This is a genomic window from Streptomyces sp. NPDC090108 (genome assembly GCF_044747185.1).
Taxonomy (GTDB): Bacteria; Actinomycetota; Actinomycetes; order Streptomycetales; family Streptomycetaceae; genus Streptomyces.
The window spans coordinates 644,107-694,779 of sequence record NZ_JBIVDQ010000001.1 but is presented as its reverse complement, the minus strand read 5'-3'; the positions used below and the strand labels follow the sequence as shown (position 1 = coordinate 694,779).

The 50,673-nt window shown below is 71.4% G+C and carries 43 protein-coding genes and 1 pseudogene (1 of these 44 only partly in view); 27 read left to right on the top strand and 17 right to left on the bottom strand.

Annotated features, from left to right (window positions below):
- Positions 1–75: 75 nt before the first annotated feature.
- Positions 76–648, bottom strand: a complete 573-nt coding sequence (locus ACIPRD_RS03000; RefSeq protein WP_401559381.1) for a DUF6542 domain-containing protein — start codon at positions 646–648, stop codon at positions 76–78.
- 197 nt (positions 649–845) lie between these two features.
- On the opposite strand from ACIPRD_RS03000, the gene ychF reads away from it, so the two are divergent.
- Positions 846–1,934 (top strand): redox-regulated ATPase YchF, encoded by a 1,089-nt coding sequence (ychF, locus tag ACIPRD_RS02995; RefSeq protein ID WP_356409359.1) that lies wholly within the window; start codon positions 846–848, stop codon positions 1,932–1,934.
- Between the two features lie 253 nt (positions 1,935–2,187).
- Here ychF and ACIPRD_RS02990 read toward each other — a convergent pair whose 3' ends face one another.
- The 3 genes from ACIPRD_RS02990 to ACIPRD_RS02980 all read right to left on the bottom strand — a co-directional run bounded on the left by ACIPRD_RS02990 (position 2,188) and on the right by ACIPRD_RS02980 (position 4,793).
- Positions 2,188–2,628: a pyridoxamine 5'-phosphate oxidase family protein gene (locus tag ACIPRD_RS02990; protein ID WP_401559378.1), complete on the bottom strand. Its 441-nt coding sequence runs from the start codon at positions 2,626–2,628 to the stop codon at positions 2,188–2,190.
- Between the two features lie 52 nt (positions 2,629–2,680).
- On the bottom strand, positions 2,681–4,210 hold the full coding sequence (locus tag ACIPRD_RS02985; protein WP_356409366.1) for an MFS transporter: 1,530 nt from the start codon (positions 4,208–4,210) through the stop codon (positions 2,681–2,683).
- 97 nt (positions 4,211–4,307) lie between these two features.
- Positions 4,308–4,793, bottom strand: a complete 486-nt coding sequence (locus ACIPRD_RS02980; RefSeq protein ID WP_356409369.1) for a MarR family winged helix-turn-helix transcriptional regulator — start codon at positions 4,791–4,793, stop codon at positions 4,308–4,310.
- A gap of 576 nt (positions 4,794–5,369) precedes the next feature.
- Between ACIPRD_RS02980 and ACIPRD_RS02975 the strand changes: the two are divergent.
- Positions 5,370–5,564: pseudogene (locus ACIPRD_RS02975) on the top strand (ATP-binding protein); the annotation flags it as partial.
- Between the two features lie 146 nt (positions 5,565–5,710).
- Here the strand turns inward: ACIPRD_RS02975 and ACIPRD_RS02970 are convergent.
- The 6 genes from ACIPRD_RS02970 to ACIPRD_RS02945 all read right to left on the bottom strand — a co-directional run bounded on the left by ACIPRD_RS02970 (position 5,711) and on the right by ACIPRD_RS02945 (position 9,906).
- Entirely contained in the window at positions 5,711–6,118 is a 408-nt protein-coding gene (locus ACIPRD_RS02970) for a type II toxin-antitoxin system VapC family toxin (RefSeq protein WP_401559374.1), read from the bottom strand.
- The gene (locus tag ACIPRD_RS02965) at positions 6,115–6,390 is read right to left on the bottom strand and encodes a hypothetical protein (protein ID WP_356409374.1); all 276 of its coding nucleotides are present in this window, start codon (positions 6,388–6,390) and stop codon (positions 6,115–6,117) included. Before ACIPRD_RS02965 ends, ACIPRD_RS02970 begins: the two co-directional genes overlap by 4 nt.
- Positions 6,391–6,710: 320 nt before the next feature.
- A complete protein-coding gene (locus ACIPRD_RS02960; protein WP_401559372.1) occupies positions 6,711–6,992 on the bottom strand; it encodes a hypothetical protein in 282 nt (93 codons plus the stop codon).
- A 56-nt stretch (positions 6,993–7,048) separates the two neighbouring features.
- Positions 7,049–8,206, bottom strand: coding sequence for a hypothetical protein (locus ACIPRD_RS02955; protein WP_401559369.1), 1,158 nt, complete (start codon positions 8,204–8,206; stop codon positions 7,049–7,051).
- Positions 8,207–8,255: 49 nt separating this feature from the next.
- Positions 8,256–9,731, bottom strand: coding sequence for a M14 family zinc carboxypeptidase (locus tag ACIPRD_RS02950; RefSeq protein WP_401559366.1), 1,476 nt, complete (start codon positions 9,729–9,731; stop codon positions 8,256–8,258).
- A 13-nt stretch (positions 9,732–9,744) separates the two neighbouring features.
- Positions 9,745–9,906 (bottom strand): hypothetical protein, encoded by a 162-nt coding sequence (locus tag ACIPRD_RS02945; protein WP_356409387.1) that lies wholly within the window; start codon positions 9,904–9,906, stop codon positions 9,745–9,747.
- Between the two features lie 47 nt (positions 9,907–9,953).
- Here ACIPRD_RS02945 and ACIPRD_RS02940 point away from each other — a divergent pair, with 47 nt between their 5' ends.
- The 10 genes from ACIPRD_RS02940 (at position 9,954) to ACIPRD_RS02895 (ending at position 22,062) form a co-directional block, all read left to right on the top strand.
- The gene (locus ACIPRD_RS02940) at positions 9,954–11,333 is read left to right on the top strand and encodes a HesA/MoeB/ThiF family protein (protein ID WP_401560029.1); all 1,380 of its coding nucleotides are present in this window, start codon (positions 9,954–9,956) and stop codon (positions 11,331–11,333) included.
- A 230-nt stretch (positions 11,334–11,563) separates the two neighbouring features.
- Positions 11,564–12,826 (top strand): hypothetical protein, encoded by a 1,263-nt coding sequence (locus ACIPRD_RS02935; protein WP_401559363.1) that lies wholly within the window; start codon positions 11,564–11,566, stop codon positions 12,824–12,826.
- Positions 12,827–13,158: 332 nt separating this feature from the next.
- Entirely contained in the window at positions 13,159–13,410 is a 252-nt protein-coding gene (locus tag ACIPRD_RS02930; RefSeq protein WP_356409393.1) for a hypothetical protein, read from the top strand.
- Between the two features lie 14 nt (positions 13,411–13,424).
- Positions 13,425–14,612, top strand: a complete 1,188-nt coding sequence (locus tag ACIPRD_RS02925; protein WP_356409396.1) for an SPFH domain-containing protein — start codon at positions 13,425–13,427, stop codon at positions 14,610–14,612.
- Between the two features lie 281 nt (positions 14,613–14,893).
- Positions 14,894–16,201 carry a DUF4190 domain-containing protein gene (locus tag ACIPRD_RS02920; protein ID WP_401559359.1) on the top strand — a complete coding sequence of 436 codons (1,308 nt, stop codon included), beginning with the start codon at positions 14,894–14,896 and terminating at the stop codon, positions 16,199–16,201.
- Between the two features lie 181 nt (positions 16,202–16,382).
- On the top strand, positions 16,383–17,135 hold the full coding sequence (locus ACIPRD_RS02915; RefSeq protein ID WP_356409402.1) for a GntR family transcriptional regulator: 753 nt from the start codon (positions 16,383–16,385) through the stop codon (positions 17,133–17,135).
- 726 nt (positions 17,136–17,861) lie between these two features.
- Positions 17,862–18,053 carry an SPOR domain-containing protein gene (locus ACIPRD_RS02910; protein ID WP_356409405.1) on the top strand — a complete coding sequence of 64 codons (192 nt, stop codon included), beginning with the start codon at positions 17,862–17,864 and terminating at the stop codon, positions 18,051–18,053.
- A 30-nt stretch (positions 18,054–18,083) separates the two neighbouring features.
- A complete protein-coding gene (locus ACIPRD_RS02905) occupies positions 18,084–18,494 on the top strand; it encodes a (deoxy)nucleoside triphosphate pyrophosphohydrolase (RefSeq protein ID WP_356409408.1) in 411 nt (136 codons plus the stop codon).
- Between the two features lie 232 nt (positions 18,495–18,726).
- Entirely contained in the window at positions 18,727–19,125 is a 399-nt protein-coding gene (locus ACIPRD_RS02900) for an ATP-binding protein (protein ID WP_356409412.1), read from the top strand.
- 348 nt (positions 19,126–19,473) lie between these two features.
- Positions 19,474–22,062: a SpoIIE family protein phosphatase gene (locus ACIPRD_RS02895; RefSeq protein WP_356409415.1), complete on the top strand. Its 2,589-nt coding sequence runs from the start codon at positions 19,474–19,476 to the stop codon at positions 22,060–22,062.
- Between the two features lie 116 nt (positions 22,063–22,178).
- Here the strand turns inward: ACIPRD_RS02895 and ACIPRD_RS02890 are convergent, their stop codons facing one another.
- Positions 22,179–23,840 carry a hypothetical protein gene (locus ACIPRD_RS02890; RefSeq protein WP_401559354.1) on the bottom strand — a complete coding sequence of 554 codons (1,662 nt, stop codon included), beginning with the start codon at positions 23,838–23,840 and terminating at the stop codon, positions 22,179–22,181.
- 80 nt (positions 23,841–23,920) lie between these two features.
- Between ACIPRD_RS02890 and ACIPRD_RS02885 the strand changes: the two genes are divergently transcribed.
- Complete coding sequence (locus tag ACIPRD_RS02885) at positions 23,921–25,456, top strand: hypothetical protein (protein WP_401559351.1); 1,536 nt, start codon at positions 23,921–23,923, stop codon at positions 25,454–25,456.
- On the top strand, positions 25,453–26,427 hold the full coding sequence (locus ACIPRD_RS02880; protein WP_401559348.1) for a phosphotransferase: 975 nt from the start codon (positions 25,453–25,455) through the stop codon (positions 26,425–26,427). The genes ACIPRD_RS02885 and ACIPRD_RS02880 overlap by 4 nt, the downstream gene beginning before the upstream one ends.
- Before the next feature lie 28 nt (positions 26,428–26,455).
- Here ACIPRD_RS02880 and ACIPRD_RS02875 read toward each other — a convergent pair whose 3' ends face one another.
- The 4 genes from ACIPRD_RS02875 to ACIPRD_RS02860 all read right to left on the bottom strand — a co-directional run bounded on the left by ACIPRD_RS02875 (position 26,456) and on the right by ACIPRD_RS02860 (position 30,593).
- Positions 26,456–27,226 (bottom strand): succinate dehydrogenase/fumarate reductase iron-sulfur subunit, encoded by a 771-nt coding sequence (locus tag ACIPRD_RS02875; protein WP_401559346.1) that lies wholly within the window; start codon positions 27,224–27,226, stop codon positions 26,456–26,458.
- Entirely contained in the window at positions 27,223–29,310 is a 2,088-nt protein-coding gene (locus ACIPRD_RS02870; RefSeq protein ID WP_401559343.1) for a fumarate reductase/succinate dehydrogenase flavoprotein subunit, read from the bottom strand. Before ACIPRD_RS02870 ends, ACIPRD_RS02875 begins: the two co-directional genes overlap by 4 nt.
- A gap of 22 nt (positions 29,311–29,332) precedes the next feature.
- The gene (locus tag ACIPRD_RS02865; protein ID WP_356409432.1) at positions 29,333–30,154 is read right to left on the bottom strand and encodes a hypothetical protein; all 822 of its coding nucleotides are present in this window, start codon (positions 30,152–30,154) and stop codon (positions 29,333–29,335) included.
- 148 nt (positions 30,155–30,302) lie between these two features.
- Positions 30,303–30,593 carry a hypothetical protein gene (locus tag ACIPRD_RS02860; RefSeq protein ID WP_356409435.1) on the bottom strand — a complete coding sequence of 97 codons (291 nt, stop codon included), beginning with the start codon at positions 30,591–30,593 and terminating at the stop codon, positions 30,303–30,305.
- A gap of 325 nt (positions 30,594–30,918) precedes the next feature.
- Here ACIPRD_RS02860 and ACIPRD_RS02855 point away from each other — a divergent pair, with 325 nt between their 5' ends.
- The 12 genes from ACIPRD_RS02855 to ACIPRD_RS02800 all read left to right on the top strand — a co-directional run bounded on the left by ACIPRD_RS02855 (position 30,919) and on the right by ACIPRD_RS02800 (position 48,030).
- Complete coding sequence (locus ACIPRD_RS02855) at positions 30,919–33,105, top strand: ABC transporter family substrate-binding protein (protein ID WP_401559339.1); 2,187 nt, start codon at positions 30,919–30,921, stop codon at positions 33,103–33,105.
- 127 nt (positions 33,106–33,232) lie between these two features.
- Complete coding sequence (typA, locus tag ACIPRD_RS02850; RefSeq protein ID WP_356409440.1) at positions 33,233–35,140, top strand: translational GTPase TypA; 1,908 nt, start codon at positions 33,233–33,235, stop codon at positions 35,138–35,140.
- 566 nt (positions 35,141–35,706) lie between these two features.
- A complete protein-coding gene (locus ACIPRD_RS02845; RefSeq protein ID WP_356409444.1) occupies positions 35,707–36,741 on the top strand; it encodes an ABC transporter permease in 1,035 nt (344 codons plus the stop codon).
- A gap of 112 nt (positions 36,742–36,853) precedes the next feature.
- Positions 36,854–38,665 carry an ABC transporter substrate-binding protein gene (locus ACIPRD_RS02840; RefSeq protein ID WP_356409447.1) on the top strand — a complete coding sequence of 604 codons (1,812 nt, stop codon included), beginning with the start codon at positions 36,854–36,856 and terminating at the stop codon, positions 38,663–38,665.
- Positions 38,666–38,755: 90 nt separating this feature from the next.
- Positions 38,756–39,736 carry an ABC transporter permease gene (locus ACIPRD_RS02835; RefSeq protein ID WP_356409450.1) on the top strand — a complete coding sequence of 327 codons (981 nt, stop codon included), beginning with the start codon at positions 38,756–38,758 and terminating at the stop codon, positions 39,734–39,736.
- Positions 39,737–39,746: 10 nt separating this feature from the next.
- Positions 39,747–40,811 carry an ABC transporter ATP-binding protein gene (locus ACIPRD_RS02830; protein ID WP_356409453.1) on the top strand — a complete coding sequence of 355 codons (1,065 nt, stop codon included), beginning with the start codon at positions 39,747–39,749 and terminating at the stop codon, positions 40,809–40,811.
- A 19-nt stretch (positions 40,812–40,830) separates the two neighbouring features.
- Entirely contained in the window at positions 40,831–41,952 is a 1,122-nt protein-coding gene (locus ACIPRD_RS02825; protein WP_401559332.1) for an ABC transporter ATP-binding protein, read from the top strand.
- Between the two features lie 408 nt (positions 41,953–42,360).
- A complete protein-coding gene (locus ACIPRD_RS02820) occupies positions 42,361–43,989 on the top strand; it encodes an ABC transporter substrate-binding protein (protein ID WP_356409459.1) in 1,629 nt (542 codons plus the stop codon).
- A 6-nt stretch (positions 43,990–43,995) separates the two neighbouring features.
- Positions 43,996–44,919 carry an ABC transporter permease gene (locus ACIPRD_RS02815; RefSeq protein WP_356409463.1) on the top strand — a complete coding sequence of 308 codons (924 nt, stop codon included), beginning with the start codon at positions 43,996–43,998 and terminating at the stop codon, positions 44,917–44,919.
- A complete protein-coding gene (locus ACIPRD_RS02810) occupies positions 44,912–45,895 on the top strand; it encodes an ABC transporter permease (RefSeq protein WP_356409466.1) in 984 nt (327 codons plus the stop codon). Before ACIPRD_RS02815 ends, ACIPRD_RS02810 begins: the two co-directional genes overlap by 8 nt.
- 7 nt (positions 45,896–45,902) lie before the next feature.
- Positions 45,903–46,877, top strand: a complete 975-nt coding sequence (locus ACIPRD_RS02805) for an ABC transporter ATP-binding protein (RefSeq protein ID WP_356409469.1) — start codon at positions 45,903–45,905, stop codon at positions 46,875–46,877.
- Positions 46,870–48,030, top strand: coding sequence for an ABC transporter ATP-binding protein (locus tag ACIPRD_RS02800; RefSeq protein ID WP_401559327.1), 1,161 nt, complete (start codon positions 46,870–46,872; stop codon positions 48,028–48,030). Before ACIPRD_RS02805 ends, ACIPRD_RS02800 begins: the two co-directional genes overlap by 8 nt.
- A 146-nt stretch (positions 48,031–48,176) precedes the next feature.
- On the opposite strand, the gene ACIPRD_RS02795 is transcribed toward ACIPRD_RS02800, so the two are convergent.
- Positions 48,177–50,288 carry an alpha/beta fold hydrolase gene (locus tag ACIPRD_RS02795; protein ID WP_401559324.1) on the bottom strand — a complete coding sequence of 704 codons (2,112 nt, stop codon included), beginning with the start codon at positions 50,286–50,288 and terminating at the stop codon, positions 48,177–48,179.
- 178 nt (positions 50,289–50,466) lie between these two features.
- Between ACIPRD_RS02795 and ACIPRD_RS02790 the strand changes: the two genes are divergently transcribed.
- On the top strand, positions 50,467–50,661 hold the full coding sequence (locus tag ACIPRD_RS02790) for a hypothetical protein (protein WP_330459637.1): 195 nt from the start codon (positions 50,467–50,469) through the stop codon (positions 50,659–50,661).
- Here ACIPRD_RS02790 and ACIPRD_RS02785 read toward each other — a convergent pair.
- Positions 50,651–50,673 carry the 3' portion of a DUF397 domain-containing protein gene (locus ACIPRD_RS02785; protein ID WP_401559321.1) on the bottom strand. Its footprint extends 187 nt past the window's final position, so the window shows 23 of its 210 coding nt (coding positions 188–210); the start codon falls outside the window, past its right edge; it ends in the stop codon at positions 50,651–50,653. The two genes, ACIPRD_RS02790 and ACIPRD_RS02785, sit on opposite strands and share 11 nt — an antisense overlap.

Here is a 50,673-nt window from a genome sequence, read left to right as displayed (position 1 = left end):
GGGTCGGTCCTCTCGCGGGCCGGGAGCCGGGTCCTGCCGCGGGCCGGATCGTCGGTCCTGCGGCGGCCCGGGTCGTCAGGCCTGCTGCCGCCGGCCCCGTACCCACCGCACCCGGCGGACCAGCACGATCACCGTGGCGATCAGCGTGCCCCCGTACAGCCAGCCCGCCTGGGTGGCGAGCCCGGTGAACAGCCCCATCAGCCGGCCGAGCAGCCCGGCGCCGTCGTCGGCGACCGGGAAGAGGCCGGCGGTGAAGGCGATGGGCAGGCACACGGGGGCGGTCAGCAGGTCGTTGCCGCGCACCCACAGGGCCGTCAGCACGCACACCGGCAGGAACAGCACCCCGTACACGGGCAGGGACCCGCCGAAGAGGAGCTGGTCCAGGAAACCGAGCAGCAGCATGGCCACCGCGCAGAACAGGCCGCCGCCGAGCCCGGTGAGCCGCGGGTTCGGCAGCCGCGGCGCCGGCTGGGCGGGCGGCGCCTGCGGCCGTCCGTCCCGTACCCGGCGGACGGCGGGCCGCCGCGGCTCCGGTGCGGGCCCGCGCGCGCCGGAGGGGCCACGCCGCGCCTGGGGCGGCAGGGGCGCGGGCCGCGGGTCGCCGCGCCGCTGCCCGTCGTTCGGGGGTCGCGTCCTGTGTTGCTCCACTGGACCAACTTAGGTCGGTTTATGTGCCGAATCACCGACCAGACACGCCGGTGGGCGGAGCACGGCCGGGCGCGCCGGGGCGCGCGACGGTCCCGCGAGCCCGTCGCGGCGGAAGCCGTAGACTGGTGGATCGGCCAGTGTCTGCAGTGTCTCCTGGCCCTGAGCCCCTGGCCCTCTCATCTACGGGAAGTCGCAACGTGTCGCTCACGATCGGAATCGTCGGCCTGCCCAATGTCGGCAAGTCGACCCTGTTCAACGCCCTGACCAAGAACGACGTGCTGGCGGCCAACTACCCGTTCGCCACGATCGAGCCGAACGTCGGCGTGGTCGGCGTCCCCGACGGCCGCCTGGCCAAGCTGGCCTCGATCTTCAGCTCCGAGCGCGTCCTGCCGGCCACCGTCGACTTCGTCGACATCGCCGGCATCGTGCGCGGCGCCTCGGAGGGCGAGGGCCTGGGCAACAAGTTCCTGGCGAACATCCGTGAGTCCGACGCGATCTGCCAGGTCATCCGCGCCTTCAAGGACGAGAACGTCGTCCACGTCGACGGCAAGGTCTCGCCGAAGGACGACATCGAGACGATCAACACCGAGCTGATCCTCGCCGACCTCCAGACCATCGAGAAGGTCCTGCCCCGCCTCCAGAAGGAGTCGCGGATCAAGAAGGACGTCGCGCCGAAGGTGAAGGCCGTCGAGGAGGCCAAGGAGATCCTGGAGAAGGGCGACACCCTCTTCTCCCAGGGCATCCTGCAGGGCACCGAGCGCGCGGAGCTGCTGCACGACCTGCACCTGCTCACCACCAAGCCGTTCCTCTACGTCTTCAACGTCGACGAGGACGAGCTGACGGACGAGGACTTCAAGAACGAGCAGCGCGCCCTCGTCGCCCCGGCCGAGGCGATCTTCCTGAACGCCAAGCTGGAGCAGGACCTCGCCGAGCTGGACGAGGAGGACGCGATGGAGCTGCTGGAGTCCGTCGGCGCCACCGAGCCCGGCCTCGCCACGCTCGCCCGCGTCGGCTTCGACACCCTCGGCCTGCAGACCTACCTCACGGCCGGCCCCAAGGAATCCCGCGCCTGGACCATCAAGAAGGGCGCCACCGCCCCCGAGGCCGCCGGTGTCATCCACACCGACTTCCAGAAGGGCTTCATCAAGGCCGAGGTCATCTCCTTCGACGACCTGGTCGAGACGGGCTCCGTCGCCGACGCCCGCGCCAAGGGCAAGGCCCGCATGGAGGGCAAGGAATACGTCATGCAGGACGGCGACGTGGTGGAGTTCCGCTTCAACGTGTAGCAGGTGATATAACACCACGTCACTGATCTGGCAAACATGCAGGTCAGATGGGGTCCGATCTTTCGAGGTCGGGCCCCTGACTTTTTCCCGTGCTGGGATGGTGCTGGGAAACCTGACCTCTCGTCACCCGTCATCCCCCCTGCTCATTCGTACCGTGCTGGGATCACGCTGGGATGACATGAAGCGCCCGTGCTGGGTCGTGGACCGTGAGGTGCGGTCGGGTCATTCGCGATCCGGCGTGCGCACTGATCTCTCAGCTCTGGGAGGGGATGTCCAGGGCGGTCCCGTACAGGCGGGATACCCGGATCTGGATCACCACGCGCCGGTCGGGCAGCGGCTGCTCGCCGGGGGCCGCCCTGTCGGCCGGGTCCACTATCTCCGCCTCGCCCTCCGCTACGGCGAACGACCAGACGTCCGGGCCGCTGACGTGCAGCGAGGTGTGCGGGTCGTGGCGTAGCTCGCGGACCTTGAGGCGGTCGGCGGTGGAGGAGACACGCAGTACGCGCTCCTCGGCGTTCCAGTCGTAGAGGACGGTCGACAGGTGCGGGTGGCCGGTGCTCCTGACGCTCGCGAGTACGCCGAACTGCTGCTGCCGTAGCAACTGGGAGAGCTGCTGATCGGTGAGTACGCGGGGGGCCGGACCGTCGTTCTGGGTGGTGCCGGTGGTGACCTCGGTTGTGGCGTTCTCGCTCATGGGATCAGACTTTCGGTGGTCGAAGTGAGGTGGGGTGAGGCGAGCGGGCGGGTCAGACGGCTGGGGGGTGGGCAGCGGGAGCCGACGTGTCGACGGCCGGCTCCTGGACAGCCCGGTGCTCGGGCTCCTCGGCGGCCTGACGACCGGGCCGGTGCAGCATCGTGAAGGCGACGGCGAAGGCGGTGACCAGGAGGCCCGCGCCCACCGCGAAGGCCAGGTGGTATCCGCCGGTCAGGGCCTCGGCCGCGGTCCGGCCGTCCGCCGCGAGGCTCTCCGTGCGGGAGGCTGCCAGGGTGGAGAGGACGGCGACACCCAGGGCCATGCCGATCTGCTGGGTGGTGTTGAACAGGCCGGACGCGAGACCGGCGTCCGCCTCGTTCGCGCCGGACATTCCGAGTGTGGTCAGCGCCGGCAGTGCGAGGCCGAAGCCCGCGGCGAGCAGCATGACCGGGAGGAGGTCGACGGCGTAACTGGCCTGTACGGGGACGCGGGCGAGGAGGGCGAGGACGCCGATGAGGAGCGTGATGCCCGCCAGCAGGACCTTGCGCTCGCCGAAGCGTGCGTTGAGGCGGGCGGAGACTCCCAGGGAGACGGCGCCGATGACGGCGGCTGCCGGGAGCATCGCGAGGCCGGTCTCGGCGGCGCTGTATCCGAGCACCTTCTGGAGGTACAGGGCGACGAGGATCTGGAAGGAGAAGAGCGCGGCGACCATCAGGATCTGGACCAGGTTGGCGGCGGAGACGCTGCGCGAGCGGAAGATCCGCAGCGGCATCAGGGGGTCCTTCGCGGTGGCCTGACGGACGAGGAACGCGGCGAGCAGTACGGCGGCGAGGGCGCCGAAGCCAAGGGTGCGGCCCGAGGCCCAGCCGTACTCCTCGACCTTGACGACGGTGTAGATGCCGAGCATCAGACCGGCGGTGACCAGAACCGCGCCGAATACGTCCGCGCCCGCTTCAAGGCCCGAACCGACGTCACCGGGAAGGACCTGTACGGCGATCGCCAGGACCGCGATGCCGATCGGCAGGTTGATGAAGAAGATCCAGTGCCAGTTGAGCACGTCGGTGAGTACGCCGCCGAGCACCTGACCGATGGACGCGCCCGCCGCGCCGGTGAAGCTGAAGACGGCGATGGCTCTGGCACGCTCCCTGTGCTCGGTGAACAGGGTCACGAGGATGCCCAGGCCGACGGCGGAGGCCATCGCGCTGCCGATGCCCTGGAGGAAGCGGGCGGCGATCAGTACGGCGGGAGAGGCCGCGACACCGGCCAGCGTCGAGGCAACGGTGAAGACAGCGGTGCCGGTCAGGAACATGCGCCTGCGGCCGATCAGGTCGCCGAGCCGGCCTGCCAGCAGGAGCAGGCTGCCGAACGCGATGAGGTAGGCGTTGACCACCCAGCTGAGGCCGGCGGGCGTGAACCCCAGGTCGTTCTGGATGGCCGGCATCGCCACGGTGACGATGGAGCCGTCGAGGGTGATCATCAGCATTCCGGTGGCGATGACCCCGAGGGCGAGTCGGTGTGCGTGCGGGGCGGCGGGAGTGGCGGCAGTGGCGGGCGGCGACGTGGTGTCGGATGCGGCAACCATGCGGTCTCTCCTGTCAGTTGAGTCGACGAAGAGACCGTAGCAGATGGTTTTGTTGCGGACTACTTTTTGGGCCTTGCTCTGACCTTCGCCTCTCCGGTCACCTGGGCTGGCGTGCCCGGCGGGCGGCGCGCGGCGCCTCGACGGGGACCGCCAGGTCGTCGTCGACCAGGCACTTCAAGGCCCGCAGGAGGGACTTCCTGTCCCCCTCGGGGAGCGTGGCGAGGGCGTCGCGGTGCACGCGGTCGACGATCTTCTGACTCCGCCCGGCGACGCGGGCGCCCTCGTCGGTGACGGCGATGATCCGGGCCCGCCGGTCCGTACTGGAAGGGCGGCGCTCGGCCAGCCCCGCCTTCTCCAGGGCGTCCACCGTCACCACCATCGTGGTCTTGTCCATGTCGCCGATCTCGGCGAGCTGGATCTGGGTGCGTTCCTCCTCCAGGGCGTGGACGAGCACGCAGTGCATCCGGGCGGTCAGGCCGATCTCGGCGAGAGCGGCGGACATCTTGCTCCGCAGGACGTGACTGGTGTGGTCGAGGAGGAACGACAGGTCCGGTTCGGTGCGCGCGGGCGTCATGGCGGTCATGCCTGCCAGAGTAGAGCGATTCGATCCGAGGCGGATTATCCAGAAGAGATCTTAATGGGGCAGGGTAGGCCACATCGCCCAGGCCGGCGCTACCGATGTCGAGGGCGCCCATACCGTGCGCGACGTACGGCCGGTCCGCATTGACGACCGGACGGCCTTCATGCCCCACCAGGTCTGCCCCCCCGCCTGACGCGGGCAGTCGAGTACGCATCCAACAGCGGTGATTCCGGCATCGCAGCCCCTGTCGACCTGATCGTCGATATCAGCCTCGCGATCGGAACCGACTGCGAGTGTGATGCCGCGGGTCTCCCGACTCGGGCTGCTCGACGAAGCCGCCGAGAACATGGAGAGGGCGTCAAGACCAGCGAGTGCAGCATCTGCCCGTGCGGATGAGCGCCACATCCAGGACGCAGAGGGCGCGAGGATCTCAGGCGTTCTGTGGCGATGCCTGATTCTGTGACCGCATAGATCGCCGGGTCGTTCAGGCAGCGGCGGCGATGGGGCGTCCGCCCCGGCAGATGTGTTGCTCGCTGCGGACGCGCGCCCGTTCCTTGCGTTCGACGGCCAGGGCGTCGCAGTGGCGAGCGGACCTTCACCAACATCGCCCGTGCATCCGGCGGGATCGGGGCCACGCCGCTGCAGCGGCTCACGGACAAGCGGATCGTCGCCGCGGAGCCGCCCGTATCGCTGCGTCCGTCGAAGGATCGCCGCTACCGGGTGACAGATCCCTGCCTACGGTTTTGGCTGCACCTGCTCGGCCCCTCCATGGAGGGCCAACCGGGGCGCCCGCAACACGATGGCCGACCACTTCTTCACCGATGGGCCGGCCATCAACTCGATCATCCTCGCTCTCGCGGACGCCTTCTACGAAGCAGCGGTCGATCAGCAGGTGAATTCAAACTGAGTAGACGCCGAGGTCAGACGTCCTTGATCTGTACTTGGTCGCCGCACAGCTTCGACCAGTCGTCGCGGTCCGAGGTCAGTACGAGGACGGGTGCCGGGGAGCGGAGCGCCATCGCGGCGACGAGGGCGTCGATGGCGTACTTGTGGCCGTGTAGGCCGCCGGCATCGCTCAGCAGCTGCACCGCGGTGAGACTGTCCGCCTGAGTGACGTCTTGGACCTGAAGGCGAGAGAGAAGCCAGTTCAGCCGGGCGGTATCCGTCTTCCCATAGACGGCCTCCACCACCGTCAGGGCCGACACGAGGACGGGTACGCCTACGCGTCGAGCGGCCTCGGTCCGGGTGATCGTCCGGCGATCGTTGCGCAGCAGCAGCGACAGCGCCTGGGAGTCGAGCACGAGAGACCTGGCCGTGGGCTCTTTCATGCGGCGCTGTCGTTCGACGCGTAGGGCGCCGGTGCGTCACCAAACAGTTCGCTCTGCGCGGCCTGGATTTCGGCCTCGCTCAGCGGCTCGTGCTCGGCTTCGTAGGCGGCCACGATCTCGGCGAGGCCGTCCATGGCGAGCTGATGCCGGACGGCCGCCGTCACGTACGCGGACACGCCGCGCTTGCCGGTACGGGTGCGCAGAGCACCGAGGAGTTCGGAGGGCATCGACACCGAGATGTTCTCCGTGCCGCCGGGGCGGGGTGACTTCATGGCCGCAAGTCTAATACAGAGAGTATTACAGCGTCTGAAGTATCGCGCGGTCTGCATCTGGGGCGGGCGCTGACGCGTAGTCTTGGCGCTCCTGGATCTTGTTGTATTTTGCAGTGAATCCCGTGCTGGGACGGTGCTGGGATGTGCCCGCATAACCGCAGGTCAGGCCGGTTGTGGTGGAGTTCCGCTTCAACGTCTGACGTCTGGTCGTACGCACCGTACGCACCGCACCAGGGACCGGCTCGTCGGGGGCCGGTCCTTTGTTGTTTTCCGGGAGGGGGCCGGGGGCGGGGCCGTGTTCTTCGGGGCGGCTTTGGTGGTCAGTCGGTGGTGCCGATGTGGGAGGCGCTGGCGAGGAAGGGGCCGGCGGCCTTGGTCCAGGATTCGCCGCGGGCCAGGGCCGCCGCGCCGTCGGTGCGCAGGGAGTCGACCACGGGGGTGAGGAAGTCCGTGTGCCAGTGTTCGACGGCTTCCGGTTTCAGGCCGATGGTGTCGACCGCCTCGCGCACCCGGCTCTCCAGGACCGCGACGCCCTGGTCCAGATCGGTTCCCGTCCATTCGTCCACGTGCTGGGCTATCAGGGCCCAGGAGATCCTGATCATGCGCCGGATCATAGGGCCCTGGGCCGGCGGCCGGGGTGGAGTATCCGTACGCCGGGCTACCTGAGCAGCGGGTCGAAGGAGGCGTCCTCCTCTTCGGCGGTGTACGGGAGGAAGCCGTCGGCGGTGGTGCGGGCGGCCGTGGTGAGGAGGCGGTCCAGGACGTCCTGGACCGTGGCCGGGGGCAGCCGCAGCGCGGCGAGGACACGGTCGCGGACGGCGGGGTGGTCCGGGTGGTCCGCCAGGTGGTCGGCGCCGAGAGCCGGGGGCCGGAAACCGGCCAGGGCGTCGTGCCAGGACGGGAGGACGACGGCGAGCGTCAGCGCCTCGGCGAGGGACTCGGCGAGCAGGGAGGCCCTGCCCTCGGAATCGGTGTAGAGGACGGGGCGTGAGGCGCCGGGAGCGGCCGGTCCGCAGAGGTAGTGGGTGCCGCCCGCGTTGCAGCCGGCGACCGGTTCCACCGGGAGGCCGTTGGGCAGGGCGACCGTTTCGATCGGGTCGGTGCGGGCCACGTCGAACTCGCCGGCGCCGGCCAGGAGGGCGCGGGCCTCGGGGTGCGCGGCGATCCGGTGGAGCAGGGCGCTCTCCCCGTACGCGTCCGGGTTGAGGGCCACCGCGATCGCGGGGGTGAGCGGGTGTCCGGCCAGGACGTGGCGGACGGCGTCCAGGGGGACCGGGCGGTCGTAGTCGAAGGCGAAGTGCTCCTGGACCGCCTCGGGGGAGCGGTCGGTGAGGAGGGTGAAGAGGAAGCCGGAGCCGTCCGGGTCCTCGCTGCCGGGCGGGAACACGATGGACGAGCCGGTGCGCCAGGCGGTGTCACCGGTCTCCCGCCAGACGCAGGCGGTGACGCGTGTGATGCCGAGCTCCTCGTCGCGGAAGGCCGGGTGGTCCAGCAGCGGACGCAGCGGGGCGGGCACCTCGTCGACGACGCCCGGCCAGACCTCCGCCTCGTCCGTGCCGTACGGGCTCATCCGCGACTCGTGGTCGAAGCCCCGTATGAGCACACCGGCCGGGGAGAAGACGACGGAGAAGTCGTCGCCCGAGGCGTTCGTCATGAGGGCCGCCTCCTCACCGGGGCCCCAGTCGGGGGCGAAGGTGTAGGTGGAGAAGCGCGGATCGTTGCTGATCGTCGCCTCCAGGGTGGCCAGCGCGCGCAGACGGGCGCGGAGTTCGGCGGGGCCGGGGAGGAGGGCGGCGGTCTCGTGCACGGTGCTCATGGCCGTATGGAAGCAGCCGGCACTGACACTCCGGACGCGTGGAGCAGCCTCAGCGTGAGGACTTGAGCGCTGCCTCCGCCGCCGCCGTGACCGTGCGCGTCTGGTGTTCCACCTGATCGCGTACGGGGATCCAGCGCACGCCCAGCGCCTGCTCGAAGTCCGCGCACCACGCGGTGAACAGGCCGTCCAGCTCTTGGCGCAGGCCCGGGGCCGCGGGGTCGTCCGCCGATGCCAGCAGGCGCAGCAGCAGGCCCGCGGCCCGCAGCGGCTGCCGGCGGGCCACGATCTCCAGGGCGGAGACCTGGGCGGTCGTCGGCCGGCGCGGATCGTTTTCGTGCGAGGCCGCGGCCGCCTGCCGCGCGAGGGGTTCCCAGGACTCGGCGACCAGGTCGTAGAGGCCGTCGGCCATCCACTCCAGCACGCGCCGCGACGGATCGTCCCCGGCCGGGGGCAGGAATCCGCGGGCCTTGTCGAGGACGGCCGTCACCTGGCGGCCGCCGTCCCGCACCAGTGCGGAGAGTCCTCGCAACGCGCGTACGGGCTCCGGGTGCGGGGAGACGTCTTCCGCCGAGTCGGCGGCCCACATGGGGACTTCGACGATCGCCGTGACGCCGCCGTACCGCATGGGGGCGCACCAGGTGGACCGTCCGATGTCCGCCGACCCGGCCGCCAGGCGGTCCGTGCCGTCCGGCGGGGGCAGGACGTAGACGCCGGGGCCGGGGTTGTCCCAGTACAGGGCGTCGTACGTGCCGTGCTGGAGCGGTACGCCCAATTCCTTGGCGGACGCGGCGAAGGGCAGGGCGAGTTCGGGCAGGTCACCGGTCAACTGGACCCAGCTGCCGCCGACATCGGTGCTGTGCAGGGAGCACTGGATGAACGGCCGCCGTTCGTCGATCACTTGGAACAGCGCCTGGCTCTCCGGGATCGGTCCGGCGGCGATCGGGGCCCACTCCGGCTGTTCCGCCGCGACCGGGCGGTAGGCGGCGCCGTAGTAGCTCTTCAGGGTGGGGGCCGGGGCCGCCGCCGTCCCGGGCGCCGCGTCCGCAACGGCGGGCACACCCGCGCCCGAGCCCGTGGTCACACTCGCGCCCGCGTTCACATCTGCGCCCGCGATCCCACCCGTGGTCATACTCGCGCCCGCGATCCCACCCGCGCCCGCGATCCCACCCGCGATCGCGCCCGCATCCCCGGTCACACCCGCCGCCTCGCTCAGCGCGGCGCCGTCGGGGTCGAGGCACAGGACGATGTCCCAGGTGACGACGGAGGGGTCGGTCGCGGGGGACCGCCGGTCGCCGCGGGCCACCCGTTCCGCCAGGGCGAGCGCGCTCGCGCCGCCGACCGGCTCGTCGGGGTGCGGTCCCGCGACCGCCAGGGCGTGACGCGGCCCGTGTCCCACCGACAGCATGAGGATCGGACGGCCCGCGCGCGAGGTCCCGATCCGGCGCAGCCGGCCGGTGCCGGGGAACCGGGAGACCAGCCGCCGCGCCGACTCGGTGACCTCCGCGACCGTGAGGTAGCGGTCCATCTGCCTGGTCAGGTCAGGCGCCGCCGTTGCCGCCGCTCTCGCCGGTGGTCTCCTTCTTGTCCAGCGGACGGATCTCGATCTTGTTCGGCATCCCGTGTCCTTCCGGTGGTGGCCGTGCGGTGGAGTAGATCGATGTGCTCTTGTCAGGCTTCGCGCCTGGGGTGACTGTTGTCAACGACCGGTGCCGCCGGAGAAGCCGGTGCTGAGGAGATTGGCGTGAAGATGACGCTGCGAGCGATGCGACGGCCCCGGATCAAGCCCGAACACCGGGCCTACCGCACGGTCGACGGCCATGTGCGGATCGGCAGCGTCGTCCACGGCATCGGCTGCGAGGTCAAGGACCCCGACGGCTGGGTGTGGACGCTGGTCGAGGCCATGGACGGTACGAGGGGTGTCACGGAGGTCGCCGCCGAGGTGTCCCGCCGTCACCCCGGCCTGGGGCTGCCCGCCTCGGACGTCGTCGAGGCCATGGCGGACCTGACCGAGGCCGGGTTCGTGGAGGACGCCGGTGCCGAGCCGCCGGCGGAGTTCTCGGCGCGGCAACGGGAGCGGTACGGCAGGGGGATGACGCTGCTGCGCTGGATGGACCAGCGGCCCAGGGAGAGTTGCTGGGAGCCGCAGGTGCTGCTGAGCCGGGCCCGGGTCCTGTTGGTCGGCGTCGGCGGTACCGGCGGAGCCGCCGCACGGGACCTGGTGGCCTCCGGGGTGGGGCTGCTGCACTGCGTGGACCCTGACGTGGTCGAGCTGTCCAACCTCAACCGGCAGACCCTCTTCCGCGAGGACGACCTCGGTACGCCCAAGGTCGACGCGGCGCTGGCGGCGCTGCGCGCGCTGAACTCGGACACGGTCGTCACCGGCGAACGCCGGGAGGTGCGCGGCCCCGAGGACCTCGCGGCACTCCTGACGGGCGACGCGGACGGGTCCGGCGGTTCCGGGGTTTCGGGGGTTTCCGGGGGTCTCGGGGGACGTGGTTCCGCCGAGGTTCCCGCGCGTTCCGGGGGACGCGGTTCCATCGAGGCTCCCGCCCGTGCCGGGGGACGCGGTTCCGCCGGGGCTCCCGCCCGTGCCGGAGGACGTGGTTCCGCCGGGGCTCCCGCCCGTGCCGGTGACGGACCCGCGTACGACGTCCTGCTGCTCGCCGCCGACCGGCCGGCCGTCATCCGCAGGTGGGCCAACCAGGTCTGCCTGGCGACCGGCACGCCGTGGGCCGAGGCCGGTTACCGCGGCCCCCTCGTGAGTGTCGGGGTCTTCGTGCCGGGCCGGGGCGCCTGCTGGGAATGTCTGCGCATCGCCGAGGCCGAGCGGCGCGAGCTGCGGCTCGGACCCGGTCAGGACGAGGACGCCGCCTCGCCCCGGATGCCGTGGAACCCGGTCAACGCCGTGACCGCGAGCCTGTCCGGCGGACTGCTGGCGCACGCCGCGCTCACGCTGCTGTGCGGCGTCCCGAAGGCCGATCCCGGGCGCCGGTTCGGCCTCAACCTCATGATGCCCGGCGACCCGGTCGACCAGCGCTCGGAGCGGCGCCCCGACTGCCCCGCCTGCGCGGGAACGGAGCCGGCCCGGGCCGCGGCTCCGGCCGGAGGACCGGGAGACCTCACGTGACGGACACGACCGCGCGGGGCGGCCCCCGTAGCGAACCGTCGCCTGACGCCGAGCCGCCGCCCAGCGTTGGACCGTCACCCCGTTCCGAGCTGCCGCCCGGTGCCGAGCCGTCGCCCAGTGCTGGGCCGTCACCCGGTATCGAACCCGCACCCGCTGCCGAGCCGTCACCCGGCGCCGAGCCCTCACCCGGCGCCGAACCGTCCCCCCGCATCGAGCCCTCGACCCGCGTCGTGCTGCACGACCTGGCGGTGCGGCGCGACCGGGACGAGTGGATCGTGGGCCGCATGGCCACCCGCACGTTCGTCGCGCTGCCGGAAGCCGGCGCCCGGGCGGTCGAACTCCTGGGCGGCGGACTGAGCGTGGCCCGTACGGCGCGGACGCTGCGGGACGAGACCGGTGAGGAGTTCGAGATCACGGACTTCGTCAGGGATCTGGCCGCGCTGGGGTTCGTGGCGCGGATCGGCGACCGCGCCGTCCCGGACGGCGAACCGCCGCGCGCGTCGTGGCCGTGGCTGCGCCCCCGTCACGTCCGGTTCGCCCTGCACCCGGCGCTCGCAGCCGTCGTCGCGGTGCTGCTGGTGTCCGCCGTCGTCGCGCTGGTCCGCCGCCCGGCGCTGCTGCCGGGCTACCGCGACCTGCTGTGGAGCCCGCACGGCAGCCTGGTCCTGCTCAGCGGGGCGGCGGCCGGGTGGGCGCTGCTGTTCGCCCACGAGCTGGCGCACCTGGTCACCGCCCGCGCCGCGGGGGTGCCGGGGAAGATGCGGCTGGGCACCCGGCTCCAGTTCCTGGTGATGCAGACCGACATCAGCGGCATCGAGCTGGCGCCCCGCCGCCACCGTCTGACGGCCTACCTGGCCGGCATCGCCCTCAACCTGTCCGTCGCGTCGTCCCTGGTCCTCGTCCTCACCGTGACGGACAGCGGTACGACGGCCCACCGGCTGCTGTCCGCGGGCCTGCTGCTGGCTCTGATGCCGCTGCCCTTCCAGCTGATGGTGTTCACCCGTACGGACCTGTACTTCGTCCTCCAGGACCTCACCGGCTGCCGGAACCTGTACGGCGACGGCCGCGCCTACGCCCGGTACGCGCGACGCCGGGCGGTCCGGGCGGTCCGGGCGGTCCGGGCGCTTCGGCCGGTGAGGGAGGAGAGGGGGATGAGGGAGGTGAGGGAGGTGAGCCCCGAGCGGACGACGCCCGCTCCCGGCATGACCGACCCGAGCACCCTCCTGCCCCCGCACGAGCGCCGGGCCGTCCGGCTCTACAGCGTGGTCCTCGTGGCCGGCACGGTGCTCTGCCTGGCCTTCATGGCCCTCGTCACCCTGCCCGCCGACATCACCCTGCTGGTCCGCGCCGTGCGGGGACTCGGCCCGGGGCACGGCCTCGCGCGGAGCGCCGACTCGGCGGCCGTCCTGATCACGCTGGGCGGAGTCAATGTCCTCTGGGGCGTCACCCGGTGGCGCGACCGCCGGTCGCGCGGGCCTGCGGCAACACCCTGATCACGGCAGGCCGCGACCTCCGGGCCGCGCCGCCGCCGGTTGTGCGCGAACCCTGTCGGGCCAGGGGGTGTGACAGCGCCGGTCGATCATGTAAAAAGGTGCTCCGACCTGCGAAGAACGTCTCAAGAAGGGCTCAAGAGGAGCTCAAGGACGGCCCATGCGGCCGTTCGCGCGCCGCCGCTCGCGCGGCTTGCGCGCATGCGGGGACGGCCCGCCGGAGCGACATGCGTCCACGGGGTGTGCCAGGGGGGACCACCGCGGTGTACGCACCTGTCATGGGCGGGTCTAAGGTCGGAATGACAGGGCCTGAGCGAGATGGGAGGCAGTCGACGATGGCACAGGACGAGGCCGTGATCGGCTGTACGGGGGAGCTGCTCATCGGCACACGAGGATCCGCCGGTCCCGGCGAGATCCTGGTGCGGGTCAGAGGCGGCTCCGAGACCTTCCTCGCCTGGTCGCAGGAGCCCCTGCCACTCGGAGCGACCGTGCTCGTGGTCGAGTCCCGAGGGTGCCGTGAGGTCGATGTCATCGCATGGGGCGATCCGTTGGACACGTTGGGCGGCGCCGCCGCCGACGTCGACTGAGGAGACGAAGCAGTATGTTCGGTTATCGCGTTCCCGCTCCCGACGAGGCGATGCTGATCTCGGGAGGCAGGCGGGGACTGGGGGGCGCACCGTTCAGGGTGGTGACGGGGCACGGCAAGTTCGTGCTTCCGGTCTTCCGCAAGGTCCGCTTCCTCACGCTGTCGATGTGCGAGGCCGAGGTCACCGAGACCTGTGTGACCAAGCAGGGCATCGCGCTGCACGTCCGCGCCGTCATCGCCTTCAAGGTGGGCAACGACAGCGAGAGCATCATCAACGCCGGTCAGCGGTTCCTCTCCGACCAGGAGCAGATGTCCGTCCTGACCGGCCGGATCTTCGCCGGTCACCTGCGCGCCATCATCGGCTCCATGACGGTCGAGGAGATCGTCACGGAGCGGCAGAAGCTCGCGGCCGAGGTGCTGGACACCTCCAAGATGGAGATGGCGAAGATCGGCCTGATCGTGGACTCGCTCCAGATCCAGTCGATCGACGACGGCGACACCGGCTACATCGACGCGATGTCCGCGCCGCACAAGGCCGCCATCCAGCGGCAGGCCCAGATCGCCCAGGCCCAGGCCAACCAGGCCGCCGCCGAGGCGGAGCAGGACGCGGCCCGCAAGCAGGCCGAGTACGCCCGGCAGACCGCGGTCGTGCAGGCGGAGTACTCGGCCCAGGTGGACCGCGCCCAGGCGCAGGCCTCCCAGGCCGGACCGCTGGCGCAGGCGCACGCGCAGCAGGAGGTGCTGGCCGCGCAGACCGAACTGGCCCAGCGTCAGGCCAAGTTGCGTCAGCAGCAGCTGGTCGCGGAGATCGTGAAGCCGGCGGAGGCCGAGGCGGAGCGGGTCAGGATCCTCGCCGCGGCCGAGGCGCAGCGGATGAAGATCCAGGCGGAGGCCGCCGCCTCGTACGACCGTGTCGCCCTGGACCGCATGCTGATCGACCAGCTCCCGCTGATCGTGAAGGAGGCCGCGGGCGGCCTGGCCGGCGCCAACGTCAACGTCCTCAACGGCGCCGACGGTCTCGGTGAGATCGCGGCCGGTCTGGTCGCCCAGGGTCTGACGATCCTGGACTCGGTCCGCAACAACCTCAACGGCCAGAACGGCCAGAACGCGCAGAAGGCTGCCGACCGCACCGAACAGGGCGGCGGACGGCTTGAGTTGCAGGGCCCGAGCGCGCAGGAGCGGGAGCCCGGCGACCAGAACTGACGCTTGCCCGCCCGGACTCCGGCGGCAGCCCCGCCCGGGCTCCGGCCATCATCACCGCCTCCGGCACCGCCCTTCGGGGTCGGTGCCGGTCGCGGTTCCGGCCGGCGTCACCTCGCCCTCACCCCCCCCGCCCGGTGCCCCCGGCCCCCCGCCCGGCGCGCCTCACCCTCCCCCCTCGCGTCCCCCGCTCAGCATCCGCGCAGGCCTGCGTCGACGTGCCGCCGCCGGTTCCCGGCGCGTTCGTGCTGCCGCCGCCCGCCCCGACCAGGAGCACGCACCCGGTGTCCATACCTCCCGCCTTCGGCCCCCAGCCACCGCAAGGGCCGTACCCGCCGTCCCCGCCGCCGCAGCAGCCGCATCAGCAGGGGGCGTTCGGGCCGCCGTCGCACCCGCAGGCCCCGCAGAACCCCTTCGGGGTGCCGGGCGTGCCCGGGTACCGGCCGTGGGCGCAGGAGTACAGCCCCTACAGCACGTCGGCCCCCTTCAACGACCTCGCCATCGCCTCGTTCGTGATGGGCGTGCTGTGCTGTCTGCCCGGTGTCGGCCTGGTGCTCGGGCTGATCTCGCTGCGGCGGATGCGCGAGCGGGGCGAGCGCGGCAGGGGGCTGGCGATCAGCGGCGCGCTGCTGTCCGGCGCGGGCCTGCTGCTCGGCATGCTGATGCTGGTGACGGGCAGCGAGAGCTACGTCTGGAAGGGCCTCGACGGGAGCCACGGCGGCCCGCCGGCCGTGCCGGTCAAGGGCGAATGCTTCGACCAGCCGGGCGGCAGGCTCAGCGGCGGCACGGAGGGCGTCGACCGGGTGCCCTGCTCCGGCGCGCACGACGGCGAGGTGTTCGGCGACTTCGACCTGAAGGGCGGCGCCTCCTACCCCGGCGACCGTGCGGTGGCCGCCGCCGCGGACAAGCACTGCTACGGCCTCCAGGACGCCTACGCGATGGACCGCTGGGCCGTCCCTGACGGCGTCGGCATCTACTACCTCACCCCCGACGAGGACAGCTGGCTGGACGGTGAACGCACGGTCACCTGCGTGTTCGGCCGCGCCAAGGAGGGCGCGGACCTCACCGGCTCGCTGCGCGAGGACGCGACGGTCCTCGATCACGACCAGATCGCCTATCTGAAGGCCGCTCATGTCTTCAACGCGGCCATGGACGCCGCGCCGGACACCGAGTACGTCGACGACGACCTGCCGGGGCACAAGGCCTGGGCCGGACGGATGTCGGCGGCCATCGGCGAGCAGGCCCGGATGCTGCGGGGCCGCACCTGGCCCGCCGGGGCCCGCGCGCCGGTCGCGTCGCTGGCCGGGGCGCTCGACGGGGCGCGGGTGGAGTGGGCGAAGGCCGCGAAGGCGGACGGTGCCGAGGCGTTCTACCGGCACTACGAGGCCGGGATGCGGCTGCTCGACGTGCGGCGGTCGGTGCCCGTGCGCAAGGCGCTGTCCCTGAGGACGACCCCGCCCCTGGTGGTCAAGGGAGGCGGCAGCGGTGGCTCCGGTGACGGCGGAGGCGACGGGGGACCAGGCGGTCACGGCGACGGCGGCGACGGCCGGGGTGGCGGCGACGGTTCGGACGGCGCCGGCATGCAGGTGTGATCGTCGCCGGAGCGGGGAGCTTTACGGGGGCTCGTGGGCTCTATAGCGGGCGGAAAGTGCCTGCGTAAAGCCCTCCCCGGGCACAAGTCATCACATCGAGTGATTCCCTGGCCTTTGCTTGCACGGCACAACCCAGGGTTGCCAGGCTGTTGCTGTCTGTACAACCTGATGGGAGCGGCCCGTGACATTCGGTGAGCAGCCGGCCTACCTGCGCGTCGCGGGTGATCTCCGCAAGAAGATCGTCGACGGTTCACTGCCGCCCCATACCCGCCTCCCCTCGCAGGCCCGCATCCGCGAGGAGTACGGCGTCTCGGACACCGTCGCCCTGGAGGCCCGCAAGGTGCTGATGGCCGAGGGTCTGGTCGAGGGCCGCTCCGGTTCGGGCACGTACGTGCGCGAGCGGCCGGTGCCCCGGCGGGTCGCCCGCTCCGGGTACCGGCCCACCGGCGGTGCCACCCCGTTCCGGCAGGAGCAGGCCGACGGCGCCACGCGCGGCACCTGGGAGTCCCGCAGCGAGCAGAGCGAGGCGGGGTCCGCGATCGCCGAGCGGCTCGCCCTCCAGGCCGGTGACCGGGTCATGCGCACCACCTATCTGTTCCGTGAGGCGGGGGAGCCGATGATGCTCTCCACCTCCTGGGAGCCCCTCGCCGTCACCGGCCGCACCCCGGTGATGCTCCCCGAGGAGGGTCCCCTCGGCGGCATGGGTGTCGTGGAGCGCATGAGAGCCATCGACGTGATCGTCGACAACGTCACCGAGGAGGTCGGCGCCCGCCCCGGCCTGGCCGAGGAGCTCCACGTCCTCGGCGGGGTCCCCGGCCATGTGGTCCTCGTCATCCAGCGCACCTACTACGCCTCCGGGCGCCCGGTGGAGACCGCCGACGTCGTCATCCCGGCCGACCGCTACCGGGTCGCCTATCACCTGCCCGTCAGATGACCCCCGGGCGCGCGGAGCCGTACCGCCGTCGCGCGCCCCAGCCTCCGCCCCCCCCGGGCCGAAGGGACCGCCCGCGCACCTCCGCCCTCCCCCCTCCGCGGCACACGCCCTGCCCCCGGGCCGAACGGACCGCCCGCGCACCGCCGCACCACCGCCCCGCCCCACCTCGCGGCACACCCCGCCCGCCGCGGAGGCCTCCCGCCCACGGCGACGGCAGCCGCGGCCGTGACCCGCTCGGCGCCCTCCGCTCGGACCCGTCGGGCGGCCGGCGCAGGTGTGGACGGTCCCGGTATTCACTCCCGCCGCCAGTGAAGTACCCCACACCGCGCGCCCGGTAGTGCGCGCCACGGCACGCCCCCCGGTTCCGCGCCCGTGCCGTGCGGACATCGCCCGCGCCTCTCGCGGCCCTTACGATCCGGTCGTTTTCCCAGGTGGTCCCGGCCGGTCGCCGACGCGCCCGAAATGCCCCCCGGCTCCACGACGTCGGCGTCCGGGGCGGCGCACTCGATTTCGCGCGCCCCCTGTGTTCTGGCTGGTTGCGTACCTCTTTGTGAAAAGCCGTATTCGGTGCGTGAAGGTTGGGCGTACGCTCGGGCATATGCGGATTGCGGTTTCCTTAGGCGGGGCGCGGCGGAAGCCCGGGACGGGGGCGGGGGCCCTCCGCGCGAAGGCTGTCGGTCGGGCATCGGGGAGGGCGGGGCGGTGCGAGGAAGAGCGGTGGGGGCGATGAGTGAGGGTGCGGTCTCACTGCCCTGGATCGTGATACGGCAGGACGACAACGGCAATCGCTACCGGGTGGGCCGGTACGCGACCCGGGCGGAGGCCCAGAAGATCGCGGACAGCCTCGACGACCGCGGTCACCAGCAGCTCTACTGGGTCGAGCGCATCGGTCCGGGCGGAGACGGCACACGCAACTGAGCCCGGCCGTGCTGCCGTAGGCTCCGGTCCATGACCGAACGGATCGTGGTGGTGGGCGCCGCCGTGCTCGACGCGGGCCGGCTGCTCGCCGCGCGCCGCAGCGCGCCCGTGGAGCTGGCCGGGCGCTGGGAGCTGCCCGGAGGCAAGGTCGAGCCCGGTGAGCGGCCCGAGGACGCCCTGGTGCGCGAACTGCGCGAGGAACTCGGCGTCGACGCCGAGGCCGTCGACCCGGTGCCGGGCGAGTGGCCGCTGAAGCCGCCGTACGTCCTGCGGGTGTGGACCGCCCGTCTGCGTCCGGGGTCGGCAGAGCCCGAGCCCCTCCAGGACCACGACGAACTGCGCTGGCTGACCCCCGACCGGCTCTGGGAAGTGCCCTGGCTCGACCAGGACGTGCCCGCGGTCCGCGAGATCGCCGCCCGCCTCGGCGCCGGAACGCGCTGACCTGCCCCTGAAGCGCGCGGAACGTCGCCCGCGGCCGCGCCGGCCTGCCCGGGGACGCCCGCCGGGCGGAGTGGCACGGGCTCCGGAACACCCCGTGCGCCACGCGCCGCGTACGCCGTTCGTGCCACTGTGCACCCGTCCGCACGGTACTGCCCAGCGGAACCGGGTATGTCCCTATTAACCCCATGAAACCGGACATGGGTGCGCTCCCTGGCCTGGGAAGTGATCGGGCGTGATCGACACCGAAGGCGACTGCGCCGAGTGGACCTTTCCCGCGGAACCGGGCGCCGTGCGCACCGCCCGCGCCGCGGTCCGCGGCCAGTTGCAGGGCTGGCAACTCGACAGCCTCGCCGACCTCACCGCACTGCTGGTCAGTGAGCTGGTGACCAACTCGCTGCGGCACGCCACCGGCCCCATCGGCGTCAGGCTGGTGCGGCCCGCCGATGTCGACGGGGCGTTGCTGGTCGAGGTCTCCGACCCGCTGCCCGACCCGCCGCGCGAACGCGTCGCCCGCCCCGAGGACGAGGGCGGCCGCGGACTGCAGTTGGTCGCCGGCTCCTCGCGCCGCTGGGGCACCCGCCCCGGCGACGTCGGTAAGACCGTGTGGTTCGAACTGGCGGTGCCGGGGTGAACCCGGGGCGCGGCGGGGGCGGTCCGGCGCACGGCGGGTGTGACACGAGGCACAGCGCGCGCTGATCCGGGGCGCGGGAGTGGCCTGTTCCGGCCCTGTCGCGGTGTACACGCGCCCGTGCGCCGTCCAGTGCCGGCGTTCGGCCGAAGGACGGTTGCCGCGAGCGGGATTCGAGGACGTGTTCCCTGGTTAGAAGACTGGGAGTGTTGTCGCGGCCCGGTCCGGAAAACGCCTGGACCGAGCTGTGATCGTGAACACCGTGCCGTGCGGCGCCGTAGTGCTGGATACTGCGGGCAGCCGCACCCGGTGACCGGTGCCGGACGCGGTGAGCTGGAGGGGACGGTTCGCGTGAGCGAGATACCAGCGAAGGCCACGGAGTCCGAGGACCCGTCGGACGGCGCGAGGGGCCAGAGGGCGGAAGCCGCCGCGGCGTTCCCGGACGCCATGTGGCAGAGCAGCCCGCCCGGCTCCATGTACGACTACATCAAGGTCGCCTCCTTCGCCATCGGCCCCGGTGGACTGGTCGACCAGTGGAGCCTGCGCGCCGAGCAGCTCTTCGGCATCCCCGCCGAACGCGTCGTCGGCCTGGACCCCATCGAGGCCTTCGTCGACCCCGATCTGCGGGCCCGGGGCCAGCGCAAGATGGCCGAGATCCTCGACGGGCGCGAGTGGACCGGTGTGGTGCCCTTCCGGCTCCCCGGCACCGAGGAGGGCGAGCGCGGCGGACGGGGGCTGGCCGAGGTCTATGTGATGCCCACCCGGACCGCCGAGGGCGACAAGGCCGCCGTCTGCATCGTCGTGGACGTCCGCACCCTGCGCAGCATCGAGACCGACCTCGCCGCCTCGCAGGCGATTTTCGGGCAGTCTCCCTTCGGGTTCCTGTTCATCGACCCCGATCTGCGGGTGCGCCGCGCCAACACGCGCTTCGCCTCCATCTTCGGCGGCACCCCGGACGACCACTGCGGCAAGGGAGTTCACGACTATCTGCCGCGCGCCGAGGCCGAGCGGGTCGCGGCCACCCTGCGCCGGGTGCTGGAGACCGGCGAGTCGATCACCGACATGCATGTGACGGGCTTCGTCCCCGGCTCCGAGGAACGCCGGCACTGGTCCGTCAACCTCTACCGGGTGCACAGCGGAAGCGGCACGAGCATCGGCATCGCCTGGCTCGGCACCGACATCACCGCCCGGCGCGAGGCCGCCCGCGAGGCCGCGGCCGCCCGCCGCAACCTCGCCCTGCTCAACGAGGCGGGCGCCCGCATCGGCAACTCCCTCGACCTGGAGACCACCGCACGCGAACTCCTCGACGTCGTCGTCCCCGGCTTCTGCGACGTCGCGACCGTCGACCTCTACCAGGCACTGCTCGCCGGCGACGACTCCCCGCCGGGCCTCGCCGACGGCAGCGCGGAACTGCGCCGGGTCGCCTTCGCCAGCGCCGTCTCCGAGGAGCCCTTCGACGGCACGGGCGAGTCCGTCGCGGTCGGCGCGGTCCACCGGTTCCCCTTCAACTCGGCTTGTGCCGACGCCCTGCGCACCGCACGCCCGCAGCGCGTCCCGGCCGAGGAGGGCAGCCTCGTGCAGTCCACGCTGGCCGTCCCGATGGTCGCCCACGACACCGTCGTCGGCCTCGCGCAGTTCGCCCGCACGAAGGGCAGCGAGCCCTTCGGCGAACGCGACCGGGACCTCGCCGTCGAACTGGCCGCGCGCGCCGCCGTCTGCATCGACAACGCCCGCCTGTACCGCCGCGAGCACGAACGGGCCCTGATACTGCAGCGGTCCCTGCTCCCGCCCGGTGACCCCGAGGCCTCCGGCCTGGACATCGCCTGCCGCTACCTGCCCGGCAACGCGGCCACCGAGGTCGGCGGCGACTGGTTCGACGTCATCGAACTGCCCGGGCACCGCACGGCGCTGGTGGTCGGCGACGTGATGGGCCGCGGGCTGCGCGCGGCGGTCGCCATGGGCGAACTCCGCACGGCCGTACGGACGCTGGCGCTGCTGGACCTCGAACCCGCCGAAGTGCTCTCCGCGCTGGACGAGATCGCCCGCGGCCTCGGCACGCCGGGAGGCGTCCAGCAGGCCACCCGCACCGCCCGGCAGCCCCGCGACGCCGACCTCTCCGAGGTGTACCTCGCCACCTGCGTGTACGCCGTCTACGACTCCGTCACCCGGCGGTGCACGTTCGCCAACGCCGGCCATCTGCCGCCGGTGCTGGTCGAACCCGGCGAGGCGGCGCTGATGCTCGACGTGCCGCCGGGGATGCCGCTCGGCGTGGGCGGCGAGCCCTTCGAGGAGGTGGAGGTCGAACTGCCCGAGGGCGCGCTGCTCGCCCTCTACACGGACGGCCTGGTCGAGTCCCGCGACCACCCGCTGGACGAGGGGCTGCGCGCCTTCGTCGGGGCGCTGACCGACCCCTCGCGCCCGCTGGAGGACGTGTGCGACCACGTCCTCAGCACCCTCGACACCCACCACGGCGAGGACGACATCGCGCTGCTGATGGCCCGGGTGCAGGGGCTGCCCGCGGAGTCCGTCGGCGACTGGACGCTGCCGCGCGAGCCGCGCAGCGTGGGACGGGCCCGGGAGTACGCGCGCGGGCAGCTCGTCGAGTGGGGTCTGGAGCCGCTCGTCGACACCACGGAACTGCTGGTGAGCGAGCTGGTCACCAACGCGCTGCGGTACGGCGAGGGGGAGATCAGGCTCCGGCTGCTGCTGGACCGCACCCTGGTCTGCGAGGTGTGGGACTCCGGGCTGGTCCAGCCGCGCCGGCGCCGGGCCCGGGACACGGACGAGGGCGGACGCGGACTGCAACTGGTCGGGCTGCTCAGCGCGGCCTGGGGCTCCCGCCGCACCCCGCACGGCAAGACCGTCTGGTTCGAACTCCCGCTCCCCGGCGGCGACAACGTCCTGACCGACCCGGCGGAGGCCCTGCTCAGCCTCTTCTAGGGGGACACCCCCTGAGGGGAGAAACCCTTGAAGGGAGAAACCCCCTGGGGCGTGTCCCCGGCACGGCGTCCACGGGGTGCCGGCCGCGGGGCGGGACAGCGGCGGGGCGGGCAGGGTCAGGGCAGGTGGCGGCGTTCCCGGGTCAGGGGGCCGCCGAAGCTCACCGGAGGGCCGCCGTCGGGCTCCCCGGCCAGCAGGATGCCGCCCGTGACGGCCCCGGAGAGACCGGCGAGGCCCGCCGCGGCCTCCGGCCAGGGCGTGCCGTGGGCGCGTACGTCCCGCCCGGCCAGGTCGAGAGCCTGCCGCGCCAGACCGTCCGCCTCGATGCCGTGGTCCACCGGAGCGCGCAGCGACATCGCGGGCCCGGTCCCGGAGGCGGCCGCAGGGACGTTTCCGCCCAGGGTGCGCACCGCCTGTGCCAGCCTCGTCCGCGCCTCGGCGCCCACCGCGCCCCGGTGCACCGAGACGAAGTCCTCCGCCTCGCCGACCGCGCCGCGCGCCACCAGCAGCGCGGCGGCCTCCAGCACCCCCGGGGGATCCGCCTCCAGCCGCTCCACCGCCCGCACGATCCGCCGCAGGGCGTCCAGCGGGTCGTACGGCCCCGAGGTCAGCTCCTCCCGTACGGCGGCCAGGACGCCGTCGGCGTGGGCGAGCCGGGCGTGCAGGTCGCCCGCGGTCAGCGAGGTCGGCACACCCCCCTTGCGGGCCGCCGCGATCTCCGCCTCGGCGCCGGTCAGCGCGGCGGGGACCAGCGCGGCCGCCTCCCGCAGCTGTGCCGCGAGCCGTTCCACTCCTCCGACCAGCACCCCGGCCTGGGCTATCGCGCCCTCGGCGGCGCGCAGTTGGCGGGCGGCCCGCAGAGAATCGTCCGTATCGGCCGCGCGGCGGGCCGCGTTGAGCTGGGAGGTGGCGAACACCAGCCGGTCCTTGGCCTGTTCCACGCTTCCGGTCACATGCGCCGCCGCGGAGACGCCGTACCGTCCGTGGAGTGCCGCCGCGGTCCGCTGTGCCGCCGCCGTCCGCCCCGTCAGGTCCCGGAACCGGCGCTCCGCGACCGCCAGCGCCGCGTCCGTCCCCTCCTCCAGCCCCCGCAGCCGGTCGAGCCGCTCGGCCTCGGCGTCCAGCCTGCGTCCGGCCTCCGCACACCGTCCCACCACCCCGGCGGGCGTCCTCCGCCGGGCGTCCGCGCTCTGCGGACCGCCCTCCTCGTAACGGCGCCACAGCGCGAAAGCGGCCGACAGCTCGGTCCTCGCGGCCCGCACGGCATGCCGGAACGGCTCGATCTCCGTCTCCCCGAACAGCGCGGCGGCGAAGCCCAGTTCCTCCTCGCTGCCCCGCACGCAGTCGTCGGCCAGCACCAGGGCGGCGCGCGCCTGCCGCTCGGACTCGGCCTCCGTCGGCGCGGGCGCCGCCGCCGTCACCGGTCCCGGAGTCGTCCGGGTCCGGGCCCGCCGGGTCCGGCGCACATAGCCGTAGCCCGCCAGCGCGCCGGCCGCGCCGACCACGGCCAGCGGCAGTACGAGGTCGGTGGCGGACGTGCCGTCCCGCTGCGCGGTCCCCGCGTGGGCGACGGGTGTGCCGACGGCCGCCCCGTCCTCGACGACGGCCGCGCCGGTGACGGCCGGGGCGGCGGGAACCGCGTCGCCCGTGCCCGCCGTCATCATCGGCAGGATCAGCCATCCCGCCCCGACCGTCACTCCTATGGCGGCATGGATCACCCGCACCCGTATGCGCGCCTTGGAGTGCCGGGGCCGGCCCCGGATCAGGGAGGACGTCACATTTCGGAGCGTATGGGCAGGTAGGCGCCTCCGCGAGTGGGGCGGCGACGGGTGGGGGAAGAGTGCGACAGAGGGACGAGATGGACACGCCACGAGACCGGCACGACCAGCACCGCGCACCGTCCGCACAGCCGCCCTCCGATCCGGCGCCCCCCGGCTCGCCGGCCGGCCCGCCCCTCACGGGAAAGCCTGCCCCCGATACGGGCCCCGACCCCGACTCCGCACTCCGTCCCGACCCCGCGCCCAAGCCGGACCCCGACTCCGCGCCTCAACCGGATCCCGGCCCCGGTCCCGCGCCCAAGCCGGACCCCGACTCCGCGCCTCAACCGGATCCCGGCCCCGGTCCCGCGCCCAAGCCGGACCCCGACTCCGCGCCTCAGCCGGATCCCGGCCCCGGTCCCGCACCCCAGTCGGATCCCGGCCTCGCTCCCGCACCCCAGCCCGACCCTGACCCCACACCCCAGCCGGACCCCGCCCCCGCGCCCACACCCCAGCCCGAGCCCGCCCCCGAGGTCGACCTCGCCCCCGCGCCCACACCCCAGCCCGAGCCCGCCCCCGACCCCGATCCGGACCCCACCCCCACCCCCCGCACAAGCGCGCGCCCCCGCCCCCGCGCCCGCCGCATCCTCCGCCGTACCCTCGTCGCGTTTCTCCTCGCCGTCCTCGTCCCCCTCCTCACCGCCGAGAGCGCGCTCCGCCTGAACTACACCGGCGACCCCGCCCCCGGCGCCCGGACCCGGGGCCGGGACGCCCTGTGGCTGGGGCACGGGTGGGTGGACGGCCGGAAGACGGACAAGGACGTCGACGCCCTCGCCCGCCGGCTGAAAGGCACCGGCATCCGCGATCTGTACGTGCACGCCGGCCCCCTGGAACACGACGGGACCCTGCCGAAGTCGGACTACCCGAAGGCGCGTTGGCTGGTCGCGGCGATCCACCGGGAGCTGCCCGGCGTCCGTGTCCAGGCATGGCTGGGCGATGTCCTCGCGACCGAGGGCCCCACGGGCCTGCGCCTGGAGCGGGCCGCCACCCGGGACGCGGTCGTCGCCTCGGCGGGCGAGATCCTGGCCGCGGGATTCGAGGGCACCCACTTCGACCTGGAGCCGCTGCACTCGGGCGACCGCGACTACCTCACCCTCCTCGACCGCCTGCGCGCCCTCACCCGCGCCCGGCACGCGCTGCTCTCGGTCGCCGCCCACCAGATCGACCCGCTGCCGGCCTTCCACTCCTTCTGGGGCACGACCACCGGCCACCCCAAGTGGTGGTCGCAGGCCTACTTCGGGCAGGTCGCACGCCGTGTGGACCAGATCGCGGTGATGTCGTACGACACCATGCAGCCGCTGGACACCCTGTACGGCGGGTACGTCGCGCAGCAGACCAGCCTCGCGCTGGAGGTCACCCCGAGCTCCACCGACCTCCTCATGGGCCTGCCCTTCTACCACGAGAACCGGTTCGGCCACTGGGCGCACGCCGAGACCGTCCCGGCCGCCGTGCGCGGCGTCCGCCTGGGGCTGTCCCGCACCGACGCCCGCCGGGACCGCTTCGGCGTCGCCCTGTACGTCGACTTCGCCGCGACCGGGGACGACTGGGCGGCGTACCGGGCAGGATGGGCCGGGTGACCCCGACGCGACCCCGGCGCACCGTCGCCGACCTGGCCCCGCTCGCCCGCGCCGCCCTGGGGGCGCGCAGCCCCCTGACCGCCGTCAGCCGGCTGCGCGGCGGCTCGAAGAAAGGCGTGTACCGCCTCACCCTGGAGGACTCCACCACGGCGATCGCCTACGTCTGGGCCCCCGAGGAGGACTACTGGGACGCGCCGGACGCCGACCCCCGCGACCCGTTCTCGCACGCCTCCGGACTCGGCCTGTTCACGGCGGCGCACGACCGGCTCGTGGCGGCCGGGGTGCGCACGCCCCGGCTGCTGCACGTGGAGGAGGCCGCCGGGGCCGCCGTCGTCGAGGACCTGCGCGGCGGGAGCCTGGAGGAGGCCCTGCGCCGCGACCCGGCCACGGCCCGCACGGCCCTGGAGCGGCTCGGCGAGGACCTGCGCGCGCTGCGCGAGTGCCGGGCGGACGGCCACGGCAAGGTGGCCGTGGCCGACGCCGGCGGCTCCTCGTACGGCACTTCGTGCGCCGGGCTGGTCGCCGGCCGGGCCCTCGCGGACATCGCCGCCACCACCGGGCGCGACCCGCGCGTCGCCGCGGCCCGCGACCGGCTGGAGACGGCGGTGCGGTCCCTGGCCGACGGCGTCGGGCCGCGCGCCTCGCACTCCCTCGTCCACGGTGAACTGGGCCCGGACCACGTCCTGCTGGACGACGAGGGCCGGCCGGCCCTCATCGACATCGAGGGGCTGATGTACTTCGACGCCGAGTGGGAGCACGTCTTCCTGCGGCTGCGCTTCGGTTCTTACTACGACGCCCTGCGCGCCCCCGGACTCGACGAGGACCGCCTGCGCCTGTACCGCCTGGCCATGCACCTCGGCCTCGTCGCCGGTCCGCTCCGGCTGCTCGACGGGGACTTCCCGGAAGCCGCGGCCATGCGCGGCATCGCCGAGCACAACCTGGCCGAGGCGCTGACCCTGGTCGGAGCCTGAGGCCGGACGCGCCGGACGCGCCGGACCGCTACGACGAGCGCCTCCTGATCTTCGAGCCCAGCCACACCAGCGGGTCGTACTTGCGGTCGGCCACCCGTTCCTTCAGGGGGATCAGCGCGTTGTCCGTGATCTTGATCCCCTCGGGGCAGACCTCCGTGCAGCACTTGGTGATGTTGCAGTAGCCGAGGCCGTGCTCGTCCTGGGCCGTGGCCCTGCGGTCCAGGCCGGCCTCGGCCGCCGCGTCCAGCGGGTGCATGTCCAGCTCCGCCACCCGCATCAGGAAACGCGGACCGGCGAACGCCGTCTTGTTCTCCTCGTGGTCGCGCACGACATGGCAGGTGTCCTGGCACAGGAAGCACTCGATGCACTTGCGGAACTCCTGCGAGCGGTCCACGTCCTCCTGCCGCATCCGGTACTCGCCGGGGCCGAGGCCGGCCGGCGGGACGAACGCCGGGATCTCCCTGGCCTTCTCGTAGTTGAAGCCGACGTCCGTCACCAGGTCCCGGATCACCGGGAAGGCGCGCAGCGGTGTGACCGTGATCGTCTCGTCCCGGCCGAACACCGACATGCGGGTCATGCACATCAGCCGGGGGCGCCCGTTGATCTCCGCCGAGCACGAACCGCACTTGCCCGCCTTGCAGTTCCAGCGGACCGCGAGATCGGGAGCCTGGGTGGCCTGGATCCGGTGGATGATGTCGAGCACCACCTCGCCGTCGTTGACCTCGACCGCGAAGTCCGCGAGGCCCCCGCCCTCGTCGTCGCCCCGCCACACCTGGAAGCGGGCCTCGTAGCTGCTCATTCGTACAGCTCCTCTTCGGCGAGGTACTTGACCAGCTCCTCCTTCTCGAAGAGGGCGAGCAGGTCGGGGCGGATGGGGGAGGTGGTCTCGCGGGTGAGCCGGATCTGGCCCCGGGCCGGGTCGGCGGCCGCCAGGCTCCCGGTGGGGTCGGCGAGCGCGCACAGCAGGTTCACGTTGCGCCAGGCGCGGTCCATCACCGGGTGGTCCTCGCGGGTGTGGCCGCCCCGGGACTCGGTGCGCTCCAGCGCCGCCCGGGCCACGCACTCGCTGACCAGCAGCATGTTGCGCAGGTCGAGGGCGAGATGCCAGCCGGGGTTGAACTGCCGGTGCCCCTCGACCCCGGCCCGCCGCGCCCGCACCCGCAGCTCGGCGAGCTTCTGCAGCGCCTGCTCCATCTCGCCCTCGCGGCGGATGATGCCGACCAGGTCGTTCATGGTCTGCTGGAGCTCCTGGTGCAGGGTGTACGGGTTCTCGGGCGCGGCCCCCGCCCCGGCACCGGCAGAGCCCACCGGCGCGGTACCGGCAGAGCCCGCAGCCCCGGCACCGGCAGAGCCCGCCGCGCCGGCGCCACCCGCAGACCCCGGCACCTCCGACGACCCCGGCACCCCCGCCGCTCCCGCCGTCTCCGCCGGTTCCGCGGAGAAGGGACGCAGCGCCTCGGCCGCCGCCGCGTCGACCTGGGCGTCGGCCGACCCGGTCCGTTCCGTCACGCCCGCCGCGTACTCCGCCGCGTGCCGGCCCGCCCGGCGCCCGAACACCAGCAGATCGGAGAGCGAGTTGCCGCCGAGCCGGTTGGAGCCGTGCATGCCGCCCGCGACCTCACCGGCCGCGAACAGGCCGGGCACACCACGGGCCGCCGCCGTGTCCGAGTCGACCGCGACACCGCCCATCACGTAGTGGCAGGTCGGACCGACCTCCATGGCCTCCGCCGTGATGTCGACGTCCGCCAGCTCCTTGAACTGGTGGTACATGGACGGCAGCCGGCGCCGGATCACCTCGGCGGGCATCCGGGTGGAGACGTCGAGGAAGACACCGCCGTGCGGGGAGCCGCGGCCCGCCTTCACCTCGGCGTTGATGGCGCGGGCCACCTCGTCGCGGGGGAGCAGCTCCGGCGGGCGCCGGTTGTGGTCCGGGTCCTCGTACCAGCGGTCGCCCTCGGCCTCGGACTCGGCGTACTTCTCCTTGAAGACGTCCGGGACGTAGTCGAACATGAACCGCTTGCCCTCGGAGTTCCTGAGCACCCCGCCGTCACCGCGCACCGACTCCGTGACCAGGATGCCCTTGACCGACGGGGGCCAGACCATGCCCGTCGGGTGGAACTGCACGAACTCCATGTTCAGCAGCGGCGCCCCGGCCAGCAGCGCGAGGGCGTGGCCGTCGCCGGTGTACTCCCACGAGTTCGACGTGACCTTGAAGGACTTGCCGATCCCGCCGGTGGCGAGGACCACCGAGGGGGCCTCCAGGACGAAGAAGCGGCCGGTCTCGCGGTCGTAGGCGAAGACCCCGGAGACCCGGTCCGCGCCGGAGCCGCCCCCGGGCGCCGTGTCCTTCAGGATCCGTGTGACCGTGCACTCCTGGAAGACCTTCAGCCGGGACTCGTGGTCCCCGGTCTCCCGGAAGTCCTCCTGCTGCAGCGCGACGATCTTCTGCTGGAGGGTGCGGATCAGCTCCAGGCCCGTACGGTCGCCGACGTGGGCGAGGCGCGGGTACTCGTGGCCGCCGAAGTTGCGCTGCGAGATCCGCCCGTCCTCGGTGCGGTCGAACAGCGCGCCCCAGGTCTCCAGCTCCCACACCCGGTCGGGGGCCTCCTGGGCGTGCAGCTCGGCCATCCGCCACTGGTTGAGGAACTTGCCCCCGCGCAGGGTGTCGCGGAAGTGGACCTGCCAGCTGTCGTGCTCGTTGGCGTTGGCCATGGCCGCGGCGATGCCGCCCTCGGCCATCACGGTGTGCGCCTTGCCGAACAGGGACTTGCAGATCACCGCCGTCCGGGCGCCCCGCTCGCGCGCCTCGACGGCCGCGCGCAGCCCGGCGCCACCGGCACCGACCACGACGACGTCCCACTCCTGCCGGTCGACCACGGACATGCGTCAGTTCCTCACTGGAGCCCTAGAAGAAACGCGGATCGGCGAACACGCCGGACGCGACGAGATAGACGTAGAAGTCGGCGAGCGCCACGCTCAGCAGCGACGCCCACGCCAGTTGCATGTGGCGGGCGTTGAGCCTGCCGACGAACCGCCAGGCCCGGTAGCGCACCGGATGTTTCGAGAAGTGCCGGAGCTTGCCGCCGACGATGTGCCGGCAGGAGTGGCAGGACAGCGTGTACGCCCAGATCAGCACGATGTTGGCCAGGAACACCAGGGTGCCCAGGCCCATGTGGCCCCACCGGTAGTGGGTGTCCCGGAAGGACAGCACGGTGTCGTAGGTCAGCACGCCCGCGACCAGGAGCGCGGCGTAGAAGAAGTACCGGTGGACGTTCTGCAGGATCAGCGGGAAGCGGCTCTCGCCGGTGTACGTCCGGTGCGGCTCGGCGACCGCGCACGCGGGCGGGGACAGCCAGAAGCTGCGGTAGTACGCCTTGCGGTAGTAGTAGCAGGTCAGCCGGAAACCGAGCGGGAAGATCAGGATGATGATCGCCGGGGAGACCGCCCACCAGGCGCCGAACAGGTCCGCGTTCGGGCCGCCGCGCATGGTCCGGCAGTCGTCCGCCAGACACGGCGAGTAGAACGGCGAGACGTACGGCGCGGCGTAGTAGTGCGCGTTCGAGAAGGCCCGCCAGGTCGAGTACACGACGAAGGCGAACAGGCCGGCCGCGGTGGCGGCGGGCGCCAGCCACCAGCGGTCGGTCCGCAGATGCGGCGCGCCGATCGCGGCACGCGTACCGGTGCGTACGCCGCCGCCTCCGGGCTTGGGTTCCGTACCAGTGGCCAAGACGGGACTCCGCTCTCGTGGCTCGGTTCGCCTCCGGGGCGCCCGCGCCGGTGTCGGTGACCGGCCGCGAGCGGTCCGCCGGGCCTGCGCGCGTCCGGCCGGCCGGCACCGGTGCGCCCCCCGCGTCCGCTCGCGGTCGGTCCGGGATTCAGGGAGCGTGCCGGTCGCGGGCGCCCAGTCCCTCGTCGTCCGCGTCCGTCCACAGGGTGATGTCGTACGGAGTGTCGGAGATGGTGACGAGGTCGGGCACGCCGACGGTGTCCGGACGGGTGACCGCCTGCCGCAGCAGGGTCACGCTCTCGCGCAGGTGGTCGGCGTCCGTCCGGACGCGGCGCATCTCCAGGCCGCCGCTGCCGAGCTGCCTCTCCAGCTGCCCCAGCGACCGCTGGAGGCCGTCGAGGCAGCGCTGGACCGATGTCAGGTCGTCGTGCACGGACATGGCTTGCCCTCACTTCCGCGGGCCCCGCGCATGCGCAGGACCCTGGGCGGCAACGTTCATGCGCCTTGGAGTGTCGCGCGTCACACACGCCGCTGTGAAGAGACGTGCATCGATTGGCGGAGGCGCGTCGGTGCGTCCGCGCGGGCGTGCGTGCGGGCGGGCGTCGGCCGGTGTGTTGCGCCGCACGGGTGGGCTTGCCGGGCGTCGCCGCCGTGTCGCCCGCGGTCGGCGGATCCTTTCCTCTTCAGTGGCTGCATAGATCTGATCAGCTCCATATACCGCCAAAAGTGATCATAACGCCCGCGGCTTCCCGGAGGTAGCAGAGATGTCCCACGACGTCGTCGGCCCCAGGCCCTCCCGTCCGTCTCCCGCCCGCCGCGCGGTGCTGCGGTCGGCCGCCTTCCTCGGCGCCGGCGCCCTCGTGGTGCCGCTGCTCGCCGGGTGCGGCGCCGACGAGGAGGAGAGCCGCCCGCTGACCGGGCAGGACATCGCCCTCGTCGCCCGCGACAAGGTCGCCGAGGGCGGCACCCTGAAGTGGGCCGTGGACGCCGTGCCGGAGACCCTGAACGCCTACCAGGCCGACGCCGACGCGGGCACCACCCGCATCGCCCAGGCCGTGCTGCCGTCGATGTTCACCCTCGACGGCAGCGGCCGCCCGGTGGTCGACCCCGCCTACCTGGAGAAGGCCGAGGTCATCGAGACCGAGCCGCGCCAGGTCGTCCAGTACAAGCTGAACCAGCAGGCCGTCTGGAGCGACGGCCGGGAGATCGGCGCCGCCGACTTCGTCGCCCAGTGGCGCGCCCTGTCCGGCAAGGACACCGCCTTCTGGACCGCCCGCAACGCCGGCTACGACCGCATCGAGAAGATCGAGCGCGGCGCGAGCGACCTCCAGGTCCGCGTCACCTTCAGCCGGCCCTACGCCGACTGGAAGTCGCTGTTCTCCCCGCTGTACCCGAAGGACGTCATGGGCACCCCCGACGCCTTCAACGACGGCGCCCGCCGCAAGCTGGACGTGACGGCCGGCCCCTTCCGGGTGGACCGGGTCGACACCGCGGCCAAGGACGTCGTCCTCACCCGCAACCCGCGCTGGTGGGGCAGCCCCGCCAAGCTGGACGAGATCGTGCTGCACGCCGTGCCCCGGGACCAGCGGGCCTCCGCGCTGGCCGACGGGACGGTGGACCTCGCCGACGTCGACGCCGCCGAGGCCGGGCGGATCGGTGCCGCCACGGGCGGCGGCACCGGCAGCCCGCTGGCCGGCGCCGGGAAGACCTCCGCCAGGAAGCTCCGCTCCTGGGCGCTCGCGCACGGCATCGGCGCCGGCGAGCCGCCGTCCGGGCAGAAGAAGCTGCGCAAGGCCGTCACCCGGTACCTGGAGGAGCAGGACGGCCTGCGCGCCTTCGGCGTCCGCAAGTCGCTGGAGCCCGCCTACACCCAGCTCGCCCTCAACGGCGCCGGCGGCCCCCTCGCCGACGAGCGGGTGCGCCGGGCCGTGGCGCACGCCCTGGACCGCACCGAGCTGGCGAAGGTGGTGCTGACCCCGCTCGGTCTGCCCGCCGTCCCCGTCGGCAGCCACCTGGCGCTGTCCGGGCAGCCGGCCTACGCCGACAACAGCAGCGCGCTGGGCGGCCAGGACACCAAGCAGGCCGAGGCGCTGCTCGCGGACGCCGGCTGGGTGGCCGGGGGACCGGTGAAGGAGCAGAAGAAGGGCGAGAAGGCGGCCGGGCCCGAGGCCGGGAAGGACGACGAGTCCGCCGGCGGCAAGGACGGCGAGTACATCGTCGGCGAGGACGACAAGAACCCGGGCGACGACGAGAAGGGCCGGCACGGCGAGGGCGGCGGCAAGCACCTCGCCCAGGACGGCAAGCAGTACTCCGGCCAGGGCGGCGCCCCGGGCGCCTACGCGCCGAAGGGCACGGCGGCCCCCGCGGGCGCCGTGACGGGACCGCTCGCCAAGGACGGCCAGGCGCTCAACCTGCGCTTCGTCCTCCCGTCGGGCCCCGGCTCGGAGACCCTGAACACGGTCGCCGCGCAGATCTCGCGGATGCTGGAGAAGGTGGGCATCCTCACGACGGTCACCAAGGTCTCGGACGAGAGCTACTTCAAGGACCACATCGCCTCCGGCGACTACGACCTCGCCCTGTACTCCTGGCCGGCCACCGCCTTCCCCGCCACCGACGCGCGGCCCGTCTACGCCAAGCCGGTGCCGGCCGCCGACGGCTCGGTGAACGTCGAGCAGAACTACACCCGGGTCGGCACCGACCAGGTCGACCAGCTCTTCGACGAGGCCGGTGCGACGCTGGACGAGGAGGAGGCCCGGGGCCTGATCCGCAAGGCGGATTCCAGGATCTGGGCGGCGGCCGGCTCCATCCCGCTGTACCAGCGCCCGCAACTGGTGGGCGCCCGCAACAACCTGGTCAACGCCGGGGCCTTCGGCTTCCGGACCCCGGTCTACGAGGACATGGGCTTCCTGAAGAAGGGTGCGAAGCTCTCGCCGAGCCCCTCCGCGAAGTGACCGCCCCGTGGCCCTGCGGAGGCCGACTCCGTCAGGGCCACGTACCATGGGGTAAGGCCGTGGCGTGTCCGCCCGGCAGGCCCCGCGCCGCGGAGGTCGTCACCACACTCCAGGAGAAGCGCCTCATATGGCCACGCGCCACGACATCCGCAACGTCGCCATCGTCGCCCACGTCGACCACGGCAAGACGACCATCGTCGACGCCATGCTCAAGCAGGCCGGTGCCTTCGCCGCGCACGCCGCCGAGTCGCTCGACGACCGCATGATGGACTCGAACGACCTGGAGCGTGAGAAGGGCATCACGATCCTGGCGAAGAACACCGCGGTGAAGTACCACCCCAAGGATGGCGGCGAGGCCATCACGATCAACATCATCGACACCCCGGGCCACGCCGACTTCGGTGGCGAGGTCGAGCGCGGTCTGTCGATGGTCGACGCGGTCGTCCTGCTCGTCGACGCCTCCGAGGGTCCGCTCCCGCAGACCCGCTTCGTGCTGCGCAAGGCCCTCCAGCAGCGCCTGCCGGTCATCCTGTGCATCAACAAGACGGACCGCCCGGACTCCCGCATCGACGAGGTCGTCAACGAGACGTACGACCTCTTCCTCGACCTGGACGCGGACGAGGACCAGATCGAGTTCCCGATCGTCTACGCGTGCGGCCGTGACGGCATCGCCTCGCTGACGAAGCCCGAGGACGGCACCGTCCCGGCCGACTCCACCAACCTGGAGCCGTTCTTCTCCACCATCCTGGAGCACGTCCCGGCGCCGTCGTACGACGAGGCCGCCCCGCTCCAGGCGCACGTCACCAACCTGGACGCCGACAACTTCCTCGGCCGCATCGCGCTGCTCCGCGTCGAGCAGGGCGAGCTGCGCAAGGGCCAGACGGTCGCGTGGATCAAGCGCGACGGCACGGTGCAGAACGTCCGCATCACCGAGCTGCTGATGACCGAGGCGCTCACCCGCAAGCCCGCCGAGGTCGCCGGCCCCGGTGACATCTGCGCCGTCGCCGGTATCCCGGAGATCATGATCGGTGAGACCCTCGCCGACCCCGAGAACCCGATCGCGCTGCCGCTGATCACGGTCGACGAGCCCGCGATCTCCATGACCATCGGCACCAACACCTCGCCGCTGGTCGGCCGTGGCGGCACGGGCAAGGGCGCGGACGCCAAGTCCGCGGTCAAGGACCGCAAGGTCACCGCCCGCCAGGTCAAGGACCGCCTCGACCGCGAGCTGATCGGTAACGTCTCCCTCCGCGTGCTCGACACCGAGCGCCCGGACGCCTGGGAGGTCCAGGGCCGCGGTGAGCTGGCGCTCGCCATCCTGGTCGAGCAGATGCGCCGTGAGGGCTTCGAGCTGACCATCGGCAAGCCGCAGGTCGTCACCCAGGTCATCGACGGCAAGGTCCACGAGCCGGTCGAGCGCATGACCATCGACGTCCCCGAGGAGCACATGGGCGCGGTCACGCAGCTCATGGGCGTCCGCAAGGGCCGCATGGACAACATGTCGAACCACGGCTCCGGCTGGGTCCGCCTGGAGTTCGTCGTCCCGTCCCGCGGCCTCATCGGCTTCCGTACCGAGTTCCTGACCGGTACGCGCGGCACGGGCATCGCCCACTCCATCCACGAGGGCCACGAGCCCTGGTTCGGCACGCTGACGACCCGTAACAACGGCTCGCTCGTCGCCGACCGCTCCGGCGCCGTCACCGCGTTTGCGATGACGAATCTCCAGGAGCGCGGCGTGCTGTTCACCGACCCCGGCACCGAGGTGTACGAGGGCATGATCGTCGGCGAGAACTCGCGCTCCGACGACATGGACGTGAACATCACCAAGGAGAAGAAGCTCACGAACATGCGGTCTTCCTCGGCCGACTCGTTCGAGGCGATCGTTCCTCCGCGCAAGCTGTCGCTGGAGCAGTCGCTGGAGTTCTGCCGCGACGACGAGTGCGTCGAGGTGACTCCTGAGGCCGTTCGCATTCGCAAGGTCGTCCTCGACCAGAAGGAGCGCGGCCGCACCGCGAGCCGCGCCAAGAACGGCTGACAGCACACATAGCCGGGCCGCCCTGACGGGCGGCCGAGCCCGGGTGTCCCCAGCATGGGGGCACCCGGGCTTTTTTCAACCCGTTTTCGGTCACCGGGTGTCCGCAATGCGGAGATCGCCTTCCGATAGCCATGTAACACGTCCGTTTCGCGGCCTTCAGTCAGGGAATGGTTTGTCCGGTTTTTGGGAGTTACGCAGGTGAGCTGTGACTGAATTGAGATTTAAAGACAGTGGTTCGTCCCCAGGCTCATGGCAGATAGTTAGCCGCGTAGCGCTCGGGTCAATGGGTCTCGCGCCGTGGGGACGGCGCCGGCTCACGAGCACCAGAGGGTGTCTGATCTTCCGTCAGGGGTGTCGGGGGAAAGGCGTGAACCCTCTCCTGTCGGTGAACACGTGGAGTCATGAGGAGGAACCCCCATGTGCGGTCTCGCATACATCGGGCGGGTCAGGTCGTCGCTTCCAGTGGTGTGATCCGGCCGTAGAACTACGCGCGTCGAACTGCGGTTTCGCGCATTTTCCAGCTACCCGGGCACCTCTCACACCCATACCTGCGAAACGGACGAACCGTGACAAGTCCTATCGACATCGAAGATGGCGGGACCTCGGTCGTCGTCGACGGCGAACAAGGGCCGGAGACGAAGACCGAGAACGCCGGGCTCGAAGGCCGGTCTCCCGGCCAGCTGATGTGGATGCGCTTCAAGCGCGACCGAGCCGGGGTCGTATCGGCCTACGTCGTGGCCTTCTTCTTCATCGTCGGGCTCCTCGCGCCACTGATCTCCAAGCTGTACGGCAAGGATCCCTACACGATCTACGCCGACGACCGCCCCGAGCTCTTCGACAGCGCGGGCGTGCCGGTGCAGCCCAACGGCGGCATCAGCAGCGAATTCTGGTTCGGCCTCGAACCGGGTAACGGGTACGACGTCTTCACCAAGCTGATCTACGGCATCCGCACCTCGCTGATGATCTCGCTCGCGGTCACCGTCGCGGTCGTCATCACCGGCATCCTGCTCGGTGTCGCGGCCGGCTACCTCGGCGGTCGCGCCGACTTCGCCATCGGCCGGGTCATCGACTTCCTGCTGGCCTTCCCCTCCCAGCTGTTCTTCATCGCGAGCATGCCGGTCGTCGTCTCCCTGTTCGTCAGCCCGCGCGACGAGACACCGGTCTACGTCCGCGTCGTCGCCCTGATCCTCGTCCAGTGGTTCCTGGGCTGGATGAGCCTCGCCCGCATCCTGCGCGGCACCTCCCTCGCCCTGCGGGAGAGGGAGTTCATCGAGGCGGCCAAGGTGAGCGGCGCGTCCTCGTGGCGGATCATCCGCAAGGAGATCCTGCCGAACGTCGTCACCCCGCTGCTCGTGCAGACGACGTACATGCTCCCGGCCTTCGTGACCGCCGAGGCGGGTCTGTCCTTCCTGGGTGTGGGCATCGTGGAACCGACGCCGGACTGGGGGCAGATGTTCTCCAAGGCGTCCACCGAACTGGTGATGCAGAACGACATCACCTACATGTTCTTCCCCGGCATTTCGATGATCATCTTCATCGTCGCGTTCAACCTGCTCGGGGACTCGGTCCGAGACGCCTTCGATCCCAAGGCAGCTCGCTGATCGGGCATTGCACGGCACGTCAGAAACATCAGCACCTCACCGTATTTTCCAGCAGCTCGCACTGGTGACACGACAACGCACTGGTGACACACAGATGGGTGGGAACCTCGTGATGAGTAGGGGCGGACGCCACGTATACGGCGCACTCTCCGTGCTCGCGGCCGGAGCTCTTGTGCTCACCGGTTGCAGCAAGGGTGGCAGCGACAGCGGCGCCAACGAGAAGAAGGACCAGGAGAACGCCAAGCGCCAGCAGGCCTCCATAAAGTTCGGCACCGCGGCGGACTCCACGGGCCCCGCGGCCGACGTGCCCGGCGCCAAGTCCGGCGGGACCATGGAGGTCCTCCAGCGCGACAGCTACGCGCACCTCGACCCGGCGCAGATCTACGTGTCCGACGAGGGCTCGCTCGCCACGCTGCTGCACCGCGGCCTGACCGGCTACAAGGCGACGGGCAACGACGGCAGCCAGCACGAGGTCGTGGGTGACCTCGCCACCGACGCCGGCACCACGACCGACGGTGGCAAGACCTGGAAGTTCACGCTGAAGGACGGCATCAAGTTCCAGGACGGTTCCCCGATCACGTCCAAGGACGTGCGGCACACCGTCGAGCGGCTCTTCGCCCCCTTCATCAACCAGGGCCCGACCTACCTCCAGCAGTGGCTGGCGGACACCCCGGGCGCCAAGTACCGCGACCTCCTCAAGGGCGGTCCGTACAAGGGCAAGCACCTGCCGTCCTCGGTCCTGGAGACCCCGGACGACAAGACGATCGTCTTCCACTTCAAGACGGCGCGCCCCGACCTGCCCTACGCGCTGGCCATGGCGGGCTACGGGATCGTCTCGGAGAAGGGCGACACCAAGGAGCGCTACGACAAGGCCCCGCTGGCGACCGGCCCCTACAAGGTCCAGTCGTTCAAGTCGGGCAAGTCGATGGTGCTCGTGAAGAACACCAACTGGGACGCGAAGACGGACCCGATCCGTCACCAGTACATCGACCAGTTCAACTTCACGTTCAACCAGCAGTTCGAGACGTCCACCAAGGCGCTCCTCGCCGACAGCGGCGCGGACCAGACCGGCATCAGCTTCAACAACCAGGTCGACGCGGGCAACCTGTCCAAGGTGCTCAAGGACCCGAAGCTGAAGTCCCGCACGGTCTCCGGCTACCAGCCGTACGTGGGCCAGATGAACATCAACATGCACCACCCGGCCATGCAGGACAAGACGGTCCGCCAGGCCATCGCCTACGCCCTGCCCGTCTCGCCGTTCGTCCGCGCCTACGGCGGCAGCGACGCGATGGAGGTCGCCGGCGGCCTGATCTCCCCGACCGTCTCCGGCTACGACGCCGGCTTCGACCCGTGGGGCAAGAAGAAGGCCAACGGCGCCGGTGACCCGGAGAAGGCCAAGGCCCTGCTGAAGAAGGCCGGCAAGCTCAACCTGAAGCTGACCTTCGGCTACATCAACACCCCCGAGGGCCAGCAGTACTCCACCGCCATGGCGGCGGGCCTGCAGAAGGCCGGCTTCAACGTCCAGCGCCAGGAGATCCCGGCCGAGTCGTACTACGACCAGGTCTCCAAGCTGAACAACAACTACGACATCTTCCACACCGCGTGGGGTGCCGACTGGCCGTCCGCCTCGACCGTGCTCCCGCCGCTGTACGACGGCCGCGTGATCGCCGACGGTGCGCAGAACTACTCGCAGGTCAACGACCCCAAGGTCAACAGCGAGATCGACCGGATCAACCAGATCACCGACCCGGTCAAGTCCGCGGCCGAGTGGGAGAAGCTCGACCAGTACCTCGTCAAGGACGTCATCAACGTCGTTCCGACGGGTGACTACAAGCAGACGCAGATCGCCGGTTCCAAGGTCGGCGGCCTCGTCTACGACGACGTCATCGGCGGCATCGACCCGCGTCGTCTCTTCATCAAGTAACCCCGTCCACAGCCGGTACCCGGCGCCCGCCCAGAACACCGCGGGCGCCGGGTACCCCCGGACCGCCGACGTCAGAGAGCTGCCCCTGTCATGCTGCGCTTCCTCGTCCGCCGGACCCTCGGTGCCGTCGTCATTCTTTTCCTGCTGAGCATCGTTGCGTTCGTACTGTTCTTCGGAGTGCCCCGGGACCCGGCGCTGCTGATGTGCAGCAAGACCTGCAACCCGGACGCGATCGCCAACATCCACCATGTGCTCGGTCTCGACAAGCCCATCACCGAGCAGTACTGGATCTTCCTGCACAACGTCATCCTGGGAAGCAACGACTTCGTCCAGGGCCCCTGCCCCGCCCCCTGCTTCGGGTACTCGTACCACACCAACGACCTGGTCTGGAGCACCCTGACCGACCGTCTGCCCACCACCGTCTCCCTGACGCTGGGCAGCGCCGTCTGCTTCCTCCTCGTCGGTCTCGGCACCGGACTGCTCGCGGCCTGGCGCCGCGGCACGATGGTCGACAAGACGGCGACCGCCGTGTCCATGGTCATCGGCGCGATGCAGATCTACTTCCTCGGCCCGCTGGCCCTGGCGCTCCTCGTCTACCAGACCCACGTGCTCAGCAAGCCGGCGTACAACGACTTCACGGCCAATCCGGTCAGTTGGTTCACCGGCCTGATCCTTCCGTGGGTGATCCTCTCCACGATCTTCGCCGCGCAGTACACCCGTATGGCGCGCTCGTCGATGATCGAGCAGCTGCAGGAGGACCACGTCCGCACGGCGCGCGCCAAGGGCATGTCCCGGCGTTACGTCTTCTTCCGCTACGCCTGGCGCGGTTCGCTGATCCCCATCGTCACCATCTTCGGCATCGACCTCGGGGCCCTGCTCGGCGGCGCCATCATCACCGAGTACACCTTCGGTCTGCCGGGCCTCGGCCAGCTGGCGGTCCAGGCGGTCAACTTCAGCGACCTGCCGCTGCTGCTCGGCGTGATGCTGTTCTCCGCCTCCATGATTCTGCTGTTCAACATCATTGTCGACGCCGCCTACGCGTTCATCGACCCGCGCGTGCGGCTGTCCTAGGAGCACTGTCGTGACCACTCTGACCAAGGAAGCCGGTGCTCCGGTCCCGGCGGGTTCGGGCCCGCTGCTCTCCGTGCGGGACCTGCACGTCAGTTTCAAGACCGAGGACGGCATCGTCCGGGCCGTCAACGGGCTCTCCTTCGACCTCGCGCGCGGCAAGACGCTGGGCATCGTGGGCGAGTCGGGCTCCGGCAAGTCGGTCACCAACCTGACCGTCCTCGGCCTGCACAACCCGATGTTCACCACCGTCGAGGGCGAGATCCTGCTGGACGGGCAGGAGCTGATCTCCGCGCGCGAGCAGGAGCTGGAGAAGCTGCGCGGCAACAAGGTCGCCATGATCTTCCAGGACCCGCTGACCGCGCTCTCCCCCTATTACACCGTCGGCCGGCAGATCGCCGAGCCGTACATGAAGCACACCGGCGCCTCCAAGAAGGAGGCCTGGGACCGCGCGGTGGAGATGCTCACCAAGGTCGGCATCCCCAACCCCAAGGAGCGGGCGAAGGACTACCCGCACCAGTTCTCCGGCGGTATGCGCCAGCGCGCGATGATCGCCATGGCGCTGGTGTGCGACCCCGACCTGCTGATCGCGGACGAGCCGACCACCGCGCTCGACGTGACCGTCCAGGCGCAGATCCTCGACCTGCTCAAGGACCTCCAGCAGGAGTTCGGCTCCGGCATCATCTTCATCACCCACGACCTCGGCGTGATCGCCGACATGGCCGACGACATCATGGTGATGTACGCGGGCAACGCGGTCGAGCGGGGCACGGTCGACCAGGTGCTGCGCGAGCCGCAGCACCCGTACACCTGGGGCCTGCTGAACTCGATGCCGCGCCTCGACTCCGACCCGAGCGCACAGCTGGCCCCCATCCCGGGTGCCCCGCCGTCGCTGCTCAACCCGCCGTCGGGCTGCCGCTTCCACCCCCGCTGCACCTTCCAGGACCGGGTCGAGTACGCCGGGGCGTGTGTCACCGAGCGTCCGCTGCTCGGTCCCGACCGGGCCTCCGCCTGCCACCTGAGCGCGGAGCAGAAGCGGACCATCTTCATCGAAGAGATCAAGCCCCGGCTCGGCTAGGGCAGAGGAGGACACCGTCATGACAGAGGACCTGGTCCTTCCGACCCCCCGGGAGAAGAACGCCGGCGCGGACGGCGAAGCCCTGCTCGAGGTCTCGGGGCTGACCAAGCACTTCCCGATCAAGGGAGGCTTCCCGATCCGCCGTACGGTCGGCGCGGTCCAGGCCGTGGACGGCATCGACCTGACCGTGAACGTCGGCGAGAGCTTCGGCCTGGTCGGCGAGTCGGGCTGCGGCAAGTCGACCACCGGCCGGCTGATCACGCGCCTGATGGACCCGACGTCCGGCTCCATCAAGTACCGCGGGCAGGAGATCAGCAACGCGGACCGCAAGCAGATGGCGCCGATCCGGTCCGAGATCCAGATGATCTTCCAGGACCCCTACTCGTCGCTGAACCCGCGGCAGACGGTCGGCAAGATCATCTCGGGTCCGATGGAGATCAACGGCATCGACCCCGCGGGCGGCCGCGAGAAGCGTGTCCGTGAGCTCCTGGAGACCGTCGGCCTGAACCCCGAGCACTACAACCGGTTCCCGCACGAGTTCTCCGGCGGTCAGCGCCAGCGCATCGGCGTCGCCCGTGCGCTCGCCCTGGAGCCGAAGCTGATCGTGGCCGACGAGCCGGTCTCCGCGCTCGACGTCTCGATCCAGGCGCAGGTCGTCAACCTGCTCCAGAAGGTGCAGAACGAGCTCGGCATCGCCTTCCTGTTCATCGCCCACGACCTGGCCGTGGTCCGCCACTTCTCGCAGCGCGTGGCCGTGATGTACCTCGGGAAGATCATCGAGGTGGGTGACCGCGAGTCGATCTACACCCGCCCGCGTCACCCGTACACCCACGCCCTGCTCTCCGCGGTGCCCGAGGTGAGCCTGTCGGGCGACGACGCCCCGGCGCGTGAGCGCATCCGCCTCGCGGGCGACGTGCCGTCCCCGATCAACCCGCCGTCCGGCTGCCGGTTCCGTACCCGGTGCTGGAAGGCCCAGGACAAGTGCGCGACCGAGGAGCCGCCGCTGGTCCAGATCTCGGGCAACGTGGACGGTCACCTGACGGCCTGCCACTTCCCGGAGGACCCGACGATCGCGGCCCGCGAGAACGACATCGTGCTGGACCCGGCGCTCGCGGCGCTGGAGGAGTCGGCCGGCGAGTAGGCCCGCTCCCGGGCGGCTCGTGCCCGGAACCGAGTGAAGAAGAAGGCCCGCGTCCTGGGGAGGGCGCGGGCCTTCGGGTTCCCCTGGAACCGGACACTCGTGGGCTCGGGTCAATGGGCCGTGAACGTCCGTCCCGCGTGAGGCGGCCGGCGTGAAAGGGGTGTCGCCGGCCCGCCGCCGTGGGGGTTCTCGGGCGGAGGACCGGCCGGAACCGGCTCCGCCGTCACAGGATAGTGGCACGCCATGAGGTCACCGGCCATTCGGATCAAAGGTTTTTCCCCGCACATGCCTGCATCCGGATGACGTGTCGCCCGCAGGGCCGTTCAATCGGACGTCTGACACACGAGATGTGTCATACAAGCTGATATTGGCCGGTCTGTCCGCAGGTGATCATGCAGGAGGCACGTCATGCGGGGAATCACGCACGCCCGATGGGCCGCCGGCGCGGCGGCCGTCGCGCTCGCCGCCACCGGCTGCGGAAGCGGAGCCTCCGGCAGCGGCGGGATCGGCAGCGCGGTGCTCAGCTCCTCCTGGGGCGACCCGCAGAACCCGCTGGAGCCGTCCAACACCAACGAGGTGCAGGGCGGCAAGGTGCTCGACATGATCTTCCGGGGCCTGAAGAAGTACGACCCGAGGACCGGCAAGGCCACCGACATGCTCGCCGAGAGCATCACCACCACGGACTCGCGCAACTTCACCGTCAAGGTCAAGGACGGCTGGACCTTCTCCAACGGCGAGAAGGTCACCGCCCGGTCCTTCGTGGACGCCTGGAACTACGGGGCGAGCCTGCGCAACAACCAGAAGAACGCCTACTTCTTCGGCTACATCGAGGGCTACGGCCAGGTCCATCCGTCGGGCGGCAGCCAGAGCGCGGAGCGGCTGTCCGGCCTCAAGGTCGTCGACGGCCACACCTTCACCGTGAAGCTCGACCAGAAGTTCTCCAGCTTCCCCGACACCCTCGGCTACGCGGCCTTCGCCCCGCTGCCCCGCGCGTTCTTCACCGACCACGCCGGCTGGCTGAAGAAGCCGGTCGGCAACGGGCCCTACACCATCGAGTCGTACCAGCGGGGCGCGCAGATGAACCTGCGGAAGTGGGACGGCTACCCCGGCCCCGACAAGGCGCTGAACGGTGGTGTGACCCTCAAGGTCTACACGGACGGCAACACCGCCTACACCGACCTGATGGCCGGCAACCTCGACCTCGTCGACGACATCCCCGCCGCCCAGCTCAGGAACGTCAGGAGCGACCTCGGGGACCGCTACATCAACACCCCGGCCGGCATCATCCAGACGCTCGAATTCCCCTTCTACGACAAGCGGTGGAACAAGGCGGGCTCGGAGAAGGTGCGCACCGGGCTGTCCATGGCGATCAACCGCAAGCAGATCACCGACACCCTGTTCCGCGGGACCCGCACCCCGGCCAGCGACTGGACCTCCCCGGTGCTCGGCGTGCAGGGCGGCTTCAAGGAAGGGCTGTGCGGCAAGGCCTGCGACTACGACCCCGCCGGCGCGAGGAAGCTCGTCCAGGAGGGCGGGGGCCTGCCCGGCGGCCAGGTCAGGATCACCTACAACGCGGACGCGGGCTCGCACCGGGAGTGGATCGACGCCGTCTGCAACTCCATCAACAACTCCCTCGGCGACGACAAGGCCTGCGTCGGCAACCCGGTCGGCACCTTCGCCGACTTCCGCAACCAGATCGGGCAGCACCGGATGACCGGACCGTTCCGCGCCGGCTGGCAGATGGACTACCCGCTCATCCAGAACTTCCTGCAGCCGATGTACTACACGAACGCCTCCTCCAACGACGGCAAGTGGTCCGACCCCCGCTTCGACGCGCTCGTCGACCAGGCCAACGCCGAGAGCGACCCGATCAGATCGGTCGCCACCTTCCAGAAGGCGGAGGAGGTGGTGCGCGACCACATGGCCGCCATCCCGCTCTGGTACCAGAACGGCAGCGCCGGCTACTCCGACCGGCTGTCCGACGTGGCGCTGAACCCCTTCAGCGTGCCCGTCTACAACGAGATCAAGGTCAGCTGACCCGCCATGGGACGCTACGTCCTGCGGCGGCTGCTCCAGATGATCCCGGTGTTCGTCGGAGCCACCCTGCTGATCTTCCTCATGGTCAACGTCATGGGCGACCCCATCGCGGGGCTGTGCGGCGAGCGCAGCTGCGACCCCGCGACGGCCGCCCAGCTGGCGCGCGAGTTCGGCTTGGACAAGCCGCTGTGGCAGCAGTACCTCACCTACATGGGGAACGTCTTCACCGGCGACTTCGGCACGGCGTTCAACGGCCAGAAGGTCACCGAGCTGATGTCCACCTCGTTCCCCGTCACCATCCGGCTGACCATCGTGGCCGTCGTCATCGAGGTCGTCGTCGGCATCGTCCTCGGGGTCGTCACGGGCCTCAGGCGCGGCCGCCCCGTCGACACCGCCGTGCTGCTGCTCACCCTGGTCGTCATCTCCGTGCCGACCTTCGTGACCGGCCTGCTGCTCCAGCTGCTGCTCGGCGTGGAGTGGGGCTGGATCAAGCCGTCCGTGCCGCCCGAGGCGTCCTTCGACGAGCTCATCGTGCCCGGCCTGGTGCTCGCCTCCGTCTCGCTCGCCTACGTCGTCCGGCTCACCCGCACCTCCATCGCGGAGAACAAGCGGGCCGACTACGTCCGCACCGCCGTCGCCAAGGGCCTGCCCCAGCGCCGGGTCGTGGTCCGGCACCTGCTGCGCAACTCCCTGATCCCCGTGGTCACCTTCATCGGCACCGACATCGGCGCGCTCATGGGCGGCGCCATCGTGACCGAGCGGATCTTCAACATCCACGGCGTCGGCTACCAGCTCTACCAGGGCATCCTGCGGCAGAACACCCAGACGGTCGTCGGCTTCGTGACCGTGCTCGTGCTGGTCTTCCTCGTCGCCAACCTGCTCGTGGACCTGCTGTACGCCGTACTCGACCCGAGGATCCGCTATGTCTGAGCAGCAGTCGTACGGGGGCGGGGGAGCGATCGCCTCGACCGGCGCGGGCGGCGCGATGGACCTCGCGGCGAGCGAGGCGGCCGGCCTGGAACGGGGACCGGGCGGTCCCGGCGGCACCGGGCCGCGGGGCAGACCGCGCTCGCTGTGGTCCGACGCCTGGCGCGACCTCAGGCGCAACCCGGTCTTCCTGCTCTCCGCCGCCGTCATCGTGTTCCTGGCCGTCATCTCCGTGTGGCCTTCGGCGATCACCTCCGGCAATCCCCTCAGCTGCGACCTCGCCCAGTCCCAGAACGGCCCCGAGCCCGGTCACCCCTTCGGCTTCGACGGCCAGGGCTGCGACGTCTACACCCGGACCGTGTACGGGGCCCGTACGTCCGTCACGGTCGGCGTCCTCGCCACCCTGGGGGTCGCCGTGCTGGGCTCGGTGCTCGGCGGACTCGCCGGCTACTTCGGCGGGATCGGCGACTCGTTCCTGTCCCGGATCACCGACATCTTCTTCGCCATCCCGGTCGTCCTCGGCGGACTCGTCCTGCTGTCCGTGGTCACCAGCAACACCGTCTGGCCGGTCATCGGCTTCATGGTGCTGCTCGGCTGGCCGCAGATCTCCCGCATCGCCCGCGGTTCGGTCATCACCGCCAAGCAGAACGACTACGTGCAGGCCGCCCGCGCCCTCGGCGCCTCCGACACCCGCATCCTGCTGCGGCACATCGCGCCCAACGCGGTCGCGCCGGTGATCGTCGTGGCGACCATCGCGCTCGGCACCTACATCGCGCTGGAGGCCACCCTGTCCTACCTCGGCGTCGGCCTGAAGCCGCCCAGCGTCTCCTGGGGCATCGACATCTCCGCCGCCTCCCCCTACATCCGCAACGCCCCGCACGCCCTGCTCTGGCCCTCGGGGGCGCTGGCGGTCACCGTCCTGGCCTTCATCATGCTCGGCGACGCGGTGCGCGACGCCCTCGACCCGAAGCTGAGGTGAGGGCGCGATGCTGCTCGAAGTCCGCGATCTGCACGTGGAGTTCGCGACCCGGGACGGGATCTCCAGGGCCGTCAACGGGGTGTCGTACGGCGTCGGCGCGGGGGAGACGCTGGCCGTGCTCGGGGAGTCCGGGTCCGGCAAGTCGGTGACCGCGCAGGCCGTGATGGGCATCCTCGACATGCCGCCCGGACGGATCACCGGCGGGGAGATCCTCTTCCAGGGCCGCGACCTGCTCACCATGAAGGAGGAGGAGCGGCGGCGGATCCGGGGCGCGGAGATGGCGATGATCTTCCAGGACGCGCTGTCCTCCCTCAACCCCGTGATGACGGTCGGCGACCAGCTCGGCGAGATGTTCACCGTGCACCGGGGGATGTCCCGCAAGGACGCCCGGGCCAGGGCCGTCGAGCTGATGGACCAGGTGCGCATCCCGGGGGCCGCCCAGCGGGTGCGCGACTACCCGCACCAGTTCTCCGGCGGCATGCGCCAGCGCATCATGATCGCCATGGCGATCGCGCTGGAACCGGCGCTCGTCATCGCCGACGAGCCCACCACCGCCCTCGACGTCACCGTCCAGGCCCAGGTCATGGACCTGCTCGCGGAGCTGCGGCGCGAGTACCGCATGGGGCTCGTCCTCATCACCCACGACCTCGGTGTCGTCGCGGACGTCGCCGACCGGATCGCGGTGATGTACGCGGGCCGGATCGTGGAGTCGGCGCCGGTGCACGACATCTACAAGAGCCCCGCCCACCCCTACACGCGCGGCCTGCTGGACTCCATCCCGCGCCTGGACCAGAAGGGGCAGGAGCTGTACGCCATCAAGGGGCTGCCGCCGAACCTGAGCCGGATCCCGTCCGGCTGCGCCTTCCATCCGCGCTGCCCGATGGCCCGGGACGTGTGCCGCACGGACGTGCCGCCGCTGTACGAGGTCTCGCAGGAGCGGGGCAGCGCCTGCCACTTCTGGAGGGACTGCCTCAATGGCTGAGCCGATCCTCGAGGTCAGCGGCCTCGTCAAGCACTACCCGCTCACCCGGGGCGTCCTGTTCCGGAAGCAGATCGGCGCGGTGAAGGCGGTCGACGGGGTCGACTTCACCCTGGGCCGGGGCGAGACCCTCGGCATCGTCGGCGAGTCCGGCTGCGGCAAGTCCACGGTGGCGCGGCTGCTGTGCCACCTCGAACGCCCGACGGCGGGTTCCATCAGGTTCAAGGGCGAGGACATCACCCGGCTCTCGGGCCGGGCCCTGAAGGCCGTGCGCCGCAACATCCAGATGGTCTTCCAGGACCCGTACACCTCGCTCAACCCCCGGATGACCGTCGGTGACATCATCGGGGAGCCGTTCGACATCCACCCCGAGGCGGCCCCGAAGGGCGACCGGCGGCGCAGGGTGCGGGAACTGCTGGACGTGGTCGGGCTCGACCCGGAGTACGCCGACCGCTACCCCCATCAGTTCTCCGGGGGCCAGCGCCAGCGCATCGGCATCGCGCGCGGGCTGGCACTGCGGCCCGAGGTGATCGTCGCCGACGAGCCGGTGTCCGCGCTGGACGTCTCGGTCCAGGCCCAGGTGATCAACCTTCTGGACCGCCTCCAGGCGGAGTTCGACCTCTCGTACGTCTTCATCGCGCACGACCTGTCGATCGTCCGGCACATCTCGGACCGGGTCGCCGTCATGTACCTCGGCCGGATCGTGGAGACCGGCACGGACGCGGAGATCTACGAGCACGCCACCCACCCCTACACACAGGCGCTGCTGTCGGCCGTCCCGGTGCCCGATCCCGACGCCCGCGAGGGCCGCCGGCGGATCATCCTCGCCGGGGACGTGCCGTCGCCCACCAGCGTCCCCTCCGGGTGCCGGTTCCGCACCCGTTGCTGGAAGGCCCGCGAGCGCTGCGCCGCCGAGGTCCCCGTACTGGCCGTCCCCGAGGAGTTCCGGCACACCGCGGGCCCGGTCGCCCACGACTCGGCGTGCCTCTTCGCGGCGCCCCTGCCGGTCCCGGAGGAGCCGTCGGCCGGGCCCCCGGCCGGGACCACCGGAGAGTCCGGGGAGTCCGGGGAGGAGACAGGGGAGGAGCCCGCCGGGCGGGCCGGCGGGGAGATCGCGGAGCAGGCCATGGAGGAGAACGGCACCGGGCCGGGATGACATGCTGCATCCCGGCCCGGTCACGGCACCCGCACGGCCGTACACGGATCAGACTCGCGTGTCCGTATATCGGTACCGCTTCCGCGAAGTTGCCTGCGTGTTAAAGCGGTTCGGGCCGATTCGCCCGGCCGCGGCCGCCGCGGCGGTCAGGCGAGCGACCGCTTGAGGAAGTCGACCTGGAGCAGGAGCAGGTTCTCCGCGACCTGTTCCTGCGGGGTCATGTGCGTGACGCCGGAGAGCGGGAGCACCTCGTGCGGCCGGCCGGCGGCGAGCAGGGCCGAGGACAGGCGCAGGGTGTGGGCCGCCACCACGTTGTCGTCGGCGAGGCCGTGAATGATCATCAGCGGCCGGTGCGGCTCGGCGGGAGCGGACAGGCCGTCGTCGGTGACCAGGGAGTTGAGGGCGTAGGCCGCCGGGTCCGCGGCCGGGTCGCCGAGATAGCGCTCGGTGTAGTGGGTGTCGTAGAGGCGCCAGTCGGTGACCGGGGCGCCGGCGATGCCCGCGTGGAAGACGTCGGGGCGCCGCAGCACCGCCAGCGCGGCCAGGTAGCCTCCGTACGACCAGCCGCGGACGGCCACCCGGGACAGGTCCAGCGGATAGCGCGTCGCCAGGTCCTGGAGGGCGTCGATCTGGTCGTCCAGGGAAACCGTGAAGTCGCGGTGGACGTCCTTCTCCCAGGCGGGGGAGCGGCCCGGGGTGCCCCGGCCGTCCGCGACGATCACCGCGAAGCCCTGGTCGGCGAACCACTGCGAGGTGAGGTACGGGTTGTGCGCGGACACCACGCGCTGCCCGTGCGGACCCCCGTAGGGGTCGAGCAAAACCGGCAGGGGCGTGTCACCGGGGTAGTCCTTAGGCATAAGCACGGCGCACGGAATTCGGCGTGCGCCCCCCTCGGTGAGCGTCACCCGCGGGGACATACCGGGATCTTCGGCGTACGACCGGACAGTCGCCGTCGGTTTTCCGTCACGCAGCACCTGGACACGCGCCCCCGGGGTGTCGAGCGTCGACGACACCAGCACGGTCACGCCCCCGGAGCGCACCGCCGAGTGCACGCCGGGCTCCTGCGACACGCGCTCCACGCCGAGTTCGCTGACCCGGTAGACATGGATCTCGCCTGTCTCCGGAGCCTCGGCGGCCTCTCCCGCGGAGGCCGAGACCAGTACGTCGTCGTCGCTCACGTCCAGCACCGAACGGATGTGCAACTGGGGCCCTGTCAAAGGGTGTTCGCCCACGGCAAGGACCCGGGCGCCGCCCTCGTCGGCGATCCGGACGAGCTGTCCGGAGGGGCTCCAGCAGGGCACACCAGGGAAAAGTTCAAGCCATGTTGGATCTTCGGCGGCGTGCACCATCCGGGTCGTGCCGGAGTCCGGGTCCACCGCCAGGAACACCTGGCCGCGCTGGTCCCGCGACTGCACCAGGAGGAGCGGTGCACCCGCCTCTGACCAGTGCACATGCGCCAGATAGGGATAGCGCTCACGGTCCCAGACGACCTCGGTGCGCGCTCCGTCGAGGCCGATCACGAACAGCCGTACCTCGGCGTTGTCCGTCCCCGCCGCCGGGTACCCCACCTGCTGCGGCGCACGCTCCGGGTGTGCCGGGTCGGCGATCCACCACCGCTTCACCGGCGTGTCGTCCGCCCGCGCCACCAGCAGCCGGTCCGAGGCGGGGGACCACCAGAAGCCCCGCGAACGCCCCATCTCCTCGGCCGCGATGAACTCCGCGAGCCCGTACGTGACCTGCTGCGACTCGGGCTCGGCCAGGGCCCTGTCCCCGTCGCCCTCGGAGCCCACGACCCGCAGCGCGCCCTCGGCGACGTACGCGACGTGCCGGCCGTCGGGGGAGGGCCGGGGGTCGATCACCGGCCCGGGGGTGGTCAGTTCGCGGGCTGTCCCGGCCCGCAGCTCGGCCGTGAAAAGCCGCCCTGACAAGGCGAAAGACGCCAACTCGACGGCCGCGTCGGTGGCGTAGCCGACGATGCCGGCACCGCCTTCGCGGGAGCGCTCCCGGCGTGCCCGTTCCTCGGGCGACAGCTCTTCGGAAGCACCCTGAAGGAGGACGCGCGGGTCGGCCGCCACGCGCTCCGTGCCGTCCCTGGGGTCCAGCACCCACAGGGAGTTGGCGCGGTCCGTGCCGGAGGTGGAACGCAGGAACGCGACCCGCGAGCCGTCGGGGGCCACGCTGAAGGCACGCGGCGCGCCGAGCGTGAACCGCTGGGTCCGAGCGTGCCGACGGGGGAAGGAGTCAACCTCGGATGTCATACCCCGACCATATTGGCCATGCGCCCCCTTGTGCGGCCGTGCGCCGAGCGATGCGCGAGTACGGATAGTTATGATCACTACCGCTGAGTGGGTATGAACCCGCTGGCATGCGCAAGGATTTGTTCCACCGACGTACCGCTACCCCCCGCGTCCCTGGGATCTTTGGAGGTGAGCCGCCGTGGCACTCTCGATTTCGGCGGTGGTGCTGCTGGCGATCATCGTCTTCTTGTTGATCAAGAAGTCAGGGTTGAAGGGCGGCCACGCAGCGATCTGCATGCTGCTCGGCTTCTACCTCGCGTCCTCGACAGTAGCTCCCACGATCAGCGAGTTGACGACCAACGTCGCCAGCATGATCGGCAGCATCAAGTTCTGAGAACGCCGGCCA

Excerpts from the sequence above, each read along its gene's own strand:
- ACIPRD_RS02990 (WP_401559378.1), bottom strand. The coding sequence starts at position 2,628 with ATGAGCGAGAACGCCACAACCGAGGTCACCACCGGCACCACCCAGAAC.
- ACIPRD_RS02985 (WP_356409366.1), bottom strand. The coding sequence starts at position 4,210 with ATGGTTGCCGCATCCGACACCACGTCGCCGCCCGCCACTGCCGCCACT.
- ACIPRD_RS02980 (WP_356409369.1), bottom strand. The coding sequence starts at position 4,793 with ATGACCGCCATGACGCCCGCGCGCACCGAACCGGACCTGTCGTTCCTC.
- ACIPRD_RS02970 (WP_401559374.1), bottom strand. The coding sequence starts at position 6,118 with ATGAAAGAGCCCACGGCCAGGTCTCTCGTGCTCGACTCCCAGGCGCTG.
- ACIPRD_RS02965 (WP_356409374.1), bottom strand. The coding sequence starts at position 6,390 with ATGAAGTCACCCCGCCCCGGCGGCACGGAGAACATCTCGGTGTCGATG.
- ACIPRD_RS02960 (WP_401559372.1), bottom strand. The coding sequence starts at position 6,992 with ATGATCAGGATCTCCTGGGCCCTGATAGCCCAGCACGTGGACGAATGG.
- ACIPRD_RS02955 (WP_401559369.1), bottom strand. The coding sequence starts at position 8,206 with ATGAGCACCGTGCACGAGACCGCCGCCCTCCTCCCCGGCCCCGCCGAA.
- ACIPRD_RS02950 (WP_401559366.1), bottom strand. The coding sequence starts at position 9,731 with ATGGACCGCTACCTCACGGTCGCGGAGGTCACCGAGTCGGCGCGGCGG.
- ACIPRD_RS02940 (WP_401560029.1), top strand. The coding sequence starts at position 9,954 with ATGACGCTGCGAGCGATGCGACGGCCCCGGATCAAGCCCGAACACCGG.
- ACIPRD_RS02930 (WP_356409393.1), top strand. The coding sequence starts at position 13,159 with ATGGCACAGGACGAGGCCGTGATCGGCTGTACGGGGGAGCTGCTCATC.
- ACIPRD_RS02925 (WP_356409396.1), top strand. The coding sequence starts at position 13,425 with ATGTTCGGTTATCGCGTTCCCGCTCCCGACGAGGCGATGCTGATCTCG.
- ACIPRD_RS02910 (WP_356409405.1), top strand. The coding sequence starts at position 17,862 with ATGAGTGAGGGTGCGGTCTCACTGCCCTGGATCGTGATACGGCAGGAC.
- ACIPRD_RS02905 (WP_356409408.1), top strand. The coding sequence starts at position 18,084 with ATGACCGAACGGATCGTGGTGGTGGGCGCCGCCGTGCTCGACGCGGGC.
- ACIPRD_RS02885 (WP_401559351.1), top strand. The coding sequence starts at position 23,921 with ATGGACACGCCACGAGACCGGCACGACCAGCACCGCGCACCGTCCGCA.
- ACIPRD_RS02875 (WP_401559346.1), bottom strand. The coding sequence starts at position 27,226 with ATGAGCAGCTACGAGGCCCGCTTCCAGGTGTGGCGGGGCGACGACGAG.
- ACIPRD_RS02870 (WP_401559343.1), bottom strand. The coding sequence starts at position 29,310 with ATGTCCGTGGTCGACCGGCAGGAGTGGGACGTCGTCGTGGTCGGTGCC.
- ACIPRD_RS02860 (WP_356409435.1), bottom strand. The coding sequence starts at position 30,593 with ATGTCCGTGCACGACGACCTGACATCGGTCCAGCGCTGCCTCGACGGC.
- ACIPRD_RS02855 (WP_401559339.1), top strand. The coding sequence starts at position 30,919 with ATGTCCCACGACGTCGTCGGCCCCAGGCCCTCCCGTCCGTCTCCCGCC.
- typA (WP_356409440.1), top strand. The coding sequence starts at position 33,233 with ATGGCCACGCGCCACGACATCCGCAACGTCGCCATCGTCGCCCACGTC.
- ACIPRD_RS02840 (WP_356409447.1), top strand. The coding sequence starts at position 36,854 with ATGAGTAGGGGCGGACGCCACGTATACGGCGCACTCTCCGTGCTCGCG.
- ACIPRD_RS02835 (WP_356409450.1), top strand. The coding sequence starts at position 38,756 with ATGCTGCGCTTCCTCGTCCGCCGGACCCTCGGTGCCGTCGTCATTCTT.
- ACIPRD_RS02825 (WP_401559332.1), top strand. The coding sequence starts at position 40,831 with ATGACAGAGGACCTGGTCCTTCCGACCCCCCGGGAGAAGAACGCCGGC.
- ACIPRD_RS02820 (WP_356409459.1), top strand. The coding sequence starts at position 42,361 with ATGCGGGGAATCACGCACGCCCGATGGGCCGCCGGCGCGGCGGCCGTC.
- ACIPRD_RS02815 (WP_356409463.1), top strand. The coding sequence starts at position 43,996 with ATGGGACGCTACGTCCTGCGGCGGCTGCTCCAGATGATCCCGGTGTTC.
- ACIPRD_RS02810 (WP_356409466.1), top strand. The coding sequence starts at position 44,912 with ATGTCTGAGCAGCAGTCGTACGGGGGCGGGGGAGCGATCGCCTCGACC.
- ACIPRD_RS02805 (WP_356409469.1), top strand. The coding sequence starts at position 45,903 with ATGCTGCTCGAAGTCCGCGATCTGCACGTGGAGTTCGCGACCCGGGAC.
- ACIPRD_RS02800 (WP_401559327.1), top strand. The coding sequence starts at position 46,870 with ATGGCTGAGCCGATCCTCGAGGTCAGCGGCCTCGTCAAGCACTACCCG.
- ACIPRD_RS02795 (WP_401559324.1), bottom strand. The coding sequence starts at position 50,288 with ATGACATCCGAGGTTGACTCCTTCCCCCGTCGGCACGCTCGGACCCAG.